The sequence below is a fragment of the Desulfosporosinus cupriresistens genome (assembly GCF_001707885.1).
Classification (GTDB): domain Bacteria; phylum Bacillota; class Desulfitobacteriia; order Desulfitobacteriales; family Desulfitobacteriaceae; genus Desulfosporosinus.
Window position 1 is genome coordinate 1 of record NZ_MASS01000021.1, and the last position, 57,671, is coordinate 57,671.

The 57,671-nt window shown below is 40.9% G+C and carries 50 protein-coding genes, 1 pseudogene and 2 riboswitches; of the genes and pseudogenes, 15 read left to right on the plus strand and 36 right to left on the minus strand.

Annotated features, from left to right (window positions below; translation table 11 throughout):
* From DSBG_RS10210 to DSBG_RS10250, 9 genes are all read right to left on the minus strand, one after another.
* On the minus strand, positions 1-999 hold a 999-nt coding region (locus DSBG_RS10210; RefSeq protein WP_068964168.1), incomplete at its 3' end, for a sugar ABC transporter ATP-binding protein.
* Complete coding sequence (locus DSBG_RS10215; protein ID WP_068964170.1) at positions 992-2,545, minus strand: FGGY-family carbohydrate kinase; 1,554 nt, start codon at positions 2,543-2,545, stop codon at positions 992-994. The genes DSBG_RS10215 and DSBG_RS10210, both read right to left, overlap by 8 nt.
* Positions 2,546-2,565: 20 nt before the next feature.
* Entirely contained in the window at positions 2,566-3,612 is a 1,047-nt protein-coding gene (locus DSBG_RS10220; protein WP_083236811.1) for a galactitol-1-phosphate 5-dehydrogenase, read from the minus strand.
* An 18-nt stretch (positions 3,613-3,630) separates the two neighbouring features.
* Positions 3,631-4,545, minus strand: coding sequence for a sugar-binding transcriptional regulator (locus DSBG_RS10225; protein WP_068964256.1), 915 nt, complete (start codon positions 4,543-4,545; stop codon positions 3,631-3,633).
* A gap of 378 nt (positions 4,546-4,923) precedes the next feature.
* Complete coding sequence (locus tag DSBG_RS10230; protein ID WP_068964172.1) at positions 4,924-5,178, minus strand: hypothetical protein; 255 nt, start codon at positions 5,176-5,178, stop codon at positions 4,924-4,926.
* 81 nt (positions 5,179-5,259) lie between these two features.
* On the minus strand, positions 5,260-5,472 hold the full coding sequence (locus DSBG_RS10235) for a DUF3006 domain-containing protein (protein WP_068964174.1): 213 nt from the start codon (positions 5,470-5,472) through the stop codon (positions 5,260-5,262).
* A 12-nt stretch (positions 5,473-5,484) separates the two neighbouring features.
* Positions 5,485-6,387, minus strand: coding sequence for a ComEC/Rec2 family competence protein (locus DSBG_RS10240; RefSeq protein WP_068964176.1), 903 nt, complete (start codon positions 6,385-6,387; stop codon positions 5,485-5,487).
* Between the two features lie 312 nt (positions 6,388-6,699).
* Complete coding sequence (gene abc-f, locus DSBG_RS10245; protein ID WP_068964177.1) at positions 6,700-8,178, minus strand: ribosomal protection-like ABC-F family protein; 1,479 nt, start codon at positions 8,176-8,178, stop codon at positions 6,700-6,702.
* A 292-nt stretch (positions 8,179-8,470) separates the two neighbouring features.
* Positions 8,471-10,123: an FAD-dependent oxidoreductase gene (locus DSBG_RS10250; protein WP_068964179.1), complete on the minus strand. Its 1,653-nt coding sequence runs from the start codon at positions 10,121-10,123 to the stop codon at positions 8,471-8,473.
* A gap of 147 nt (positions 10,124-10,270) precedes the next feature.
* Between DSBG_RS10250 and DSBG_RS10255 the strand changes: the two genes are divergently transcribed.
* Entirely contained in the window at positions 10,271-10,711 is a 441-nt protein-coding gene (locus tag DSBG_RS10255; protein ID WP_068964181.1) for a DUF134 domain-containing protein, read from the plus strand.
* A gap of 17 nt (positions 10,712-10,728) precedes the next feature.
* Here the strand turns inward: DSBG_RS10255 and DSBG_RS24030 are convergent.
* Positions 10,729-11,025: pseudogene (locus tag DSBG_RS24030) on the minus strand (peptide ABC transporter ATP-binding protein); the annotation flags it as partial.
* 207 nt (positions 11,026-11,232) lie between these two features.
* Between DSBG_RS24030 and DSBG_RS10260 the strand changes: the two are divergent.
* Positions 11,233-12,132, plus strand: coding sequence for a PLP-dependent cysteine synthase family protein (locus tag DSBG_RS10260; protein ID WP_068964183.1), 900 nt, complete (start codon positions 11,233-11,235; stop codon positions 12,130-12,132).
* Positions 12,133-12,385: 253 nt separating this feature from the next.
* Here the strand turns inward: DSBG_RS10260 and DSBG_RS10265 are convergent, their stop codons facing one another.
* The 10 genes from DSBG_RS10265 to pdxR form a co-directional block, all read right to left on the minus strand.
* Positions 12,386-13,000, minus strand: a complete 615-nt coding sequence (locus tag DSBG_RS10265; RefSeq protein WP_068964184.1) for a superoxide dismutase — start codon at positions 12,998-13,000, stop codon at positions 12,386-12,388.
* 160 nt (positions 13,001-13,160) lie between these two features.
* Entirely contained in the window at positions 13,161-13,865 is a 705-nt protein-coding gene (locus DSBG_RS10270; protein WP_068964186.1) for a response regulator transcription factor, read from the minus strand.
* Positions 13,847-14,656 (minus strand): sensor histidine kinase, encoded by an 810-nt coding sequence (locus DSBG_RS10275; protein ID WP_068964187.1) that lies wholly within the window; start codon positions 14,654-14,656, stop codon positions 13,847-13,849. Before DSBG_RS10275 ends, DSBG_RS10270 begins: the two co-directional genes overlap by 19 nt.
* Before the next feature lie 191 nt (positions 14,657-14,847).
* A complete protein-coding gene (locus DSBG_RS10280; RefSeq protein ID WP_068964189.1) occupies positions 14,848-17,544 on the minus strand; it encodes an MASE3 domain-containing protein in 2,697 nt (898 codons plus the stop codon).
* A 272-nt stretch (positions 17,545-17,816) separates the two neighbouring features.
* Positions 17,817-20,543, minus strand: coding sequence for a PAS domain-containing hybrid sensor histidine kinase/response regulator (locus DSBG_RS10285; protein WP_068964191.1), 2,727 nt, complete (start codon positions 20,541-20,543; stop codon positions 17,817-17,819).
* 339 nt (positions 20,544-20,882) lie between these two features.
* Positions 20,883-21,341: a redoxin domain-containing protein gene (locus DSBG_RS10290; RefSeq protein ID WP_083236813.1), complete on the minus strand. Its 459-nt coding sequence runs from the start codon at positions 21,339-21,341 to the stop codon at positions 20,883-20,885.
* Between the two features lie 121 nt (positions 21,342-21,462).
* Positions 21,463-22,344 carry a 2-oxoacid:ferredoxin oxidoreductase subunit beta gene (locus DSBG_RS10295; RefSeq protein WP_068964193.1) on the minus strand — a complete coding sequence of 294 codons (882 nt, stop codon included), beginning with the start codon at positions 22,342-22,344 and terminating at the stop codon, positions 21,463-21,465.
* Complete coding sequence (locus tag DSBG_RS10300; protein WP_068964195.1) at positions 22,341-24,026, minus strand: 2-oxoacid:acceptor oxidoreductase subunit alpha; 1,686 nt, start codon at positions 24,024-24,026, stop codon at positions 22,341-22,343. The genes DSBG_RS10295 and DSBG_RS10300 overlap by 4 nt, the downstream gene beginning before the upstream one ends.
* 630 nt (positions 24,027-24,656) lie before the next feature.
* Positions 24,657-25,268 carry an NAD(P)H:quinone oxidoreductase gene (gene wrbA, locus DSBG_RS10305; RefSeq protein WP_068964196.1) on the minus strand — a complete coding sequence of 204 codons (612 nt, stop codon included), beginning with the start codon at positions 25,266-25,268 and terminating at the stop codon, positions 24,657-24,659.
* A gap of 586 nt (positions 25,269-25,854) precedes the next feature.
* Positions 25,855-27,366 (minus strand): MocR-like pyridoxine biosynthesis transcription factor PdxR, encoded by a 1,512-nt coding sequence (gene pdxR / locus DSBG_RS10310; RefSeq protein WP_068964198.1) that lies wholly within the window; start codon positions 27,364-27,366, stop codon positions 25,855-25,857.
* A gap of 115 nt (positions 27,367-27,481) precedes the next feature.
* Here pdxR and DSBG_RS10315 point away from each other — a divergent pair, with 115 nt between their 5' ends.
* The 3 genes from DSBG_RS10315 (at position 27,482) to DSBG_RS10325 (ending at position 29,080) form a co-directional block, all read left to right on the plus strand.
* Positions 27,482-28,204: an AzlC family ABC transporter permease gene (locus DSBG_RS10315; protein ID WP_083236814.1), complete on the plus strand. Its 723-nt coding sequence runs from the start codon at positions 27,482-27,484 to the stop codon at positions 28,202-28,204.
* On the plus strand, positions 28,197-28,514 hold the full coding sequence (locus DSBG_RS10320) for an AzlD domain-containing protein (protein ID WP_068964200.1): 318 nt from the start codon (positions 28,197-28,199) through the stop codon (positions 28,512-28,514). Before DSBG_RS10315 ends, DSBG_RS10320 begins: the two co-directional genes overlap by 8 nt.
* Positions 28,515-28,768: 254 nt before the next feature.
* Entirely contained in the window at positions 28,769-29,080 is a 312-nt protein-coding gene (locus DSBG_RS10325) for a hypothetical protein (RefSeq protein WP_242877545.1), read from the plus strand.
* A gap of 2 nt (positions 29,081-29,082) precedes the next feature.
* Here the strand turns inward: DSBG_RS10325 and asrC are convergent, their stop codons facing one another.
* From asrC to DSBG_RS10370, 9 genes are all read right to left on the minus strand, one after another.
* The gene (gene asrC, locus DSBG_RS10330; protein WP_068964201.1) at positions 29,083-30,069 is read right to left on the minus strand and encodes a sulfite reductase subunit C; all 987 of its coding nucleotides are present in this window, start codon (positions 30,067-30,069) and stop codon (positions 29,083-29,085) included.
* 16 nt (positions 30,070-30,085) lie between these two features.
* The gene (gene asrB, locus DSBG_RS10335) at positions 30,086-30,907 is read right to left on the minus strand and encodes an anaerobic sulfite reductase subunit AsrB (RefSeq protein WP_068964203.1); all 822 of its coding nucleotides are present in this window, start codon (positions 30,905-30,907) and stop codon (positions 30,086-30,088) included.
* Positions 30,900-31,910 carry an anaerobic sulfite reductase subunit AsrA gene (gene asrA / locus DSBG_RS10340; protein WP_068964205.1) on the minus strand — a complete coding sequence of 337 codons (1,011 nt, stop codon included), beginning with the start codon at positions 31,908-31,910 and terminating at the stop codon, positions 30,900-30,902. Before asrA ends, asrB begins: the two co-directional genes overlap by 8 nt.
* Positions 31,911-32,203: 293 nt before the next feature.
* Positions 32,204-32,734, minus strand: a complete 531-nt coding sequence (locus DSBG_RS10345) for a hypothetical protein (RefSeq protein WP_068964207.1) — start codon at positions 32,732-32,734, stop codon at positions 32,204-32,206.
* 29 nt (positions 32,735-32,763) lie between these two features.
* Positions 32,764-33,501, minus strand: a complete 738-nt coding sequence (locus DSBG_RS10350; protein ID WP_068964208.1) for an energy-coupling factor transporter transmembrane component T family protein — start codon at positions 33,499-33,501, stop codon at positions 32,764-32,766.
* A gap of 93 nt (positions 33,502-33,594) precedes the next feature.
* Positions 33,595-35,121, minus strand: coding sequence for an ABC transporter ATP-binding protein (locus tag DSBG_RS10355; RefSeq protein WP_068964210.1), 1,527 nt, complete (start codon positions 35,119-35,121; stop codon positions 33,595-33,597).
* A gap of 70 nt (positions 35,122-35,191) precedes the next feature.
* Positions 35,192-35,365: riboswitch (cobalamin riboswitch) on the minus strand.
* Between the two features lie 167 nt (positions 35,366-35,532).
* Positions 35,533-37,296: a hydantoinase B/oxoprolinase family protein gene (locus DSBG_RS10360; protein ID WP_068964212.1), complete on the minus strand. Its 1,764-nt coding sequence runs from the start codon at positions 37,294-37,296 to the stop codon at positions 35,533-35,535.
* Positions 37,277-39,394: a hydantoinase/oxoprolinase family protein gene (locus tag DSBG_RS10365; protein WP_068964213.1), complete on the minus strand. Its 2,118-nt coding sequence runs from the start codon at positions 39,392-39,394 to the stop codon at positions 37,277-37,279. Before DSBG_RS10365 ends, DSBG_RS10360 begins: the two co-directional genes overlap by 20 nt.
* A 60-nt stretch (positions 39,395-39,454) precedes the next feature.
* The gene (locus DSBG_RS10370) at positions 39,455-40,828 is read right to left on the minus strand and encodes a UbiD family decarboxylase (protein WP_068964215.1); all 1,374 of its coding nucleotides are present in this window, start codon (positions 40,826-40,828) and stop codon (positions 39,455-39,457) included.
* 105 nt (positions 40,829-40,933) lie between these two features.
* Positions 40,934-41,110, minus strand: a riboswitch (cobalamin riboswitch).
* Positions 41,111-41,359: 249 nt separating this feature from the next.
* On the opposite strand from DSBG_RS10370, the gene DSBG_RS24035 reads away from it, so the two are divergent.
* From DSBG_RS24035 to DSBG_RS10385, 4 genes are all read left to right on the plus strand, one after another.
* The gene (locus DSBG_RS24035) at positions 41,360-41,485 is read left to right on the plus strand and encodes a hypothetical protein (protein ID WP_282434210.1); all 126 of its coding nucleotides are present in this window, start codon (positions 41,360-41,362) and stop codon (positions 41,483-41,485) included.
* A 298-nt stretch (positions 41,486-41,783) separates the two neighbouring features.
* A complete protein-coding gene (locus DSBG_RS10375; RefSeq protein ID WP_491005722.1) occupies positions 41,784-42,248 on the plus strand; it encodes a DUF6323 family protein in 465 nt (154 codons plus the stop codon).
* The gene (locus DSBG_RS10380) at positions 42,241-43,608 is read left to right on the plus strand and encodes a DUF6179 domain-containing protein (RefSeq protein ID WP_068964219.1); all 1,368 of its coding nucleotides are present in this window, start codon (positions 42,241-42,243) and stop codon (positions 43,606-43,608) included. Before DSBG_RS10375 ends, DSBG_RS10380 begins: the two co-directional genes overlap by 8 nt.
* 197 nt (positions 43,609-43,805) lie before the next feature.
* Complete coding sequence (locus tag DSBG_RS10385) at positions 43,806-45,101, plus strand: homocysteine S-methyltransferase family protein (protein WP_068964221.1); 1,296 nt, start codon at positions 43,806-43,808, stop codon at positions 45,099-45,101.
* A 179-nt stretch (positions 45,102-45,280) separates the two neighbouring features.
* Here the strand turns inward: DSBG_RS10385 and DSBG_RS23685 are convergent, their stop codons facing one another.
* From DSBG_RS23685 to DSBG_RS10395, 3 genes are all read right to left on the minus strand, one after another.
* Positions 45,281-46,141: an efflux RND transporter periplasmic adaptor subunit gene (locus DSBG_RS23685; RefSeq protein WP_242877536.1), complete on the minus strand. Its 861-nt coding sequence runs from the start codon at positions 46,139-46,141 to the stop codon at positions 45,281-45,283.
* A gap of 8 nt (positions 46,142-46,149) precedes the next feature.
* Positions 46,150-46,737, minus strand: coding sequence for an HlyD family secretion protein (locus DSBG_RS23690; RefSeq protein WP_242877538.1), 588 nt, complete (start codon positions 46,735-46,737; stop codon positions 46,150-46,152).
* Positions 46,738-47,295: 558 nt separating this feature from the next.
* Positions 47,296-48,162, minus strand: a complete 867-nt coding sequence (locus DSBG_RS10395) for a damage-control phosphatase ARMT1 family protein (RefSeq protein WP_083236815.1) — start codon at positions 48,160-48,162, stop codon at positions 47,296-47,298.
* A 485-nt stretch (positions 48,163-48,647) separates the two neighbouring features.
* On the opposite strand from DSBG_RS10395, the gene DSBG_RS10400 reads away from it, so the two are divergent.
* Both DSBG_RS10400 and DSBG_RS10405 read left to right on the plus strand, forming a co-directional pair.
* Positions 48,648-49,643, plus strand: coding sequence for a sodium:calcium antiporter (locus DSBG_RS10400; RefSeq protein ID WP_068964223.1), 996 nt, complete (start codon positions 48,648-48,650; stop codon positions 49,641-49,643).
* A 127-nt stretch (positions 49,644-49,770) separates the two neighbouring features.
* The gene (locus DSBG_RS10405) at positions 49,771-50,397 is read left to right on the plus strand and encodes a LysE family transporter (RefSeq protein ID WP_242877540.1); all 627 of its coding nucleotides are present in this window, start codon (positions 49,771-49,773) and stop codon (positions 50,395-50,397) included.
* Positions 50,398-50,444: 47 nt separating this feature from the next.
* Here DSBG_RS10405 and DSBG_RS10410 read toward each other — a convergent pair whose 3' ends face one another.
* Both DSBG_RS10410 and DSBG_RS10415 read right to left on the minus strand, forming a co-directional pair.
* A complete protein-coding gene (locus DSBG_RS10410; RefSeq protein WP_083236816.1) occupies positions 50,445-51,383 on the minus strand; it encodes a DUF2935 domain-containing protein in 939 nt (312 codons plus the stop codon).
* 220 nt (positions 51,384-51,603) lie between these two features.
* Entirely contained in the window at positions 51,604-53,190 is a 1,587-nt protein-coding gene (locus tag DSBG_RS10415) for an NAD(P)/FAD-dependent oxidoreductase (RefSeq protein ID WP_068964228.1), read from the minus strand.
* Between the two features lie 289 nt (positions 53,191-53,479).
* On the opposite strand from DSBG_RS10415, the gene DSBG_RS10420 reads away from it, so the two are divergent.
* The 3 genes from DSBG_RS10420 to DSBG_RS10430 are packed head-to-tail and all read left to right on the plus strand — an operon-like array spanning position 53,480 to position 55,337.
* The gene (locus DSBG_RS10420; RefSeq protein WP_068964230.1) at positions 53,480-53,851 is read left to right on the plus strand and encodes a GntR family transcriptional regulator; all 372 of its coding nucleotides are present in this window, start codon (positions 53,480-53,482) and stop codon (positions 53,849-53,851) included.
* Positions 53,848-54,546: an ABC transporter ATP-binding protein gene (locus DSBG_RS10425; protein ID WP_068964232.1), complete on the plus strand. Its 699-nt coding sequence runs from the start codon at positions 53,848-53,850 to the stop codon at positions 54,544-54,546. Before DSBG_RS10420 ends, DSBG_RS10425 begins: the two co-directional genes overlap by 4 nt.
* Positions 54,540-55,337, plus strand: a complete 798-nt coding sequence (locus DSBG_RS10430; protein WP_068964234.1) for a hypothetical protein — start codon at positions 54,540-54,542, stop codon at positions 55,335-55,337. Before DSBG_RS10425 ends, DSBG_RS10430 begins: the two co-directional genes overlap by 7 nt.
* 297 nt (positions 55,338-55,634) lie before the next feature.
* Here the strand turns inward: DSBG_RS10430 and DSBG_RS10435 are convergent, their stop codons facing one another.
* Positions 55,635-56,138: an RrF2 family transcriptional regulator gene (locus DSBG_RS10435; RefSeq protein ID WP_068964235.1), complete on the minus strand. Its 504-nt coding sequence runs from the start codon at positions 56,136-56,138 to the stop codon at positions 55,635-55,637.
* Positions 56,139-56,354: 216 nt separating this feature from the next.
* Between DSBG_RS10435 and DSBG_RS10440 the strand changes: the two genes are divergently transcribed.
* A complete protein-coding gene (locus tag DSBG_RS10440; protein ID WP_068964237.1) occupies positions 56,355-56,729 on the plus strand; it encodes a pyridoxamine 5'-phosphate oxidase family protein in 375 nt (124 codons plus the stop codon).
* A gap of 125 nt (positions 56,730-56,854) precedes the next feature.
* Here DSBG_RS10440 and DSBG_RS10445 read toward each other — a convergent pair whose 3' ends face one another.
* A complete protein-coding gene (locus DSBG_RS10445; RefSeq protein WP_068964239.1) occupies positions 56,855-57,382 on the minus strand; it encodes a cysteine hydrolase family protein in 528 nt (175 codons plus the stop codon).
* Between the last annotated feature and the right edge of the window lie 289 nt (positions 57,383-57,671).

The following is a 57,671-nucleotide window of genomic DNA, read 5'->3' on the forward strand; positions in this document are numbered from 1 at the left end:
AATCCCCTTCTTCATAGCTTCTGCAGGAGATCGGAACTTAACTTTCCCACCATTTATGTACAATTCACCCTTTTGTAAGGGATCCGCTCCATAAATAGCCCGTAAAATTTCAGTCCTCCCAGAGCCGACCAGACCATAAAGACCGAGAATTTCTCCTTTATATAATGAAAGATTGATTGAGGTTAACTTATTAGTATGAATGTCTTTCATGGTTACAAGTTCTTCTATGGTTGATATAGGAACCTTTGGTATCTTCTCTTTTGAAAGAGCATGTCCGATGATCAATTCCACCAATTGATCCTGAGTAATCTCTTTTAACTGTTTCGTAGCAACATATTGGCCGTCTCGTAAGACAGTGACTTTGTCTCCCACTCTGAATAATTCTTCCAAACGATGCGATATATAGATAATACTGATCCCTTTATTCTTCAACTCTTGAATTACCCGTACCAACGTTTCAAACTCTTCGCTCGATAGGGTTGCCGAGGGTTCATCCATAACGATCAGCTTCGCATTAGATGCTAAGGCCTTAGCTAGTTCCACAATCTGTCGATGCCCGATACTTAAGCAACTTATCGGTTCCATGACATCAATCTTAATGCCCAGGCTATCAATTAGAGCACGCGCCTTCTTCGTCAGTTCTGTCCAATCCAATAAGTAACGATATTTCCTCGGGTATTTTCCAATGAAGATATTTTCCGCGACGGAAAGATTGGGTAAAAGTGATAATTCCTGATAAATCACGGCAATCCCTAAACGATTACTGCTAATAGGGTTCGTGATATTGGCTTGTTTTTGGTCAAATATTATTTCGCCCTCGTCCATAGAATAAACGCCTGCTAGAACTTTCATTAAAGTCGACTTGCCCGCTCCATTAGCCCCTATCAGACAATGTACCTCTCCGGCTTCCACACTCAAATTAACCTTCTTGAGTGCTTGTACTCCTGAAAAGCCTTTGGAAATACCGCGCATTTCCAAGATCAACTTGTTTTCACCCATCGCTACCTCCCCTTTGCTGAAATCTATACATTTGGTGCATCTGGGGCGCTAATAATTTATAGGTCTTTTTATATTGTTTAAAATAAAATGAATAAAGTTCATAGTTAGCAGGTTCAGGATAAATCTCTTCGCCATAACAAACCATCGCCTTTGAAGCTTCCAATAAATTCGAATACAGTCCTAATCCACTAGCGGAACAAATGGCACATCCTAAAACTCCAGCCTCACTAAAGCTAGGTAGTCGAATCGGAAGACCTGTTACATCTGCAATGATTTGAAGCCATAGTCGATTCTTTAATGCTCCCCCACTCGCAATAAGCTGTTGAATCTTAAAGTTTGTTGCTGAAAAGCTTTCCAGAATATTTCGGGTCCCGTAGGCTACAGATTCGAGTAGGGAACGATATATATGACCGCGAGTGTGGCTCAAGGTTAATCCCCAGAAGCTCCCTTTGACCAGGGGGTCACGGTAAGGAGTACGATTACCTTGCCAAGTATCCAGAACGACGATGCCTTCTGAGCCGGGTGAGATTACGGCAGCTTCCTCAGCAAGTATTTGATAAGGTTCCTCTCCTGGATGGGTAAACTTGAGATCCGCAGCAAAATGATCTTTAAACCATCTTGTTAAGGAACCACAGGAGACTTGACCTCCCTCTAGGAGCCACAACCCCTCCACTAAAGCGTTAGGATAAGGACCCCATAATCCAGGGCAATAAAATGCATCGGGTAGCTGTACCAAGTGCACAAAGCTGGTACCCATGATAATTCCCATCTGGCCTGGTTCTACAGCTCCCATACCCAAAAGACCAATATGGGCATCAATCCCCCCCTGAAATACCATCACTCCCTCTGGGATACCCAGTTCTGACGCGGTTTCAGTCCGGATTTTCCCAACAGGCTGACCGACTGGAATAACTTCTATAGGTAATTTTTTTTCATAATCATCAAGACCTATTTCGGTCATAAAATCCGGCGACCAACCACCCTCAACATCAGCGTAATTCCACTTGCAAGTAGCTGTGCACCGCGATGACACCCAACGCCCAGTTAACCGATAATTAAGCCAGTCTTGTTCTTCAACAATCAAACTCGAACGATTGTATAGGTCCGAACAATTTTCTTTTAACCAGAGAACCTTGGGAATCATCCACTCCACAGAATCCGACCCACCAGAGTATTGTAGGCGTGAATGTCCTGATTGATTAATTCGTTCAGCCTCTTTAACTGCACGGTTATCCATCCAAAGAATTGCTTGAGTTAGTGGCTGACCAGTATTATCAACCGCTAGAACTGTAGAAGATGTGGAACAAATGGTTAGGCCCTTCAATTTGTTCACATCTTCCACACTCGTCAAACATATTGCCAGTGCGTGTTTAAAGGACTGCCACCAACTTTGAGGGTCTTGCTCGGCCCAGCCAGGCTGGGGGTAAGATGTCAGGTATTCAGCAAAAGCCATCTTCACTAAAACACCGAATTGATCAATAACTGCTACACGAACACCTTGTGTGCCAAAGTCAGCTGCAAGCAACAGAGTTTCACTGGCATTCATTAGGCATACCCCTCCTGTATTTAGGGTAAAAATAGTACCTTATTAAAGAAGAAATTCTTATCCATTAACTTCTTGAAAATCTCAGGTCCCTCATCCAGACTTAAACGATGACTGGTTATCACGTCTGTTTGAAGCTTCCCTTCAAACATTAGCTCTAGGCTATAAGTCCATTCACGTCCCGGAAACGGATTAGAGAAAGAATTCCATGAACCTTTAACAGCTAGCTCATGCCTAAGAATAGTATTGACGGCCTTTTCGCTAAGCTCTAATTTATCGTGAGATATACCTACAAACACGACTCTAGCTAACTTACCTGCAGAACAGACCGCCTGATTTTGAGCAATACGTGATCCTGCAGTTTCTATCACTAAATTAATACCTTTTCCCCCGGTGAGAGCACTGAGCTTTTCAATCGGGTCTTCTGTGAGACCATTAATGACCTCATCAGCGCCAACATTTTTCGCAACCGCTAATTTATCATCTTTAATATCGACCGCAATTACCCGACTAGCACCTAGGATTTTGGCAAATTGTATGGCAAAGAGTCCAATAGGACCTGCCCCGAACACTGCAACTGTTTCTCCTGAACTTAAGCCAACATTCCAAATGGCATGAATGGCATTGGCCGCCGGGTCTGTCATAGCACCAGCTTCAAATGAAACATTGTCCGGCATTAATAACAAATTGCCTACGGGCACATCAACATATTCTGCCATAGCCCCATCACGTCTGGAACCGAAGTAATCGTACGATTCACATAGAGAATAATGCCCAGTAGCACACCACTGACATGATTTGCAAGGAATCAACGGAGCTACTACAACTCTATCACCAACGTTCCATGCCCCAGCCTCGTTAACCGCCACTATTTCGCCACTAAATTCATGCCCTACTGTAAGGTTTGGACGGTAAGCACCGAAGACATTCACTCTGCCTATATCCGAACCACAAATTCCAACTGCTTTGACTTTAACCAATACATTTCCCGCTTTTAGTTCTGGCACTTCAACATCTTCTACTCGAACATCTCCTGGGGCAAACAACTTAATCGCTTTGATAATCAACATCTCCTAACAAATTATTGTTCATTTTTTAATGTCTAATAGTTCAAGACACCTTTGAGCTGCAACTTCATCAATAAACAGAGTATTAATGTACCTGCCTCGTAGAGCTCCAATGATCGCTTCCGCTTTCTCTTCGCCATTGGCAACACCAATCGTATACTCCTTGGCACTTAGATCTTCTAAGGTAATTCCTACGGTTCGTTGGTTTAATTCCTCATCAGTAATTGTTCCATCGAGGCGAAAATAACGGGAACAAATGTCTCCAACTGAACCATTTCTTAATAATTCGTCGTATTCTTTATGCTTGAAATACCCAGCCTTAACAAGGATAGATTCTTCCGACACTCGCCCAATACCAAGAAGAGCGATTCGCGCTTCTCGACCTAAATCAAGAATTTGTTTAACATTAGAATCAGCAACGAGCGCTGTGGCCAAATATACACTATCAACAATCGCTGGAACGGGTAGCATATAGGGCACAGCATGAAAGGCTTGAACGAATCGTTCCATGATAGTTGTCGATTGAGTAGAAAGATAGTTCTTCGTAATCCCGCCATTCAGCTGGACAACTTTGATATTTTCAGCCGGGTATTCTTCCAGATGATTAACCACAAAATGTAAGGTTGTTCCCCAAGATACCCCAATCACATCTCCGTCCTTGATGATCTCACCCAGAAAGTTACTGACAGCACGACCTAAATCATTGCGAATCGCATCAGGGTGATCAACAGTAACAGGTACTACGTAAACTTGTTTCAGATCAAAGTACTCACGTAAAGTATCCGCTAATTCGTCAACCGATTGCAGGGTATAAACGACTTTGATTTCTACAATGCCCTCTTTATGGGCCTTATCAAGAAGGCGGCTTACTTTAGCTTTTGAGATACCTTCAATTTTGGCAATTTCATCTTGTTTATAACCAAACTCATAATACATACGAGCAATTTTAACCAACAATCTGACTATATGCTTCACCTTCTCTGTTATCTTGTGTTATGTAATTTTTCAGAATAATTTTTGTTGAGTCTATATTCTACAAGAATCCATATATTCCTGCCGAAACATGGAATTAATTTCTTGAAACTGAAATTAATTCCATCAAACTGCGGGAAACATCTTTGAAACAGAGAAAAGGCCCCTCGTTCGAGGGGCCTTTTCATTATTCTATATTACTATCCGCTGAATTCACCTTATCTACTGAATGGACCGGTCCGTTTTCTTTCACTCATTTTTATGAAAAACATCCTAAACCCCACTTCTCCGTTGGGATTGCAGAACAATCACAAACATATAAGTTGCTCATCCCTTAATTCCTTAACTCATTCTGAGCTCGTCGTCTAAACGCCGTTCAATCTCTTCATCCGTCAGGTCAAATTCACGAGCGTATTCTCTTGCTCGTTGTCTCTGCGTATAATAATACTGTTTGCGCTGCTCCCTTATAAGTAACGGATCCTGCTTCCCTCGGCCGACATTTCCCAGGCTACGATAAATTACGTAACTGATCAGTGAAGTGAGCAAAAGCATGAAAATACTTTGCATAGGATCTCCAAAACCAAAACCTATGATCATTCTGTTCACCCCGAAAAATAAGTCTTATTCTCCCTTTCATTCTAACAAACGATGAGCCTACATCCCTCTTTTGAATTACTACTAACGCCACAAGTCTCTCATCATCTTTTCGACTTCATCTTTAATCCGTTTTGTTTCCTCAACATCAATTTCGTACATTCCATTTACAAACTTTATAACATCGCCTTCTTTAGCTGTTACAGGAATATCGGTTTTAGAAATATCTTTCTTGGCTTGACCATTGATTTCAACAACCGCAAAATCACCCTCAAAGCGGTCAATAATAATTGCCATTTTAATCCTCCTTTAATTTGATGATATTGTCTTGCCTGTTTTCTCAAATTTGATGGTATCTCCATTGGTTGTAGCAACAACTGTTCCATCTTGGTCTGTCCGATACACTTGCGCCCCAGCACTCGCTAATTTGTTTAATGTCTTTTGAGCAGGATGCCCATAATCGTTATTAACTCCGACAGATATCACTGCATATTTAGGCGCAACAGCTTTTAGAAAAGCATTTGTGGTTGAACTTGTGCTACCGTGGTGTCCAACCTTTAACACTGTTGCCGTTAAATCTTGCCCGCTATTCAACATTTCTGCTTCTGAAACATCTTCCGCATCTCCTGTTAATAGGAAGGAAACCTTACCAAAGGTGATCTTTAAAACAGTACTGTAATTATTAAGATCTTTATATTGATCACTATTGGGCGCTAAAAACACTCCTGTTAGGCCTGAAACATCAAGCTTAGTATTAGCTTTAGTTCTAATTTTCTTTGCACCACTTGTATTGACTGCAGTAATAAAATCCTTAAACGTTCTTGTTGTTGACGTGCCATTTGACATATACACTTGCTTAGGCGGAAAAATGTTTATGATGGTTTTCAGTCCACCAATATGATCTTCATGTGGATGAGTTGCTACTACCGCAGAAAGTTCTTTGACTCCCTGGGATTTAAGATAACTTACTACCCCTGGACCGTCCTCAAGATTGCCCCCATCAATAAGAATTGCTTGACCGCTAGGTGTAATCACTAAGATGCTATCCGCCTGACCAACATTTAGAAAATGGACTTGCAACTGACCACTTTTCCCTGCTTGGCTAGTTGCAAGGCTAGGAGTCGCCTCCTCTTTCGTTATACTACAACCTGAAAGAACTAATAAAAGCATGATGAGCAGCGGTAAGATATACCGCCTCTTACGAAATACCAATTAAATAACTCCCCTCAATTTTTGCAACAAGTGCCTGCACTCCATCCGGACTTCTTCTTTACATCTACTGAGTTTCATCCTCGTTTTTCTCAAAAACGACTAATAATATTGTAGTGTTTATTAATGCCAGTGTCCCCCATCCAACAGTGTATTGATTCACATCAAGGGTTTTGACCTCTCTTATTTTAAATCAAATATCTAAGTTTTGCATTACTAAGAATTGACTTAACAACAATAAAATTAATAGGCCACTGCTCAGATCAATGAGAGTTTAACAAAGATAGCGCTGAAAATGAAGTTAATGACGAGCAATCAGACATTCACAAACTTTGTCGCAATATTCTCGCTGAATGTCCTATCATGCTCCACGAACAAAATAGTTGGTTGGTATTTAAGCAATAGCTCTTCGATTTGTATACGGGAAATCACATCAATATAGTTAAGTGGTTCATCCCAAATATACAGATGCGCTTGTTGGCATAGACTTTTGACAATCAGCACTTTTTTCTTTTGACCACCACTAAAAGTTGACATATCCTTTTCAAATTGAACTCTGGAAAAACCAAGCTTTCTTAAAATAGATTTAAGAAGGCTTTCATTAATCTCGTTGTTTATAGCATAATCAGTTAAATCGCCCTGAAGATGCGATGTATCTTGGGAAACATAGGATATTTTAAGCTGACTTCCTTTCCTAAAAGTGCCTGTAAAGTTTATATTCTCATCACAAATAAGTTTGATAACACTTGATTTTCCTGATCCATTTTTGCCCATAAGCGCAATTCGGTCACCTTGCTCAATAGTAAAGTCTATATCTTTGCAAATCATCCTTTCACCGTAAAAAATTGAAACATTGTCAAGTTCAGCAAGTCGATTTTTATGATAAGCAAGTTGAGAAATCTTCAGGCTGTCGGAGTCTTCAATATTTTTGAGAAGTTTAGACTTTTCATCGATAGCAGACTGCTTCCTGCTTTCGATTGACTTGGAACGTTTCATCATTTTAGCGGCTTTATGACCAACATAACCTTTATCCAGCTTGGAACCAGAATTCCTTGTTCCATTTTTTGTTTTTTCCACTTCGTGCGACCAGCTGCTCGTTCGTTTGGCAGAATCCGACAAGTGAGTAATGTCTTTTCTAAGCTTTTCGTTTTCTGCAAACTCAAAGCTTTCTTGCCTTTGTTTATTTTCCCACCAACTGGAGAATTTGCCTTTTTGGATTTCGATATTGGTCTTATTGATTGAAAGAATATGGTCAACGCAGTTATCCAGAAATGCTCTATCGTGTGATACCAGAATATAACCGCTTTTGGTGTTCAGGTAATCACTGACAAGTTTTCTTGCAGTCATATCCAGGTGATTGGTTGGTTCATCAATCAATAGAAAACTATTTTCCTTCAGGAACAAAGTAGCAAGCAACACTTTCGTTTGTTCGCCATGGGATAATGAATCAAACGGACGATATAAAATATCCTCAGAAACTTCTAGCAGTGAAAGTTCACGCAGCAACTTCCAATGAAGATAGTCGGGAAAAATATCGCTGATGACATCAAGGGTATTATTTTCCTTACTTACTACATTGAAAGGAAAATATTCAAAACGAACATTTGCAGAAATAATACCGCTGTATTCATATTTACCAAGCAACAAATTGAGAAATGTTGTCTTACCTCTACCATTTCTGCCTGTAAACCCCAACTTCCAAACGGTATCTATTTGGAAACTCACGTTTTCAAATACATTATCATAACTACCATCATAGGCAAACGTAAGGTTTGCAACATTTATTAGCGACATAATTTTGTCCTCCTGCGCAAAAAATAATGAGCTGCAAGAAAGTTAATTCTTGCAGCTCATAAATACACAGTAAAGCCAGACCCATATGGGGTTTGGTAAAGATGTATTATTTGAGTGAAAAGAGAGTAACTTTCTTGCATAAGCACAACAAAACGAGCTTTTCTGCCACCATTTCATTATGCATTATATAATTAGCAAGAAAAATTACGCATCTTTCCATCTCCAATCTCTAATTGTTATTTACATTTTAATCTATTTCCCTCAAAAACTCAACTTGGAGAAATTATAGTGGTTAACCGAAGACAGCCGGATAATAAGTGACCCAGCCTCCGCTTAGATTCTTAACTCGGGTAAATCCGTGTTGAGTTAAAATTCGATAGGCTAAGTAGCCGCGTAACCCGATTTCGCAGTAAACCACGATGTCCTTATCCTTAGGAAGTTCCGCTAAGCGGCTGCGCAAGTCATTTATCGGTATATGCAGCGAGCCAGGAATAAATTTAGCTCTGCGTTCTTCTTCGTCCCGTACATCAATGATACATAGATCTTGAGCTTTAAGTTTAGTTAGTTCATGCCACTGGATCATGCGAACATCACCATTAATAATGTTTTCCGCCACGTAGCCGATCATGTTAGCCGGGTCCTTAGCCGATGAAAATGGCGGAGCATAGGCCAGTTCGAGTTCCTGTAAATCATAAACAGTTCCTTGGTGACGGATTACCCCAGCAATGTCATCAATCCGTTTATCAACACCCTGAGCTCCGACAGCTTGGGCACCTAGAATTCGACCGTTACTTCGATCAAAGATAAGTTTTATAGATATTCTTGTTGCACCTGGATAATATCCCGCATGGGAATTAGAGTGATTAATCGCAACTTCGAAAGGAATTCCTAATTTAGTGAGCATCTTTTCATTCGCGCCGGTCGCAGCTGCCACTAAATCAAAAACTTTGGCAATAGCAGTACCTTGGGTACCCTTATACTGGCTATCCCGACCAGCGATAACGTCGGCAACAATGCGACCTTGCTTATTGGCAGGCCCAGCAAGCGGTAAGAGCGCAGCTTGTCCTGTTACTATGTGTTTTACTTCAATGACATCGCCAACAGCATAAATATTAGGGTCTGAAGTCTGTAACCGTTCATTAACTTTGATTCCACCTAAGTCCCCAATCGTTAGTCCGGCTTCCTTAGCTAATTTAATTTCAGGTTTTACGCCAATAGCCATGATTACTAAATCAGCTTCAATTTCCTCACCGCTCTGGAGTGTAATGATGGTCGTATTATCCTTCTTAACAAAGGATTTTACCCCATCTTCTAAAATAAGGTTGACTCCTTTATTGAAAATATGCTCATGCAGAATAGCGGCCATTTCAAAATCCAGAGGGGCCATGACCTGATTGCTCATTTCAATAATTGTTGTACTTACTCCCCTTGCATGAAGATTTTCAGCCATTTCTAAGCCAATAAAACCACCGCCCACGACTGCTGCTGTTTGCGGTTGCTGCTCATCGACATATCGTTTAATACGATCAATATCCGTAACATTTCGCACAACAAGAGCTTCGATATCATCGATTCCGGGAATCGGCGGACGAAGCGGTGCTGCCCCGGGAGAAAGTATCAAATGATCATAGGATTCTCGATAGACTTTGCCATTGCTTTCTTGAACTTCGACAGCTTTTTCTTCGGGAAAAATTCGTGTGACCTCACTAAAGATTCTTACATCAATTAGAAAGCGACTTCTCATTGCTTCAGGCTTGGATACCAAAAGAGCATCCCGCTCATTGATGACTCCGCTGACATAATACGGTAAGCCACAGTTTGCATACGAGATATGCTCTCCACGTTCAAATATAATTATTTCCGCCTCTTCATCTAAACGGCGTAAGCGTGCTGCAGCGCTGGCCCCTCCAGCAACTCCACCAACAATAAGTACCTTTTTGCCCATCACAAATTTCTCCTTCAGCTAATAAATTTGACATCCGAGTTCTCTAAATTTATGAAAATAATAACATGATTATTGGCATTTGACAATAATCATGTTATCCTTTCTTTTGGGAGCTTATTACAGCAGGTCGATTGAAAGGAGAATCTTATGCCTAGGCCAGTCAAATGGAGAAGGGTGGAGAATATTCCCGAGAATAAATATTTTGCACCATGTTCAAAGGGAAAATGTGGATGCTTTGAGGGAATTGAAGAGGTTCAACTTAAAATAGAAGAATTAGAAGCCATGAGGCTTAAGGATATTGAAGAACTTACGCAAGAGGAGTGTTCTGTGAGGATGCAAATCTCCAGACAAACCTTTCAAAATATTATCGATGAGGCCAGGAAAAAGGTCGTAACTGCACTCATGGAAAATAGAGCGATCACTATTGGCGGAGGACACTACACTAAAAATGTCTGCAATTTCAAATGTATTGCCTGCGGAAATGAAACGATCACCACTTATGAGGAACACAGACCTGTGTGCCACCACTGCGGCTCAAATAAAGTCGTGTGTAACAAAAAGCAATGTATTACCCATTGTGAGAGGTGAAAGCTCTAGTATGTCTACTATTTAAATAGATGGCAGGCAACCCAATGGTTTGGAGAAACCTCTTTCAGCCCTGGTGAATTCAGATGGCAAGGCTCAAACCCCTTAAAACAACGAGAACAGAAACGGCAGCCTGCGGGCGGATTAATGATTGGTGCTCGAGCAATGCCCACACGCTGCCGCTGACCACCGGAAAACTCATGCGGATAACGATTGCGCTGGTTCCTAGCTAAGCCCACACAGTTTAAAAGATAGATAACTCGCTCTTCTACTTCACTCACCGGCAGCAGATGATTAATGGTAATAGTATCACTCAAAAATTTTATGTGCAATACATTATCTGGTAGGAATGTGATTTTTTCACAATTTAGTAATGACTAAATGATAAAATAATTTGCGTCATCCGTTATCACTTTACGTTTTCCTTGAATACATTGCAACTATCGTTAACTAACTTTTCTCATTGCTGCCTGCTGCGAATGCATGGTATAGTATTTTAGTAGTAAACTGGAAGGATGAAGCACATGTTCAACAATATTCTGGACACCATTGGACATACTCCTCTAGTCAGAATCAACCGGTTAAACCCCAAACCGCATATTCCACTGTACGCAAAGCTGGAGAGTTTTAACCCGACAGGAAGTATCAAAGACCGCATTGCTTTAAAAATGATTGAGCAGGCAGAAGAAAGCGGCAATCTAACTCGGGATAAAATATTAATTGAGCCTACCTCCGGTAATACGGGGATTGGCCTGGCTATGACAGGCGCAGTAAAAGGGTATGCCGTTGAAATTGTCATGAGCGAGTCGGTTTCCATCGAACGTCGTAAAATGATTGAGGCTTTTGGAGCAAAGATAATCCTGACGGAGGCTTCCCTGGGAACCGACGGAGCCATTAAGAAAGCCAAAGAGCTTTGCCTCAGCCATCCAGGCAAATACTTTATGCCAAACCAGTTTTCCAATGTATACAACAAACTAGCCCATTATTTTACTACAGCGAATGAAATCTGGGAGGATACCCAGGGAAAAGTCACCCATTTTATCTCCGCACTTGGTACATCAGGGACCATCATGGGGGTAGGGATGGGGCTAAAAAAAAGAAATCCTACGATCCAGATAGTTGAAGCCCATCCTGTCCGAGGCCATTACATTCAAGGCCTCAAAAACATGGAGGAGGCAATCGTTCCGGAAATCTACGATCCTACAAAGATCGACCGGACAGTAATGATTGAATCTGAAGCTGCTTTTTCAATGGCCAGAGCCATTGTTTTACAGGAAGGCATCTTTGTCGGTATGAGCAGCGGAGCCGCCATGCTCGCCGCACTAGAATGCATCAAAGATATGAAGGAAGGCTTTGTGGTCGTACTGTTCTCCGACGGGGGTGAAAAATACCTGAGCACAAATTTATTCAATTCACCAGTCTGATACAATTCCAGCTTCTGATACAATTCCAGATTTGGAGTTCCTAATTTACACACTGGTTTACATACTGGAATAACTTAAATGAAAGTTCATTAACTGGGATTTGTAAAAATAGGTTTTGCGAAGAATTAGAACAAAAACAGTATAGAATTTTGTTATTAAAAAATACCTCCCTACGATGTATTTAACTATTGATACAAATCGTAGGGAGATATTTTTTAGCACCTCTTTAAGTTTTAATTAATACTCAACTCTATTACCAACTAACGTTCATCAAACTCATGCTATCTTCAAATCGTTGGAGAACATCCTCCCAGTTTACCAGGTTCCACCATGCCTCGACCCACTTTGCTCGCCCGTTTTGATATTTAAGGTAATAAGCATGTTCCCAGACATCTATAATTAAGAGTGGAATAACTCCCCATTGGGTAAGGTTCTGGTGTTTTTCAGCTTGCAAGATTTCTAACTCTTTGAAGAATGGACTCCAAACTAATAAAGTCCAGCCAGATCCTTCAACAGCCACTGCAGCGGCAGTAAACTGTTTCTTGAAATTATTAATAGAACCAAAGTCTTCAATTATGCGTTCAGCTAAGCTCCCTTTAGGAGTACTACCACCTCCAGGACGCATATTCTCCCAAAAGAGGGTGTGCAGTAAGTGTCCTGATCCATGAAAAGCCAATTCGTGTTCCCAATGCTTAATTAGAGCAAACTCCCCTTTATCTCTAGCTTCTGCGAGTCTTTCTTCAGTCACATTCAAACTATCCACATAAGCTTTATGATGGATATCATGGTGGATTCTTACTGTCGCCTCATCGCAATATGGTTCTAATGCGTTATAGGCATAAGGCAATTCCGGTAATTGAAATGACAAATTAATCGCCTCCTCTTATTAAAAACTTATTTATAAAGAACTATGTTAGTGTGGGGGTAGATGAAGTATGGTTTGTCTCTTTATAAAAGGATAACAAAAAAAATGCCATTATTATGACATTTTTCTTGTATTTAAAATATATTCTTCGACCTAAAAAAGTCTAATCCTTACAAGGCTTCACTCCAAGTTTGTAGCCTACTCCGTGTACGGTTCTGATGTAATAGGGATTAGAAACATCTGGCTCAATCTTTTCTCGAAGACGTTTTACCAGCGAAGTTACGACTGAGGCACTTCCATAATAGTCCGGATCCCATATTTGGCTAAGGAGTTGTTCTCTTGTAAAGACCTGATCTGGACGATTAGACAACAGCCAGAGAAGTTCGTATTCCTTGGGAGTTAGCTCAACCTCCAGGCCTCCAACCTCGGTTATTCTACTAATATGATTAATAGTAAGTCCTGGGAGTTCCACGACATTTCGTCCTTTTTCTGGTTGACCTTGTTCTTTAACTCTACGCAATACTGCTTTTATTCGTAAGACAAGTTCTGTGCTATCAAACGGCTTGGTGATATAGTCATCACACCCTAAGATAAGTCCAGAAATCTTATCCTCATTATCTTCCTTAGCCGTTAAAATGATAATGGGCAGATTACTTTCTTTTCGAATTTTACGGCAGACTTCAAATCCATCCATCCCAGGCATCATAATATCGAGCAACAGTAGATCTGGCTTGTAGTTATCGCATGCTTTTATAACCTCTGTACCTTGTCCAACAACATTTACGTTATAACCTTCCCGAGTCAATAAGATCTGTAGGAATTGCCGGATACTGACATCATCTTCGGCCACTACAATTTTTGTTCCGATGAATAACTACCTCCTTCTCCCGGAACTCCAAATACTGCTGAAAAACAGAATTTGCTTCCTATTCCTTCCTTGCTATCAACTACTATATCTCCACCCATTAATTTAACCAGTCGTTTCGAAATTGTAAGCCCTGTACCTCCCAATTCCCTTATGTTGGTGTCATCATCAGGTTGACTAAATCCCATAAATAGTTTAACAAGCTTATCCTGAGGAATTCCAAGACCTGTATCCGCTACAATGAATTTTAAACAGGCCCTACTTTTATCTAACTCTTTAAGATCAACTTTTACAGTCACTTCACCAAGATTCGTGAATCTTACGCTATTACCGACTAAATTTGAAAGCACCTGCTTTAGCCTTACCGAATCTCCGATGAGATTTTTTGGTATTGTCTGATCCATACTACTAAACCTTACATTGATATTCTTTTGTTTTGCAACAACCTGAAACCTATTAACTACTTCATCTATTGTTTCGCGAATATCAAATGAAACTTGTTCCAAATCAACTTTACCTGCTGCGTTTTTTGAATAATCCAGAATATCATTTAGTACTTTCAAAAGTAATTTAGTGGACGATTTTACGATGGTTAGATAGTCCCGTTGTTCTTCTGTTACTTCTGTCATAAGAGTTAAATCAGTCATACTAATGATTCTAGTCATGTACGTACGGATTTCATGGCTCTTATTTTCCAGAAGTTGAGTATTTGCCTCATTACTGCATTCAACTTCTTCATTCGCTTTGAACAAAGGTTTCTCTGAGCAAGTCTGTTTTGTAATCTCTTTTACCATAGGACGAATCACCCCATCATTTTCCTAACCTTTTACACATAATCGACGATTGCATATAAAAATGCATGGGTACTAGTACAAATATTCCTCTTTTATCCTTCATTTCCTGCAACAGAAAACAAAATCTATAATAAAAACACGCCACACCAAAGATTGTTGAAAGGATGAGGGCGTCAGATTAACTGCAGCCTCTATGATTCTTGCTGAGCAATGAACTCCGCAAGTTTTCTTTGAAGAACTCTTAGGTCAACTGGTTTAGAAATATAATCATTACAACCTGCCTGAAAAAACTCCTGAACGTCGTCTTTGAAAGTGCTGGCAGTTTGCATGATCACATGAAGTTCTTTCAAGGCTGAATTCCCACGAATTCGTTTAAGGGTCGTGATGCCATCCATGACCGGCATTTGAGAGTCTAACAGGATCATACTGAAGCTTTCCGCTCGGAGCATTTCAAGTGCAATCTCTCCGTTTTCGGCGTTCTTGTATTTCAAATATAACTGGTCAAGACAATGTCCGATCAGTTTCCGGTTCTCTACGTTATCGTCTACCACTAGAATCAGTAATTTACCTACTGCATGCTTCCTTTTTTCTAACTGTAGCCGTTCCATATCAAAATACTTTTTGGGAATCAACGCTAGCATTTCCTTTGCAGAGGAGAACTCCTTCCTAACCTTCTCCATGTCAGGAGGCTTCATACCCAGTTCAGTATCCATGTCGGAGACCTTCAGACAAACCTCACTCATACGCAGGGTCCCAGTGCTACCTTTCAGGGAATGAGTCAGGAACTGAATGTTTTCCATCACATGATCTACTAGGGCATTCTCCAACGCTTGTACTCTAACAGCAATATCACTCAGGCAGTCCAGTAGAATCTGAGAGGTTCCCATTTCGACTTCTGCTTTTTCAAGCCATCTTTTCATCATGGCTCTTCCGAAGACCTCCCTGCCTTGGATTACTTGACTGATAAACCCGTATAAGTCAATTTCTTGAGATGTCTTTCCGTATTTCAAAGCGTTAGTGTCCGCCTGAAAACTGATTCGATCCCCGCTAAATTCCTGCAGGAAGATAACTGGAAGGAACGAAGTACGAAAATCCTGTTTCAAATCTTTAGCCAATAGCTTCATCTTGTCACTTCCAATAGACTCATACATCAAGATAAGGTCAGCACCAGCAAAAAGAATTCTATCTTTAGTTTTGGAATCACAAGGAAGTACTTTTACACTCAAACCATCAAAAGAACACACCTTAACTATATTCATGACAACTTCCTCTGTCGCTTCATTCCCGTCAACCACAAGGAACATGACCCAACCCTTGCTATTCGGTTCGGAAGTCAAGGCAGCCGGTTCTATCTGATCCTGTTTTTGCATTTCCACAGTCCCGACTGGTATTGATACAACAAATTCCGAACCGCTTACAGTACTTCTTTCAACCCTAATTGTCCCCCCCATTAATTCCAACAGGTTTTTCGTAATGGAAAGTCCTAGACCAGTCCCGCCATATTTTCTTGCATAAGAAGTTTCCACCTGCTCGAAAGGCGAGAAAATAGTTTCCTGTTTTGCCTCTGGGATACCAATACCGGTATCCTTTACAATGATTTCAAGCTGTCCATTTAGGTAGGATACCTGAATGCTCACTCCACCGGACTCGATGAATTTGAATGCATTCCCGGTGAGATTAACCAGCACTTGCATGAGACGGTGTTCATCACCAACGATGATTTCAGGAACAGCAGGATTAATATACACCTCCCAGGAGAGGTGTCGTTCTTGTGATTTAAGAACGAACATTTTCTTAAGGTTTTCGAACAATTTGTGAATGAAAAAACTGCTTTGTTCAATTACTACCATGCCTGCTTCGATCTTGGAAAACTCTAGAATATTATTGACTAGGCTCAGGAGATGGTCGCCGGCATTTATTATGATCTCGAGCTTTTCCAGCTTTTCAGGTTCCTTTTCCTCCTCAAACAAGAGATTGGCAAACCCTAGAATGGAATTGAGAGGTGTACGGATCTCATGGGACATATTTGCCAAAAAACTACTTTTCATGTTATTGGCTAATTCCGCCGCATTTTTTGCCTCTTTAAGTTCAATTTCATTAAACGTTAATTCACGAATGATCAGGTTATAGGGCTCTACAATCCCGATCTTTACTATAGCCCTGTACATTAGGTAGAAAGAGAGGATTTTAAAGTAATGTCCAACCATATTAAGAATGCCATAGTTATCTGAATAAAGTGTAAAAGACAGTTCTTGTAAGATCGTAAAAATCATCGCGGCAATCAGCAATGTGTAAATTTTTTCATCAAAGTTCCTTCTGTTTTTCCAGAGAAACAAGATTCCTGCCACTAAAGTAAGGCAGATAACGTATTCACTCATGATCTTAAATTCTGTTTGTCCCTGGTTAGCTATAAAACAAACAGGGAATATCTTCCATATATAGATAGAGACCATAAGGATCACCGTTATCACCAAATATATTGTCATTATTCCTAGAATCCCAACCCTATTTATAATCTGATTCACCCTACTCGGCCATGCAAATGCAACTAGAAGGGTTAAACTTTCCATATATCGGGCTGCAATCCACAACTGATTGGCATAAAAGTCATAGTCTTTAAAAATATTCATTCCCTGATATGATAAGGTATGTAAAAGGTCAATTATCGCAATGAAAAGATAACCAATGCTAATAAATACTAGTGCCTTGTTCTTCATGTATTTGTTCGAATTCCACATAATGAGGAATAGTGTAACAGCTATAATGATGCTAAATAATTCCGCTAATGAATGAAAGAGCAAGTAATTGTCCCTTTCTAAAATGTAAAGTCCAGCTATTACAGATACACCGCTAACTAAATATGCTAGAGTTTTTCTTTTACTCTCCATAAAACACTTCCTTAGGCTAAGATTTAGTCCGATGAAATTATTGAACATAGCCTCGCACCAACAATTTGATATAAGGTTCTTAATTTGATAAATGATAATAATAATCCTTCTTTCCCGAAAAATTTAGTTTCTTACCTTAATAAATTAACATTCCTATAAAACCAAAAAACTCAATTTATTAATACAACTTATTAATCTAAAAGGAAAACGAAAATAAGGCCGGAAACAATGTTTCCAGCCTTTACTGATAATCAAATTGGGATAACCTCACCTTAGTTTTTTGCCCATTTCTCGACCATATCATAAAATGCACTTGTTTCAACAGGCTTAGTTAAGTAATCATCCATTCCCGCATTAAGACAGGTTTCCCTTACTCCTTTTAGAGCATTGGCAGTCATAGCTATAATGGGAGTGTGTTTACCTACTTTGATCTCTAATTGTCTTATTGCTGCTGTCGTTTTATAACCATCTAATACTGGCATCTGACAATCCATAATAATAACATTAAATTCCTGTTTTTGATAAGCATCAATAGCGGCTTTCCCATCCTCGGCCAAAACAACCTTCCAGCCTTTGCGTATTGAAAACTTTTCAATCACCATCCGGATGATTTCATCATCCTCGACAACTAGAAGTTTTAACAACTTTTCACTACAATTCCCTGAATTATGGCCTTCATTTTTGGGGCCGTCTTTTTTAACCTCAGGCCTTTCCAATACACAAGTGAAATAAAATGTACAGCCTTCATTCACTTCACTTTCCACCCATATTTCACCATTCATTTTCTCTGTTAACCCCTTGCATATGGCGAGTCCAAGTCCAGTCCCCCCATAATTACGGGTTGTCGAACTGTCTGCTTGACTAAAGCTTTTAAAAAGCTCACTGATTTTATCCTGTGTTATTCCAATCCCAGTGTCTCTAACCGAAAACTCTAATTTGATTTCTTTGAAGCCAATGTCTGCAACCTTGCGGATTACAAGATCGATTCTACCTTCATGTGTGAACTTCAAAGCATTTCCAATCAAGTTGGATAGAATTTGCCTCAATTTAAAAGAGTCCCCTATAAGATAGTCGGGTACATTACTTTCGATATGCATCTCCAATTCGATCGATTTATTAAGAACAGCAGGACTGAACAGCATTTCAAGATTACTAATCAACTCAGTCAATTTAAACGTTACTTTTTCCAGTTTCAGTTTTCCATCTTCAATTTTTGAATAATCAAGGATATCATTAATTACTTTAAGTAGTAACTCTGAAGATGTTATACAGACCTTAATAAAGTGAAATTGCTCTTCATCTAATTGAGACATTTGCAAAAGTTGTAAAATCCCCATAACCCCTGTCATGGGCGTCCTGATCTCATGAGACATATGTGCCAGAAAATTACTCTTGGCTATATTAGCATTTTCGGCGTCTACTTTTGCCTTGACTAGCTCAGCCTCAACCTCACAATGCTCTTGAATCTCTTCCTCCAGTATCGCATTTGTCTCTTCGAGTATAGCATTTGTTTTTACCAGTTGGTTGTTTAAGCTTTTTATTTCATCTTCGGCTTGCTGACGATGGGTAATATCAGCAAAACTCATAAGACTGGCCACTATTTGTCCACTTGTGTCTTTGACCGGAGTTCCAAAAACCTCGAGCAAGACTTTCTTGCCATCTGGATGAACTACGACCAAATCATTTACATTACAGCTTTCTCCAGACATGCCCCGAATAATGGGCATTTCTTTATACGGATATGGTTCATTTGTACCAAGTTTGAAAACCGGAAAAGCATTAGATAAACTCCCGAAGCTGGCATCAGTGGGAAAATCACGACCAGTTAATTGTTTTGCGCGTTTATTTGTAATAATTACCTTTCCGGAAGGAACCTCAATCATTGATACCCCTACATTTAAGTTGTTTAGCAGTGTACTCATGAGCTTGTTTTTATTTGCTAAGTCATTTTCTATACTCGTTCGTTCCGCTATTTCTTCTTCAAGTACGGCATTAGTTTCCTCAAGATTTGCGGTTCTAGAGGCTACAACTTCTGCAAGGTCATTATTCATTTGTTTAAGTTTATCTTCCGCGATTTTTCTATGAGAAATATCATAAATAGTAGAGCGACTCATAATAAATCTTCCATTTTCATCTTTTATAGTCGTGCCGCTCAAAAGAACTGGAAGAAATGTACCATCTTTATGTTTAATTTCAAATTCCAACTCATTAACCGATTGACTCTTCAAAAACCGTTTAAAACTTTCCACGTAATTTGCTTTAGTACTTGGAGTTATAAATTCCGCAAACTCCTTACCAAGAACCTCTTCTCTAGAGTATCCTAACCATTTAAGCTCAGTATCGTTGATACGAAGAATCTTTCCATTTTGATCCAAGGAGTGATAACCACAAGGTGCATTTTCATAGAGGTCTCTAATTTCCACCATTGACTTATTTAAACTATCCTCGATCTTCATTCTTTCTGAAATTTCTTCTTCTAAACCAGCATTCAATTCTTCAAGTTGCTGATTAGCTGCTTGCAGTTGTCTCGTTCTCTCAATGACCTTAAGTTCAAGTTTTTTGTTGAGACTGATAATTTCCTCTTCTGCGTTGATTCTATCTGTAACATTATGAACAATGGAATATAACAATTTTGTGTCATCTATAATAATGGGGCCACTATAGACTTCCACACTTCTAATTTCCTCATTTGAGAGCTTATGTTTAAAAAGGAACATGTGTCTATTTTCATTTTTGGCTTTATGCATTTCTTCTAACACTTGTTCATGGTTAAGTATATTAATTTGACTTATCTTCATATTCAATAAATCGGTACGTCTATATCCATAAAAATCGCAAGCGGCTGAGTTAGCATCGATAATTTCTCCGGTTTCAGGGTTTATCAGAAGCATAATGGAGTGATTGTTTGTAAATAAACTAGCATATATTGAATCGCATGGTGGTCTATGTACGCGTGAATTTCCCTCGTTATTAATTACAAGGCCATCCGCTGTATTCATAAGCCTCAGTCTCCTTTAATTGATCAAGATTAATTAAAAATTTCAATGGTTGTTCATTCATAAACTTAATATAGCAAATACGGTGTCAATTGTCATACAAACACTTTGTGTTTTAATAGTTTAATACGCTTTTATTACTCTGATTGTTATTGCTGCTATTAAAATGATAACAGAAAAAAATGCCATAATAATGACATTTTTCTTGCATTTGAGATCGATTCTATTAAATCATTCTTACTTTATCTTTATATCCTTGGCTCCATCAAAAATAAAGAAATAAGTTAGGCATTACTTCAATAAACTCTAGCCATTTTACCTTAAGGCTTTGCAAAGCCATGTTTATCTTAATTGCCGAATGACCTCTTCGACATCTGGAAGTTGATGGATATCATAAACTTTTATCCACATAACTTTGCCGTTTTCATTGACAATCACATTTGCCCGTTCGGAGAATCCTTCCAATTCACGAAACAAGCCATAGGCTTTGGCGACTGCCCCATGTGGCCAGAAGTCCGAGGGCAACTTAAGATTGGAAATCTTAAGTTCTTTGGCCCAGGCATTTTTAGAAGGGACAGGATCAACACTTAACCCCAACGGAATTGTACCAAGTGCTTCAAATCGTGCGTAATTAGTTTCTAATGATTTCATCTGTTCAGCGCAAACATTGGTCCAGGCTAAAGGGTGCCAGGAAAGTAAAATTTTTTTATCCTTGTAATCGTTTAAGCTTACCATATTACCGCGGTTATCCTTTAAATTAAAAACCGGGGCACTAGCTCCAATAGTAATTGGATAATCCATCGTTTATACCTCCCATTATTATTCATAATTACCCACTGTCGTTCCACTTTAGTTCATAAATGTCTGAGGTTGAAGCTGACAGTTTAAGTCAAATTAGAGTTTACGTTTTTATCGATCTAGATCAGAGTGCATCTATTTCTAGCTCCTTCATAAACCTCACCGCGTCTCGCGGTTCCCATACTCGGTCGACGAGTGGGGGTCGATCTTTCAGCCAAGAGAGATGATCACTGAAGGTTGGTTTTTCAATGCGGTAGAAAATACCAATGGGTATTTCCTCTCCCCATTCATTAACTTTTTCCATCGCTTGACTGAGATCACCAGAGTCATACTCCTCTGGTAGTTCATAAACACGCTCAGAGTACCAACTATGAGTATTAATCTTATTGAAACTGACGCAGGGCTGGAGAATATCAATCAAAGCGTAGCCCGGATGGCTTATTGCTTCTTTCATTAAGTAAATGAGGTGTTCCTGGCGTCCGCTGAAACCCCGAGCTACAAAACTAGCTCCAGCCGCTAAAGCTAACATTAGCGGGTTAAGTGGTTGGTCTAAATTGCCTTTCGTCTGGACCCCGGTCACCAATCCAAGGTCTGTCGTCGGTGAAGCCTGCCCTTTGGTCAAAGCATAGATCCTATTGTCATGTACAAAATGGGCTATGTCCACATTACGCCGGATATTGTGAATAAAATGATTACCGCCCTCTCCATAAGAATCTCCGTCACCGGAATGAACGATCACCGTTAGTTCAGGATTAATAATTTTGGCCGCCACTGCAGGTGGCAAAGCACGCCCATGCAAGCCGTTAAAAACGTTGGTCCGTATATAGTGAGGAAGTTTCGCTGCCTGGCCAATACCGGATACCATCAGGATTTGTTCGGGGCGCTTATCTAATTCTAACAAGGCCGTTTTGATCGCCGTCAGAATGGAAAAATTTCCACAGCCCGGACACCAAGCGATTTCGTCGTCTGAATCAAATAGCTCTTTTCTAGTCTCTTCTTTTGTCACTTCGCTATTACCTCCTTTACCTTGTCCGAGATATACTGCCCGCTCATTGGTCTCCCATCATAACGCAAGATGCTGTGCGAACAGACAATCAAGGCTTCCTGACGGATCAGGGTGGCCAGCTGCCCAGTGACGTTCTGTTCCACATTAATCAGTATTTTGACATTAGGTTCCAAAGTCTTTAAAAGCATAGTTGGTAGCGGATAGATATCTCCGAAGATTAAAGCCCCAATGGAGTACTCTTCTTCCATGAGTTCGATCGCTTCTCGAACTGGTCCAGCATTTGACCCCCAAGCTAAAAGCAAGATCTCTGGATCTGTCTGTCCGAAAAACCATGGTTCCTGCACCACGTTCCTTAGATTCTCCCAGCGCTGCATCCTTGTTTTCGTCATGGCTACACGCACGCCTGCGGCTTCTGTAATATGACCGCCCTCCGTATGCTCATCACTATCTGCTATTACAACCTGAGTTCCGCACCGACCAGGCACTAACCGTGGTGAAATTCCGTCTTCTGTCAATTTGTAGCGTTGATAGGATTGCTGTTGCTTCCATACCTCTTCCCCAGCTAAAGCGCGCTCAATCGTTAAATTGGAAACAACAAAGGGAGGTATGGTCTGATTGTAATCCCCTAGGTATTGATCTCCAAGCAGAATCACCGGGATCTGAAATTTGTCCGCAATATTAAAGGCTCGGAATGTTTGATAAAAAGCGTCTTCAGGATCACGCAAAGCTATGACCATGCGCGGAAAATCCCCCTGGGAAGCCGTTAGGACGAAACTCAGATCACCCTGCTCCGTCCGGGTGGGAAATCCTGTCGCCGGACCCGGACGCTGAATTTCAGCAATCACCAGCGGTGTCTCCGTCATTGCCGCTAGGCCAAGTCCTTCAACCATCAGGCAAAACCCACCACCGGACGTTGCAGTCATAGCTCTAGCCCCAGCATAAGAAGCTCCAATAGCCATATTGATAGCCGCGATTTCGTCTTCGGCCTGTTCCACTACAATCCCTGCCGCTTCCATTTTGCTGGCTAAGTAGCTCATGATGCCAGTTGACGGTGTCATGGGGTATCCAGAAAAAAAACTAACCCCTGCCGTCAGCGCTCCCAGACCAATCGCTTGATTTCCTGTTACCATAATTCTCGGTTGACTTTCAGGGAGTTCAATCTTGAATTGTGGTTCAGTCAGTGTGTAACCCATTTCTAATGCCCGTTGGTTAACCTCTAAAATATCCGACTTGAAGATACTATGCAGCTCTGGCCAGACCGTTTCAAAATCCAAATCAAACAGACGCAGAATCGCGCCCACCGCCACCGTTCCTTCCGTCAATTTCGTCCCAGCTTCGACGGCCTTAGCTTGCAACGGAAGCCATAAGGCTTTTCCCTCACTTATCTCCCGACGGTTACCAACGTCACTGACTACTACACCTCTGGCTGATAACCGAGCAGAATGAAACTCTACAGTTATGGAATCAAGCGCTAAGATAACATCAAGGTTCTCACGATGGGAGTAAATCGGCCGATCCGCAATTCGAATCTGATGAAAGTTGTGTCCGCCACGGACACGAGACATGTAATCTTTATGGGAAAAAATCTCGACACCTTGTTTCTTTAAGATTTGTTCTAGTACTTTTACAGCTGTATCAACCCCTTGACCTGCCGCGCCGCCCACCAAAATATTGTAATCCAAGTCCTTCCCCCCTTAAATTAGTGACATCACATCATTGTACTTTACAATTAGCAAAGGATATTTTGCTCTATGGAGTCTCGCCTTTCAATTCTCCTATAACTAAGTTAACTCTTACTCTTTCTTTCCAATAATCAAATATTCTGAATATTTATCTTACAATCATTCTTGAAAGACGTGATTCAAGTAAACTTTCTATCTTTGTTGTAGAACGAATATGTGTTTCTTTTACTGGGAGTTGGATCAGGGGTTGAGATATATGAACATTATTTCGGTAATAAACATATCCCTATAAGTAGTACCGCCGATAACACAATAAAAATGATAGATGCCTTTGTATCACTCATGGTTCATCCTCCTATTATTGTTTACTTATTGCTTATGTATTACCATTCTACGCGAATTATTAAATTCCTTCCTAATTTAAAATTTATTTATTTTTTTATTTAAAATAATTAAATTTTAGGTTGCTGTTTGATAAGAAATCAATTGAGTATGGCCCTTTGGCCTCTATATTAAAAGCGCCTTGCCTAATGAATTGTCGACAAAAAAGTTCCCGCTGTTTGTTCTCAGCGGGATAGTGATCGTTAGTTCATTCTTATGATTAAGTACTTTTTGGGGGAAATATTAATCTCATTCTTTCCCTTTTTTCAACCATTTAGCAACTTCAACGGTTCTTTTCGCTTGATGAAATACAGCATCCTTTACATCTTCCACCATTTTTCCATCTTTGCCTTGCGTTACAGTAGTACCATAAGGGTTACCCCCTGCTTTAAAAATCGATTCATCTGTATATCCAGGCGAAACAATGATTGCGCCCCAATGCATCATTGAAGTATAGAGACTCTTAACGGTCGCTTCCTGTCCGCCATGAGAATTCTGGGCTGAGGACATGGCACTGACAACCTTATTCATTAGCTTCCCTTTTGACCACAAGCCTCCTTGAAGGTCAATGAACTGTTTCATCTGGGCAGCAAGATTCCCAAAACGTGTCGGAACACTAAAAACAATGGCATCCGCCCAGTCAAGATCTTCTGAGGTGGCCTCCGCAATATCTTTTGTCGCTTCTACATTTGCCTTCCAAACTGGATTGTTGTTAATAGCTGCTTCTGGAGCTAGTTCATGGACCTTGAGTATACGAACTTCCGCACCTGCTTCTTGTGCAGCTTCTGCTGCCCACTTAGCCAACTGATAATTAATTCCTGTCATGCTGTAATAAATGACTGCAAATTTAACCTTTTCCATACTTATTCCCCTTTCGCTATCACGTCTAAAGAAAGTCCGGTGATTCATTGTATTACCTCTGGGTTTTTCGATTCTCTCCTAAAAATACCAACTCATCAACTTCAGAGTTACTCATAACGATCGGTGATATCTAAGATACTCTTATAATTATTACATTCTACGCCTTCCTATTTAAATCCTTTTTATTTTGTAAATATTTTTATTATTTGTTTATATACATTTAATTATTCATTAATCTAACCTATAAATTACTATAAGAATCCCATGTTAGCATGGAATCCGATTCTCTCTGGGTTATTGCTTCATACTGAAAAAACTTAAATCATTAGTTTAATAATTTGGATTTGCTAAAGATTAGGCTCAGCAGAATTTACTGCTGAGCCCATTTTGGTTTATTATCTCGCTTTATCCATTGATATATCCACCATTGTTTCCGAACCGAAACATTTGGCAATTAAACAGTAAAATTCAGAAGAAGATATTTTCCAATAGCTATACCTTGATATAACCTTCTAAAATAAGGCACTGCTTCTCCGACATTTTTACTGTTTCACCTAAATCCGTACAGTCAGCTTCCCTCAATTGTTTAAATAATCGGCCACACCGAGCAAGGCATTGCTTCGTTGTCTTTATTCTTTTTTGTTATTTGAGTTAAGGTTTTAGCCAAACGCTGTACGCTTTCAAGTAAAACTGCTTCATTGTGAGTGGTAAAACAGAGGCGAAACTCTTTATCCAAGGTAGGCGCAGTATGAAAAGCTGCGCCAGGCACAAAGGAAATCCGGTTTTTTGCAGCTTCTTGGAGGACTCGCTGGGACGTGCCCGCATGTTTTAACTTACACCAAAAGTAAAACCCTCCCTCCGGTACAGTAAATTCAAGATCGTTTGCACAAGAACGCTGGAGAGCTTTTGCCATTGTGTCTCGGCGTTTTTTATATTCCCGCCGTACAGCGGTCAGATGCTCGGCCAGCTTCCCTTCATTCAAAAACATCGTCACAAGCCATTGAGCGATGTTGTTGGTATGCAGGTCAATAAACTGTTTTTCCAGAGCAAGCCTGTTGATTAAAATAGGCGGTCCCGCCAGATAGCCTGTACGTAAACCAGGAAATAGAATTTTGGAGAAGGTTCCCAAATAAACAACTCCTCCGTAGGAATCCAAAGCTTTAAGAGCCTGAGGAGGCTGCTCGCCATAACACAAATCACTATAGGGATCGTCTTCCACTATCACAAGCCGATGACGTTTGGCAAGTTTTATCAAATCTTGGCGCTCTTGTGCAGACATCACCCTGCCTGTCGGGTTTTGATATGTAGGTATGATATATAACAATTTTGGTCGGTAGCGAATTAGGAAGTCCTCCAACAGCTCTAATGATAATTTTTCCGAGCAAGGCAAGCTTAGAACCCTTGCTCCTGCAGCCTGAAAAACCTGAATAGCTCCAATAAACGTTGGCGCTTCCATTACTACATAGTCGCCCGGCTCCAATAACACTTTGCTAAGTAAATATAACCCTTGTTGGGACCCCGAGAGTGTGAGAATGTTCTCCGTCAAAGCCGGTATGCCCTTCTCGCTCAACATTGTGGCGATTGCCCTTCTCAATGGATTATAGCCCTCTACGGGAATATGTCCAAAATCGGCAGGGGCGACCCTTCCAATATTATGGTTAAACAACTCGGTAAAGGTCTCCAGAGGATAAAGGGCTGGATCAGGCATACCTGCGGCCAAAGATATAGTACCACGGGCAGGAGTAGATACTATATCTCTCAAGATTGACGCCAAAGGGTTTTGAGGATAGGCCGTAAATAGTTGGGGCCAGGGAACTTCGGATAAAGACTCAACATCATGTGCTTGCGCTACATAAGTCCCGCTGCCCACTTTTGTCCATACCAATCCCTGCTGTTCCAACTTTCGATAGGCATTAATAGCCGTTGTACGACTTACAGCAAAGAGGTTAGCCAATTCCCGCTCAGGAGGAAGCTTCGTGCCCGAAGGTAGGATTTGCTTTTGGATTTTGTCAGCGATAAGTAAGGCGATTTGCAGATAGAGCGGCTGTTTATCCAAGGTATCCAGTTCTGCCCTATTCATGTATTTGGATATATCCATTTGACACTTCTCCTTATTTTGTATCCAATTTACATTATATCTATGCAATTGGATATTTACAATATCCTTCCCAATCGTTAAGATTTAAGAAATATTAAAGGCAGGTGGAATTATTATGCAGTTATCAGATCGACTCGCAGGTAAAAGCGAATTAATGGAAGAAGTATGGGTAGCACTCCGCGAGTGTACTCCCGTAGTGCTCGGGGTAGTGCCCTTTGGTATCACCTGCGGGATAATGGGGCTTACGGCAAGAATGTCAGGATTAGAAACTATTTTAATGTCTGTCTTTGTTTTTGCCGGCGCGTCACAGTTCATTGGCATTACCATGCTAGGCGCAGGCGTAACGGGCTGGGGAATTATTATATTTACTACCTTACTGGTGAACTTACGTCATTTGATCATGGGATCATCCTTGGCACCCTATATGACTAGACTGCCGTTTCCTCTTCAAGCACTCTTGGCCTTCTTTTTGACCGATGAAGCCTATGCCCTAACCATTAGCCGAATTCACAAGGCTAGGTACAGTGTACCCTACCAATTGACCGTGAGCACTGTGCTTTATCTGGTATGGGTTTTGGCTACTGGAGCGGGAGTAGTTTTGGGCAGTTACATATCTGACCCCTTAACTTGGGGGCTTGATTTTGCCATGCCAGCTACGTTTCTAGTATTGCTGGTACCTCTGCTGGCAGATCGCGTCAGTCTAATTGTATTCGGTATGGCTGCAGCGGTTTCGGTATTTGCTGCGCTGTATTTACCTGGTAAGTGGTATATTATTATCGCCTGTCTTACAGCCAGTTTAATAGGGGGCTTATTAGAGGGGGAACGTGACCATGCGTAGTGAGGTTTTTTACATCATTATCGGGATGACTTTAGTTACTTATTTCACCAGATTTGGTACTCTAGCTTTGTTCCGATTTACGGGGGTACCAACCTGGTTAAACAGATGGTTAAAATATGTCCCGGTTTCTATATTGACAGCCTTAATCATACCGTCCTTACTTTTACCCAAGGGATATTTGGATCTTAGTTTAAACAATCACTACCTGATTGCGGGCATAGTAGCAGCTTTTGTGGCCTATAAGAGCCGGAATATTATTGCCACCTTATGTCTCGGAATGTCGATTATGTTTGTCCTGAAGTTAATGTAAGTTAATGTAGATAGCCTTAAATAACCCCTCATTCCTTTGAATGAGGGGTTATAGAAACAATTACCTGCTCAACAGGAGCAACGTTTTTAGTGAGATTCAAAAACAATCATTAATGTCTGATTCTAATTGGAGGCAACCGGTTTGAGTTAATTAATAGAATCCTGTTAAAGCATGTTTAAATGGACAATACTAAAGTTGTAATCTTATTGATTCCTCGAATTCCCGCAAAAAATATTAACAACTCGAAGGGAGAAGTGATAATCTTGATCGAGGGTTTCAACAATTTTGAAGTTGATTCAGATCAACAACAAAAGGGAGCTAATGGCGGTGAGGGTTCCATGTCTTTTAGTGATCTTTTTACATCTGAGTTTATGCAACAATATACACAGTTTGAATCAATTGAAGACCTTCTATCTTCTGGCGGATTTGTAATAAATTCCGAGGAAGATTACGAGGCTATCCCAGATGAAGACATTGATGCTCATGTAGCAAAGACTACCAAATTTAATTCTTGGAAAGAGCTGCTCACGAACGCGATAGAAACCACATTTACTTTGAAGAATTAGGGTTAAGAAAGAATTACATGTTTATCGTACATAGACCCTGAAAAATTTAAAAAACTGGCAAGTTGTGCTTTAGAACCTAAATCCACATTCTTCAGCATCTCCTCTTTAAAAACAGGATAGCCCGTTCGATCTACGATGTACCCCACATGTTCTTTGGGAAGAGAGCGATCAATGTGCTTATCAATATAGACATAAAGGTTAGCACAAAGTTTTAAGACCACCTCGCGTTCTGCCCATTCCAAAAAACTGGCAGCTAAGCGAGGATTCTTTTTCCCAGTTCTCCCCATAATCACCACTCGATAATATTGTCCTCCTCGAGTCCAAGCAGCTGTCGGGCATTTTAGTACACACTCACCACAGCCTATACAACGTGAGGCATCTCGTTTTACTTTATAATTAACCAGGGTAAGAGCTCCTGTCGAAACCTTGTGACAGTTTTTAATACAGGCCTGGCAGCCTATACAACGTTGAGCATCATAAAGAGGTTCAACCTGCCCTAGAATTCCTATATCATGCATATGAACCTTTACACAGTCATTTGGGCAGCCAGTGATAGCAATCTTAACGTGCGGATTATTAGGATAGATTATTTTCTCAATATCTTTCGCTAAAGCCGTCGTATCAAACACAGCATTGGTGCAAACCTTGTTGCCAATACAGGCTACAACATTACGTGTCCCAGCTGAGGGATATCCTTGATCAGCTTGATCGATAGTTACTCCAATCTTAACTTCAAGTTCTTCAATTAGCGGTGTAAGCAAAGCATTAATTGCGGTCATATGTTCGAAGGCGATTCCGGGAATTTCAAACCCTTGCCGAGTAGTAATATGAACTGCGCCATTACCAAAGCGTTCAGCAATCTCCTGGATAAGAGGAAGTAACTTCACGGGCAAATACCCGCCAGGCACCCTAATACGCAAGCACGTAAGATTCCTGTCTTTGGTGATACGCCAGGCATTTTTCATAACCCTTTTCGTATTAATCGTCAAAATAACCCCTCCTACTTTAATCCAAGAGAGTTTGCGCTTTAGTAAAATTAAACACGGGACCTTCCAAACAAACATAGGTCTCGTCGATCTTGCAGTGCCCACATTTGCCGAGCCCACAGGACATCTTACGTTCGAAGGAAACCCAGATATGCTCTTGCTTCAAGCCTCTACACAGAAATTCTTGAGCGGTATATCTCATCATTATAGGTGGCCCAACGATGACAACTCGCACATCCTCAAGTGAGGGGAGTTGAACATCTGGGATTAGGCTAGTGATTAAGCCCGTTTTGCGCGAGCAGGAATTAGGTATTACTTCGAAATTCCCAAACTCGTCCAGTTTATCCACTGTGACTTCAACCCTAAAGACTTGCGACCATTTATCTAAATCGCTTGCAAATAAGACATCTCTGGGAGTTTTAAACCCGGTTAAGATATCACATTGTTTCAGAAGTTCTGGATGAGCATAGAAGTAATTAATGACACTCTTGACCGGAGCTAATCCGGTTCCACCGGTTGCAATAATTAGGTGTTTACTATGAAATGACTCAATCGGAAACCCAATCCCGTAGGGGCCACGCAGATATAGATGGTCTTCCGGGTTCAGTTTGTCAATACCCTCAGTCACTTGGCCAACTGTGCGAATAGTCATTTCAATATAACCCTCACCAAAATCACTGATCGAAATCGGGCACTCCCCAACTCCCGGGAGAGAAACTTCCATAAATTGACCAAAAACCGGGTTTATTTGGCATTCTAAACGATATGTCCAATCCAGTTCAGTTTGTTGGTACTTGTCTAAAATCTTAGCCTTAAATGGTAAATAATTATTGTTAACCACAGTTACCTACCTCCTCTTTGCCCAATCGATCGATACAGTGAGCCAAGGAGATATATTCAGGACAGGCATTATCACAACGTCCACATCCTACACACATATGAACTCCAAATCTTTGTTTAAAGTCGTTAATTTTGTGCATGACCTTAAAGCGCATCCGTTCCCCGTTGGTGCGGCGAAAACTATGCCCACCTGCCATATCTGTAAATCCATCAATATGACAACTAGCCCAAACACGCCGTCTCTCTCCACATTTAGGATTATCTTCATAGAAAATATCCTGCATCGTGTAACAACTGCAGCTTGGACAAACTACCGTACATCGTCCACAAGCAATACAGCGAGCACCATACTCCTCCCAGATAGGATTTATGGCAACTGACTCTAGGTTTAGATTTTGCGGAACCTGAACCATTTGCCTATTGATCTCAACAAACTTGGGAGATACCTCGAATTGCTCACCATAGAGAGCAAACAATCCGTCAATATCTATCTTGACATCACTAAGGTAGAGGCCATTTTCATAACGCACAGAAGCACTATAATTCTTAGTGGTATTCGTCCCCATGCTAACACAAAAACAACTGTCAAAGCTTTCTTGACAATCCATAACAATAAATTTAAGGCGCTTTCTCAACTGCTCATAATAATAGTCCGGTGAGGGACCATTTTCTAACATAATTTTATCCAGACGTTCTACAGCTTGAATATCACAAGCGCGAAGGAAAACAATGATACCCTTTTCATCGACGACGGATTCCTTAAACTCATCTCCGGTAAAATAAAATAGTGTCTGGGTAATCGGATAAAAGGTTTCCTTGGGGGAAAAATACGATTTCTGATTAAATACAACCTCTTCAACTCTCGCTATTTCGTCATAACCAACCAAATCGGCATCCGAAAACTTTCCCTTACCTTTTAATAAGATTGGAGCATAAACTCGATGTTTTTTCCTTAGATTCTCAAGAAGTTGATTAAATGCTGCGGCAGTATACTTATAGCCCAAACTTAACACTTCCTCTGATTTTCTTAACTTCAAGTATAAACCACTGATTCCTTTGTGACTGTGATTCCTATCACAATAGAATGAGAATATAAAGGGGATGTGTGAAAACTCAGTCTCCAAAATTTCAAGTGGTTACAACAATCAATAAGCGTCCTCATTTCACTATAAAAGTGGAGTGAGGACGCTTGTGTTTTGATGATATAGAAGCAAAAGTGGGGATGTGAAAAATATAGTAACAAGTTTTAACACAGCCCCTTTCTCTCAAAAACCGATCACGACCAAAAGAGTGTTTTTTAGAGCAATGCTGATTTTCGCAAGGATCCGTAAACACTCTTCGTCAGAATTCCTGCCACAATTGTTCCTACTAGGGCAGTTATGCATGAACTTATAAGTGCGATCTTCCAATCAAGATGAATGACATAAATTAATCCCGCCATTACACATAAATTGCCAGTAACGGTACAACCGATCTGCGCTAGTATATGGTGGCTTAATTTTTCCATGGAAAATTTCATGGCAATTAGTGAGTAGACAATTGATCCAATGGTATTAGCAAATAAGAAGAAAAAGGCCAGTGGTGAGTAAGCTGTAGCCATAGCTACAATAGCTTCAACTAAACCAGCTATAATACCCGCCGGTTGTTTGTACATTAAAACTATGAGACCTGTAAAGAATGCCCAGCATGTACCATTGAGCAGTAAGAGGGTCGGGTCCAAAACAGCATCAATACGTCCAGTTACCTGCTCCATAATCACAAATACGATTCCAATAATAACTGCGCCAACAAGTGCTTTAGTATCTGTTCTGACTAACTTCTCTTTCATTTTTAACTCTCCTCCTAAATTTATGATAATTATATTAATGGTAATACCTTGCTTGTAAGGCTGATGATCATTACCAATAACATCGCTGTGATTAACGCAATATCGTATTGCTTAATAGCTAAAGCGGAAGAAAAAGTTCGGGTTCTGCTTCGTCCATATCCCCTCAACTCCATAGCCAGAGCTGTTTCAGTTGAGCGACGGACGGCGCGATATAAAAATGGCAGGAAAGTTGGGATGATACTTCTGAGATTGTCCCAGACGCTTTCCATTTTTAGTCCCCGGGTACGTTGGCTATCCATTATGGATATGTATTCAGCTTTCATGATTGGGAAGAAACGAACACTCAGTCCTGCCAGCATGGCATAGCGGTAGGGAATTTTGAATTTCATGAGCATTAGGGTAAATTCTTGGGGCGAGGCTGAGGTGAAGAATTGCATGCTTGCAAAAAAAATAAGAGAAGCTTTCAGGATACCAGTGATCGCTAGAGGTATGGCTTCACTGTAGATTTTAAGAATTCCCCATTGATAGATCAAAACTCCTTCGCGACAAAAGATCAGTTGAACGATTAGTATCTGAAGCCCCAAAAGCACTAGAATCATAATCATGATCTTATATTGCTTCAATGAACGAGTTAAAATAAGAGACGCCATAATACATATTAGTAAAACACTGCCCAGTTGAACGGCAGTTTGACAACTCAGCGAAAAATAAATCATCAGAGCATACCAGACAAGTTTTGTCCGGGGATCAAGCTTAGAAAGTCCCATCTTATATCTTAAACCTCCCTGTATTAACTTGATTTTCTTGGTTTTCCTCTTTTTTCATAGGCTTGCTAACTCACCAAAAGAACTTATCACGTGTTACTTACAGGAATGCTCCCTGAATGAAATTATATTATGGAAATCTAGGCCAATAGCATTAAGAGTCGCGAGGTGCTTATCGAGATCTTTGATCGAAATATCAAGCTGAATCCTGTGGTTATGCAAGGCAACCAACCTGTTTGAATAGTTTCTAGCCATGGTCAGATCATGAGTAATAACCAGGATTGTCTTGCCATTTTTCGCTAAAGCGAATAGTTTATCCATGATCATATATCCTTGGTTTTCGTCGAGACCCGATGTCGGTTCATCCGCAATGATGAAGTTCGGATCATTGACCAAGATAGAAGCTAGTGCCAAAAGTTGGCGTTGGCCACGACTTAAGCGCTGTGGATGCATTTTTTTATAATCTTGCAGCCCCACAAATCTTAGGCATTCATCAATTTTCTGTTCAATTACTTCATTTTGTTCACCCCTTAGCTTTAGTGAAAATCCAACCTCTTCTTCCAACGTGCTGGCAAAGATTTGATAGTCAGGGTTTTGAAACAGGAAGCCAGTGTGCACACGGATCTCTGGGAGATTTTCCTTAGTTAGGGGCTGATTAAACACTTTAATTTCACCCTTAGAAGGCTTCATCAGCCCGACAAGCAGTTTGGCCAAGGTCGATTTCCCAGAGCCATTTAAACCAACGACCGTTAAAAAATCGCCCTTATGAATTTCTAAATTAATGTCTGCACAACCCTGTAGATTGTTCTTGTACTGGTAGGTAACATTGATCATTTCTGCAACGATTTCCTTGGGCACAACGTTCCTCGCGTGAAAAGGAATGTTGTTTTTTAACCTTTCCCTTCGTTGCTTGATCTGATCCTTGTAATATTCCTCAGGAGCATACTGTTTGACAATCTCACCGTCCTGTATATAGAAGACTCTGTTGGCATAATTAAGGACTTCTTCGATTCGGTCCATGACCAAAACAATCGTCAAATTCTTAGTTTTATTTAACATAGCTAGCCGTCTATACAGCTCATCTCGACCCTGTGGATCCAGTTCAGCAGTCGGTTGATCAAGAATCAAAATTGGGGCGTTAAGGGCCAATACACTGGCTAAAACAACTCTTTGGGCCTCTCCGCCTGAAAGCGAAGCAGTCTGTCTGTTTTCATAGCCTGCCAGACCCACAAATTCCAAAGTATTTTTAACTGTCTGATCAATTTGCTGAAGGGGGATTTCCAAGTTTCCGAGACCGAAGGCCACCTCTTCGTAGACATCTAGACTGATAATTTGATTCTGAGGTTCCTGCATCATATATCCCACATAGTCGGACATTTTATTGAGGTGCATGTCCTGGAGATCGTTCCCCAGGATGGTGACCTGGCCTGTTAATTCGGCTTTATGGTAGTGAGGGATTGCCCCTGTGATGGAGTGCAATAAAACTGATTTACCAGAGGCTACACCCCCGGTAATGACGATGAAATCTCCTTGATTTATCTCAAAACAAATGTTTTTGAGCACAGGTTTTTCTTCATGTGGGAATACAAGTCTTTCAATGTTAATTTTTGCAATCGTTTCCATAGCAACTCCTAAAACATTAAAAATAAAAAAGTTCTAGCTTATTAAAAAGCTAGAACTTTACCATTGTCCTAATTGCAATATTTAGTAGGCAGGTCTCCTGACTTATAGACTAAAATGTACGCCTTCCCAGTTACCCCAGTGGCCTATGTACATTCTTAACATCTAATTACAGTGGTGGGTCCGTCCAGGATTGCTACCTGGTTCCCTATTATCCCTTGCGGGCACCTATAAATAATCTATTCACTTGAGATTATGATAGAATAATTAATTTATTTTGTCAATAGGAAACGATTACATTAAGCTGAAAAACATCGGGGTTAGCGCAATCGGGCTATTGTTGCACATTTTTCAAAGCTAATTACTTCTTAAATCGAACGAAAAGGGTTTCCCATTTTCGTCCCAAATCAGAATCTAGCCCAAATCCAGCGGATTGTTCCATCCGGTCTGATAATAACGTAATTCTTTGGTTACTGCCCAATCAACCCCCTCTTCTGTAAAAACAACCCCATATTCCTGCCTAGCCTTGGCCGGTGAAATGAGGCCATTCAAAACATCTTGCCAAACCCTCTCCGGGTCACGCTGTCTGGGGTCTCCCCAACCACCACCACCTGAGGAAACCACGGTGAGTACCGTCCCCTCCGGCAAAGTACGGGCACTTTCTTTGCTTGCCAGAGTCAACGTTTGTCCGTCTGGCATAGATAATTCGGCACAGTTCAGACTGCCAGGTTGACCGGACGAAGTACCAAAGGGGGGAATTTTCATGCCATCACCAAACATGACAATATTCGTCGGCTCACCGTAAAACTTAAGGCTATAACGAACACCCGGTCCGCCACGCCACATTCCAGACCCAGCAGTGTCCATTTCCAGCTCATGGCACAAGGTCAAATGCGGGTATTGAATTTCATTCGCTTCAATATTAGGGGCACGAACACCTCCATAATTGGACAATGGAGCCATATAGGGATAACCATCTCGCCCGGATATCCCCCCGCCTGAACCTAATGCGCAAAAAGCAAAACCCACGTAAAAACCCTGATTACGGGGATCAATGCCATAAAAGGATGGCCCACAGTAACGCCCAAAACCAGCAGGCAAACATCCCCCCGCGATTGGATCTAGGGCTTGAAAGATCGCGCTGATGATTTCACTGGCTGGGGTAAGTGTACTTAAGGTGACCGGAGCCGGGTCCCGAGGGTTAAGCAAACTCCCCTCAGGCAAACAAACTTTGATCGCTCGAAACGCCCCGCTATTGCGGGGAATATCGGAGCCTAACGCCCAAAGGGCCCCAATCCAAGCAGCGGTCGTACTAGTGACTAAGGCAGAATTGACAAAACCTTGGACTTGAGGATCGGTACCTTGAAAATCAAGTGTCATTTCCTCTCCGTTAATGGTCACTGTCACTCTAATCCTGATCGGCTTCTCTTGAAAGCCATCATCATCAACCCATTCTTCAGCAGTATAAGCTCCATCCGGCAAACGTTTAATCGCTGAACGAGTAAGGCTTTCGGCATGATCGAGGAGATAAGTAACCGTTCCCTTGATCCTAGCAACTGAGTAATGCCCTACTAACTCTCTTAGACGAGCAAGACCGATGTTGTTCGCCCCCATCTGGGCCCACAAATCATTTTGCAGCATTTGCGGATTTCTGACATTTTGCAGGATCAGATCCATGACCTCGATTATTACCTGCCCCTTGCTCACAAGTTTGATGGGTGGGATGCGTAAACCCTCCTGAAAAATCTCCGTAGCTTTGGCATTATAACTCCCCGCCACAGAACCTCCGATATCACCATGATGGGCCCGGCTAACACAATAGAAGAGCACCTCCCCCTCCACGACTGAAGGGGTAATAATTCCGATATCCGGTAGATGATTTCCCCCTTGATAAGGATCATTAAGGATAAAAACATCACCCTCTTCGATTTGCCCTGAGTATTTTCTGATAACTTCTTGGACGCTAAATGTACCAGCCGCCGCTAAAATAGGAATACCATTGATCTGCGAGACTAAATCCCCAGCCCCATTACAGATTCCACAAGCAAAATCACAGGCCTCAGCAAAAATTGGGGACCTGGATGACCGTTCTAAAGCATAGCCCATTTCTTTGGTGATTGTATCAAGACGGTTGGCGATTACTGCACGCTCGATAATCTCATCCATTTTGGCATTCATTTTCACGCCCATCCTTTCCTATTATAATAGATAGATTTCCTACCGGATCTATTTTTGCCTGGCAGTGTTCTTCCACTAAAATTGTCGTATACTCCTTCTGAATTAAAGCGGGCCCTTCGATACACCCTCCGACCTCTAAACCTTGCCAAGGGTAAACTTTCATCGCTTGAAAACTCCCACGCCAGTAGATTGAGCGTTGCTTAATTCGAGGTGTGGCATTCTTAGCCACATCATCGTTCATACTAGGATCTTTGAACATCGCGCCTTGTGCCTTCCACTCTGAGAAGGGTTCTTCCTTCTCTATGGCTAACAAGCGAAAGTTAACAAGTTCTAAAGGCTTCTCCGTCTGACTATACCCATAAAGTTTCTGATGAGTATGATGAAAGTCCTTCGTTAACTGTTGCCAAACGGCAAGGTCTTTAAGGTTACCAGACAGAGTAATATTAAGTTCATGATGTTGATCAGGGTACTTTAAATCAGCAGACCAAACATATCTGCGCTGCTCGCTCTTAACTCCGAGGCGGGTCAACTCTTGGTCGACCTGATGTTGCATCTCAACAAAAACATCATACCATTGTGGATTAGGTACTTTTCCCAGCTCTTCAACGATACTGCGCAGGACCTCAAACTGAAAACGAGCATGATGCAATCCTTGGGCACAAAAAACCGGAGCTAGTTCCGGAACTTCAACCCGCTGGATACCTGCCCCTGCTGCTAAAGCTGTGGCAAACAAAGGCAGGGCCCCCCCAACAGCTGCCAACGCGAAAGAACGAGGGTCATACCCTTTTTTTACAGTCATTAAGTAGACGGCATCAATCATCAAGGAAAGAGCCACCTGATAAATAGCATAGGCCGCTTCGTGGACAGATAATCCTAAAGGACGAGCTATTTTCGTTTCAATAGCCTGGTAAGCCAGTTGCGCATCCAACGGCATACGGCCGCCCAAAAAATCCGAACTATCTAATAAACCCATGATTAACGCTGCATCCGTTATCGTTGGTTCTTGCCCACCCAAGCCATAGCAAATCGGCCCCGGCTTGGCACCCGCGGATTGCGGTCCAACCCGCAACATTCCTCCCTTGTCCAACCAAGCAATACTTCCTCCGCCAGCCCCGACAGTATGGATATCTAACATCGGCAGTTGAACTGGGTATCCAGCAATCTCTGCCTGGGGAGTCATTTCCATTTCCCCTTGTCTGATTAAAGAAACATCGAAGCTGGTTCCCCCCATATCGGCCACAACCAATTCGGACAGTCCCTGCTCACGGGCCAGTGCCCATCCCCCTTTAACTCCTCCTGCCGGACCCGAAAAAAGGCTGTGCACAGCACGCCGGCTTGCTTGCTCTAAATCAGTCAAACCGCCATTATTTTGGGCAATTGAAATGGGCACCCTGAGTCCTTGATCACGCAGATGAATCCTCAAGTCCTGCAAATAATGACTTAACACAGGACTCAAACGCGCATTTAAGACTGTTGTTGTGGTCCGCTCGTATTCCCCTAGTTGGAAAGAAAGTTCCGAGGAAAGGGTGATAAAGAGTTCGGGCAAATGGATCTGCAAACGCTCTTTAAACTCTATTTCGTGTTCCGGGTTGCGACAAGCAAAGAGCAAGCAAACAGCAACGGCTTCTACCTCTTCTCGTTGTAAGAAAGCAGCAATTTCTTTCACTTGCGCACTATCCACAGCCTTAAGCGACACACCCCTATAATCCATGCGTTCTCGCAGTCCAAGGCGCAGAAATCGAGGGACTAAAACAGGGGGTAAGACCTGATGGAAATTCCATTGTTCAGCCAAACGGGAACGACGTAATTCTAAGGCATCACGAAAGCCCTCCGTCGTAATTAAGGCAGTTTTCACACCTTGACCCTGCAAAAGAGCATTGATCCCTACGGTAGTCCCATGTATAAATTTCTCCGTTTGCCCAAGAAAGTCTGGAAGCGAGAGACCGAATCTATGGGCTAGTTCTGTTAAACCACGTAGCATCGGTTGCAGAGGATCATCCAAACTTGATGGGACTTTGGCAGTATAAGTGCGCCCTTGCTGCTCTCGAACCACAAAGTCTGCGAATGTTCCCCCGACATCAACGGCTATTTCGAACATGTTTATCCTCCTTTGAAAAATAAGAAGTCCCCAGGACGGGGACCAAATGTCGAACTGCGATTATAAGCCAAAGGACCCCATGAATCGCCGAATCTGCTGTTGTACTTCGGTCGACATTTCTACCACGGGTGCAAACCCTTGGAGGGGTTTCGTTGCATCGATACCCATTTTTGCCGTTCGACTTAGTTCATCACTGGACGGATCTAGCGTACAACCCATTCCCATATGTTGAGGCACGATGGTCACTCCCCTATCTGCCTGCAGCCGGGTCGCCATGGCCCAAAGAACTTGGCGCTCATCAAAGACATCCACATCTTCGTCGACTACAACTACCATCTTCAGGTTATGGTCCACTGAAAAAGCTGTAAAAATCGCCTGCTGGGCCTGGCCTTCAGCAATTTTCTTCATGGAAATGTAACAATGAAATAGCCCGCAAGCTGAAATGGGAGCATGGACGTTCTTAACGTTAGGTAGGGTTCGGTTCAGGGCATTCAACACATCCCCTTCTCGTTGCACGGCGACAATCGTAATGTGCTCTGAACTCATGCCGGGTGTAATATCCTGAAACAATGGTTTTGTACGATACTGAATCGCTTTAACTTTGAAAACATTTTCCGTACTACGATAACAGGCATAATTGGTAAATTCGGCAAAAGGGCCTTCGGATTCCCGAGCTCCTGCGACAATTTCCCCTTCAATCACTACCTCCGCATAAGCTGGAACCATCAAATCCACTGTTTTACAGTGAGCGACTTCCATAGGAGCGCCGAACAATCCCCCCATAGCTGCAAACTTTCCTTGATTGTAGGGTATCAAAGCCATGGAGCCCATGGAAATATTAGGATGGATACCGAGAACGATGCTCGCTTCTAGTGACTTACCTAGTTCTTCTGAGCGGCGAAAGTACTCCCATAAACGTTGGCGGGAATGGAGGCTGATGCCTAGTTTGTCTTTCCCTTTCAATTGCATCCGGTGATAACCTGCAGTTTCTACTCCTGTCTCTGGATCTCGAGCAATGACCAAACCTGCGGTAATGTAAGGCCCTGCATCAATCGGAAAGTGAGTTAAGATCGGCAATTTATACAGATCAACCTCAGAGCCTACAAAGACATTCTCTTGAAACGGAGCATCAGTTACCTCCACAGGTTCGATCCGCTGATTAATACGCTTGGAAAACTCAGCGGCCAGATCGTTGGGAGCTACGTTCATCGCTAAGGCCAAACGCTCACGAGGGGCCAGGACATTGGTTACCACAGAAATATCATGGCCCTTAACCTTTTCAAAAATCGTCAATGGATAGCGACGCGCCTTCTCCAATTCCATAATTAACGTACTTATTTCATACTTAGGATCAATTTCCTCCTGAACACGGACAACCTCTAAGGGATTTTGCTGTTTAACTCGTTCAATAAATGTTCTCAAATCCTGTTCCACGATGTTTACCTCCTCCAACTTCGAATACAGAAAAAAGGCGATAAAAAAGCCCACAGTCACAAAGACTGTGAACTTTACCGTCGCCCACACAGTCTGCCCAAGGCAAACTCATCAACATTACAGGCAGGTCTTCTGGCTCAAAGGTCATCATCTCTGTACGCCTTCCCAGCGAAAGCCAGTGGCCAGTGTACAAGACTCTCTCTTCACAGTGGTGGGTCCGCTCAGGATAAGTACCTGATTCCCTATTCTCCCATTAAGGGCACCTGTAACATAAAAATTATCGTTTTATTATTGGAATAATTAATCTTTCGACACAAATTTGATAATTCCTGCTTTTTGCGGATTTATTATTCTAAACATGCATTAGGGCAAAAAATTTACGCTTTAGTTTCTAATTTTAAAACAGAACCAAGATATGATGTTAATTTAACAGGAACTGATAATTTAGGTAATAAAGTTGAATTTTATTTATCTCATGGAGATAAATAGGGAGGGTTATTTAAAATAGAAACTATAAATGGAAATCTTGATGTGAATGCAAAAACATTAATACTCACGCCTTACGCCGCTAAATATCCTGATAAAAGTGGTGAGATGAATGGTGAGTATAAACAAGTAGGAGATAAATTCACAATTGATTTATCATTATTAAAATGATGATGTAAACAAAAGAATTAGGGTTGATTGTTCATAGAAACAGGTGCTTTCTTATAAATTTAAGAAAGCACCTGTTGTAAATCACTTGAAAATTTCCGATTTTTCCGCCTTAGCATCCCACAAACCATTGACTTTCAAAAATATCAATGGTAAACTAAAATTTGTATATTTTACGTTAATGACTATAACATCTCACTTTTATCATACCATACAAACAACCTTCTTGTCAATAGCTTAGACCAAAAATATTGGAGGTATTAAAAAAATGCAGAGCATGTTTACCCTAATCCCTTCATCCGTGACAAACCAACTAGCTATTGCGGAAATTGTCGATTGCAATAAAAAAACTTCTCGTTATGGATTAATTCTTTCTCAAGCAGATGCACTAGAACTCGTGATAACCCGTTCAGAAGCCCTAAGCAACTACGGACGCATTGAATTCAGCGGTGGTATTATTAGTAAACTTATATTAAGTTTCTCTAACTCCCCCTTCCTGACTAAACACAACTATGTCGCAACATTAAACGATTTAATAGAGACTTTCTACTACTTTAAAAATGAGACGCTTGACGAAATTAGTGACGATGAATTGATTTCGTTAATGAAGAAGTATTTTGATCAGCGTTGTCAAGGTTCCGTTGAACTACTGCAAAATCGCGAATTAGAAGTCTTAGCACGCAATGTACGATACGGAATTAGTGATTATGAAGATATCTACAAAGATACCGAAGAGTCTTTTGATGAGGAGGGTTTTGATGAATAAGCTAGAGAAACAACAACCGATCATTAAAAGACAAAATCTTAACGAATCGGATTATTTTCAATCAATTTTACAGGAATCCTATCGGCTTAACTTATTAAGCGTTACTGAATATGAAACCATTCAAGTGCAAAGCCTTCAACTCTTAGCTAAACAAGTACAGCGGTATACTGGTGGCGAAAGCAGTTCTGTTAAAGTAGAAACCGCCCAAAGCATTATGCAATCGATTCTTTATGTTATTGGTAGCTACCTCAAAACTTTTCCAGAGGCTGAGCTAGGCTTGGCAGCCCTTAAACAAAAACCATTATTAGAACTCTACCAACATGGCAAAAAGTTAATCACAGCACAACTAGCTAGTGCTAAACAATTGCTAATCGATATTCAAACGGATGGCTTTATCACAGATAACCAAGCTTACAATGATACGATACAGAACGCCATACCGCCTTTTTTCACTGATTATGATGTAAATTTTGCAGCCCACGATACCCCAGCATCAATCGATTACCCTTTATGTAATGATAAGATGGATTTGGTTGGTATTGAATATATCTCAAATTATCTTGAAACACTCTGTTTAGAAAATAAATTCTTGGATCTTTTCCCGATGCCGGCAATTAGTCGCTTATTACAGGGTTTCAATGACCACCATAAAGACCTGCTCATTAATATTTTTGGACTTGTGCTTACGAACGCACTCGGGTGTGTATTGTTAGGCAAAACTATCACTCTTCTTAATATAGAACCGAAAGAAAGAGAATATCTGCAACAAAAATTACTAAATCTTTCACACACCGAATTAAACAATCGTTTGCATAAGACATTAAGGCAATTATGTATAGATCTTGACCTATCGGATCGGTCATTAAAAAACCACATGATAGGAATTATCCCTGATTTATCTGTAAGACTAAAAAATGCTCTCGAGAATAACAGATTGGAATCAATCTTTATTAGCTTCAAAGATAATCCACTGCAATCAGTCCTTTTTGAAGAAGGCAACAAAATGGATGACGAACTATTTCGAAGCATCGCTAATGAAATTAAAGAATGTAGATATGTCTCAGATAAAATTGCAATCATTCAGAAAGAAATTCACAGTATAAGTGATTTTATTGATATTCTCGGAAGTTATTGTATCTTTGATAATGAATTTACCGATATCTTCCAATCGCTTGGAGATATGGAACTTGCACTCCTTCTGAAGATGGTACCCTCTGGCAATATCATAGACTCGGATATCCATTTCACTGAAAGCGAGAAGGAATGGCACAATAGGCTGAATACTTTCTTTTCCGAACTTAGATTACCCAGACAGAAAAGGATTAGAAAGCTCGTTGGAAATATTGTTGTTCATCCTTGACAGGACCTCATGAACAGCAAGGTTTGTGGGTGCTAGGTTATACTACACATTATTTTGCCCCGCTGATGGCGGAGCTAAAATAAACTCGTATTCGCCTGAATACTGTTGAAAACGAAAAGTTTGCGAAAAGGGGTAACTTTAGCTTAGAATTGAGGTTATTGACCACTATATTTCGATCGTACTAAGGAGGCAAAATCATGAAGAGTTTTCTAAATTCCATTCAAGAAAGGGTTCTATTATATGATGGTTCTAAAGGGGTAATGCTCCAAAGGAGAGGTCTAACCGGAGCAGAAGCATCAGAATCCTGGAATTTATCCAATCCAGAGGAGGTTAAAAACCTATATAACCAATACCAAGTTGCTGGTTCAGATGTGATTCAAACAAATACGTTTCCGGGTAATCGAGTTACTCTAGGTAAGCATGGTTTAGGCGATAAAACGTATCAACTAAACTTTGCAGGTGTAAAACTAGCCAAAGAAATTACCGGCGATAGTACTTACGTTGCTGCTTCAGTGGGTCCGACTGGTGAGTTATTAGAGCCTTCGGGCAATTTGAGTTTTGATAAAGCCTATAGTATTTATACAGAACCCTTAAAGGCCATCGAAGATGCAGGTGCCGATCTTGTTAATTTTGAAACATTTTCAGATTTGAATGAATTAAGGGCAGCTATATTGGCTGCTAAAGAAACTACAAAGCTTCCTATTATTGCTTCGGTAACCTTTAATGCCAACAGTCGAACGCTATTTGGTAATTCAGCCGAAGTATGTGCTATAGTCTGTCAATCACTCGGTGCTGTTATCATCGGCGCTAATTGTTCAGGTGGTCCCGATAGTTTAATTGAACCCATTAAAAAAATGTATTCTGTAGCATCCATTCCTCTTTGTGTAAAAGCAAATGCCGGGATGCCTGTACTGGATGATGATGGTAATGTAATCTATCACCAAAAACCCGAACAGTTTAGTTCTTACACCAAAGAATTTATAGAAAATGGAGTAAGACTTATTGGTGGATGTTGTGGAACTACCCCAGAATTTATTGTGGAGATTAAAAAGGCTCTTGCTGAGTTAGAAACCCCAGAGTTAAAGTTTAAATTCAATCCAACCATTGCTTCAGCTTATAATCATCTTATTCTTTCCCCAGACAAAAACTATTCGGTTAAAAGACTTTCTCCAGAAGCCGTTACTTTATTAATAAAGGGTAATTTTTCTACCTTGGTGAAAGAATCTAAGTCCGAAGATTTTGATTACCTTTTATTAGATTTCGGCAATATCGATATATCGTTTGATGTATGGAGCTTCGCCAGTGAATTCGGATTGTTAATCAAAAAACCTGTCATGATCAAGTCCGAGTCTCCAGAAATTCTCTATAAATTCCTAAGATATTATCCTGGAAAGGCCGGAGTGGTTTTATCTGATAACTCTCAACTATCTCTTTCTCAATTACAACACTACGGCGCTTTAATAGTAAACGATGCATTGGTACCGTATTTATAAGATGACTGACAGCTTCGCTAACTCTCCATCATACATCACTTGTCCGTGATCAATTAGAATCATCTGCTCACAGAGCTTCTCGATATCGGACATGTCATGAGTTGTGAGGATTGGCTATGATTTTGATCATGCCAAAGAATCCCTCAAGGAACTTAAGTAATTAGCCTATGCATTTAACTTCAATTTGGTGGAGGGCCGCCATCACCAGGTGATCCACCCCCACCAACCAAATTAAATCCTGAACTAGAACTAGATTTGGTTGTTGTGGTAGTTGAATTCGTTCCCGTGATAACTTCTTGACCTTCTTCTAAACCGCTCTTGATTTCTACATTCGTTCCATCATCAAGACCAGTCTCCACTGGAATAAACCGAACATTCGTGACTGCATTTCCGGCATTATCAGTAGTTGATTTTTCGGGAACTGTAACACCGGTTTGAGTACCACTTGTTTTAAGCGCTTCGCTGGGAACTGTTAAAACATTACTTACTTGAGCGACAATGATATTCACATTGGCATTCATACCCGCACGAAGCAAGTCGCTGTCTTGATCGACCGTGGCCTTGACTTCATACGTCGTCACGTTCTCGGTAGTTGTGCCTTGTAAGGCTACGGAATTCACTGTCCCACTAATAGGCTGATTTGGATACGAATCAAGGGTAATATCTACTTTCTGTCCTACTTTGCATTGCGAGATATCCTCCTGATCAATCGAGGCAGCAACTTCAAGTTTATCTTCTGTAGGAGTGATCGTAATGATTGAATTAGAGTCAGAGTCTTGGCCCAGTTCAAGTGGGCAACTGACAACAACGGCATCCACTGGGGCAACAATTGCAGCATCATTCAAATCCGCCTGGGCACTGGCTAGTTGCGCTTGCGCAATTTGAATGTCCGCCTGAGCCGATTGTATGTCTGCTGCCTTAGGACCCTGGACCTGTTGATCCACTTCATATTGAGCGGATGTAACATCGGCCTGTGCAGCAACTAAGGCTTTAGACGCTCCCCCATTTTTAAGATTCTTTGCAGAGGTTAAAGAGTCCATTGCCTGATTCAGAACGGATTGAGCGGATTGGATAGAGGACGTATTTCCACTCTGTGTGCCTTGGCTAAATTATCACTAGCCTGTTTCACATTCTGATCGGCCAAAGTGACTTGGTTATCTAAATAGCTGGGATCGGCATTTTGCATAGCCGATGTTAAACTTTGCTGCACCTTGGCCAGGGTAGCCTGAGCCTGCGCATGGGTTTGGTCATTGAAGGAATCTTCAAGATTTTGAACTTTCGACTCCGCAGAGGTTACATTGGCCTGTGCTTGCAAAACGGACGTCTTTAGCTTCGTTTCGTCTATCTTGGCAAGAACTTGACCCGCTTTAACTGTATCTCCTTCCTTAACATTGAGTTCCACGATCTTTCCAGCTGTCGAAGAGCTCCCACTTGTTGGGAATGTCAACGTAATCGCGTGTGGATAGTTAATCGTTCCAGTAGCCGTGATGACCTTTTTAACGTCTGCCATTTTTGCTTCAGATGAGTTAACCGAAGCCACGGCAGGTTTCGTTGTAAAATGTTTATAGCCCCAATAACCTGCTCCCAAGAGGATGAGAAAGCCCACTACCCCTCTAGTCACCCATTTTTTATTCATGCTCTTTCTTCCCTTCTTCCATTGCCAGGTGATTTATTCACAAAGTAACCCAATGGCCTAAGTCCACTTATTTATGTAGATGTGACTATCTCAGATATTAAAAATACAACATCAAAATGAATTTCAGCTGAAACATGACTGAATGTTGGCTGAAAGTTTCTCGCTGCACTGTTGCGCGATATCCTGCACAATTGTTCATTTTTCTATAGAGAAGACTTGGCTGCCGCCCACGAAGACACTGACTTCGCACGTATTAACCCTTCTTGCAGACACTGTCTTCGCACGTGTTAACTTGCGGAGAAGCCTTGGGGAAGGTGACTTCCCTAGTTGCACTTATGCTTCAGACGAAGACACTGACTTCGCACGTATTAGCCTTCTTGCAGTATGCCACGAAAAGTTATACTTTCTGAATTAGTACAAAAAACAGGGAGGTTACCGTACGGTAACCTCCCTGAAACTCTGGTCTATTCATAATAAGATGTAATTTATGCAGCTATTTAATTCAAACTAATCCACTGAATTATACTACTCAATATCACCGGTAAAATAGTCAGTTCCTTAACTGCAGCAAAATACCATTTCGCCAAGATGAACTCCCAAATTTTTCGCTACAATCTCACACTTAGCTCGCAGCAAGAAATACAACCTTCTATCCTCTTTACCAAACGCTTCTAAAGATTCATAATTAGCCTGCCCTTTACTGATCACAATGTCAGCGTTTTTATAGGCCTGCATAAATTCTTCGGAACAGTCTTTGAGAATTGTCCCTAAAAAACCGCTGCCGTTAGAAATTACCCGGATTTGCTCTGGCATACCTGTCATACCCACATGAGCCGCATCTTCCATCGTGGCATCATTCAAAATCGGTTGATCTTTAACTGCATAGGTTATCTTGATCCCAGATTCGGACAGTTGCTCAGCTAATAGCCTATCAAACGCAATTTCGCCGCTGTTATCTCCGAGAATTAATATCTCTCGGGCTTCTTTTAGCCTTTGGACGAAAGAAGCGTAATCATCCCGGGCAAAATCCTTCACCATGGCCTCCTGAATACTCCCCTCAACATCAAAATCTTTCAAGATGCCCATATCGATAATATTCCCGGCCACAGCGATTTTCAAAGCCATAAAGAGCGGATTATCACTTTGGTCAATTCTTTCTTTTAACTGGGGAAGGAGCTTGAGAGCCAATTCATTGGATTCCTTCTTAGCACTATGAAATGGATCCTCGATACCCAACAGCTCATTGACCTTTCTGAGAATAATGGTTGAGTTCTCTGCGGGAGTCCCTTGTGGGTCTAATCCTGGAAAAAGGGGCAAAGTCTGATGAATAATCTCTCTCATTTTCTCCTCTGGGAGTTCTGTTTGTGCTAAAGTATTGAGCATTTGCTTAATATAGCAAGGAATACAGTCCAGGGTAACGTTCACAAGTAGAGCCTCCTCGTTTATTTTATTTTTTAGCAGCTAGCAAGTCTAAACTCTAAGGTAATTGATAATATTATTTATTTCCAATTCGGCGCCTTACACAGAATAAATTTCACTTTTTTATTCAAATGCCCACCCGCCATGTTAAGTTGTACCTGTTGATTATACCATGCGATTCTGCCATTTAAAATTTTAATCTTAAGAGGCAAAGAAGCAAGCTCTATTCCTTGTAGTTTTCCCTTGCAGGATGCTTAGTTCAAAGTTATTCTTATAGAGCTTCCCCAGAATCCGTGTTCCTGGGGAAGAATAAATTCTTGACTATATATGTATTATTTGCTATGCTAAGACAAGCAAGAGGGAGTAGTTTTCAAAATAGTGTCAACACACTGGCCCAAAGCCTGGCATTATTTCGCTTAAAAGCGTAACGAGACTTTTGACGTATTGAGGTACGTCGAAAGTCTCGTTTTTAATTTGAAAGGAGGAGAACAATGGCACTAACTTTAGTATCACTGATTATTTCTGCAATATTAATCTATTTTAGCTGCGAATTATTCGTAAATGGAATCGAATGGGTGGGGTTAAGATACAATATCTCCAAAAATGCTGTCGGAACGATTTTGGCCGCATTTGGCACTGCTCTCCCTGAAAGTGTCGTTACCTTTATTGCAGTAGTTTTTGGAACTAATGCAAATCAAAAGGACATTGGAGTGGGGGCGGCACTCGGAGGGCCACTGGTTTTGAGCACTCTTGCATATGCTATTGTTGGACTAGGTATTATAATTTTTCGAAAAAAACGAGTTCATGGGATAAATATTGATTTAAGCAATAGTAAACTTGGTAGGGATCAGCTTTGGTTTTTAGGTATTTTTGTCTTTAAAGTTGCCTTAGGTTTTGTGGTATTCCGTGGTAAACCACTGATGGCCTTTTTATTCTTAGCTGCATACGGATTATATTTTTTCACCGAAATGAAAGAAACTGCTGATAACCATAATGAAATACTCGAGCCTCTTAAATTTTGCCCTAAGACTAAAAATCCAGAAACCCGATGGGTTTTGGTACAAACCTTTTTATCACTTGCTCTAATTGCGGTTGGTTCCCAGATTTTTGTTAAGAACTTAGATCATTTAAGTCTTGCAATTGGAATTGCACCACACATTATAGCATTATTCTTAAGTCCAATAGCCACTGAACTTCCGGAAATACTTAATGCGGTAATATGGGTGAGACAAGGAAAAGAAAGGTTAGCATTAGCAAACATAAGTGGATCAATGATGATCCAGGCCACAGTTCCTAGTGCACTTGGAATACTATTTACTCCTTGGATCTTTGACTCCTATCTTGCTCTAGCAGGGTTATTTACAATGGTATCCATCGCTTTTCTTTGGTTAACATTAAAAAAACAGCAGCTTTCCGCAAATAAACTTGTATTAGCTGCTGGGTTTTATGTATGTTTTGTAGTTACAGTCGCATTAATACACAGTTAATAGATATAACTTATGAAGTAAGTCAAACAACTCCCGTCTCTAGAAGGTTATTTCTTAGCAATGTCGAAAATAATGAATATCACAGATGGTAGGACGGTGGAGATAGATGGGATTATGGGTAATTTTTATGACAAGCTTAGTTATGGGATTTTCGGGAGCGATCATGCCAGGGCCTTTGCTTACAGTTACAATTAACGAGAGTCTTCGTCGCGGTGCTAGAGTTGGACCACAAATTGCCTCAGGCCATGCGCTTTTAGAGCTTGCCCTGGTGATTGCAATTTTCTTTGGTCTGGGAACCTATATCACTTTACCTTCTGTGAAAGGGACAATTGGAATTGTGGGAGGTTTATTCCTCTTTTGGATGGCATATGGAATCTTGAAGGAGTCTTTTCATGCTGTTGCCCTTGATCTTTCGGGCAAGATAACGGAAAAGGGTCTCAGTCCCTGGGTGGCAGGAATTACAGTTACTGCATCAAACCCTTATTGGTTTTTGTGGTGGGCAACTGCAGGTGCTGGTGCTTTGATGGTTGCTGCTGGTCAGGGTATCCTCGGAGCCATTAGCTTTTACATAGGGCATGTTTTATCGGACTATATCTGGTTTATGTTCGTCGCTTTTACAGTTGCTAGAGGAAAAAGGCTCTTTACTCCGATAGTTTACCGCGTTGTTTTAGGCGTGTGTGGCTTGTTTCTTGTGGGGCTTGCAAGTTACTTTGTTTATTCAGGCACCAGTTTCTTGTTGTTGTCCAAATCTTAAGTTTAGGCAATTACAGAATGGATTCTTATTTGACGGGATTATTTGTGCTATAACCGCAAATCCTGTTTTGACCTGTTTAATATTCTCAAGTAATGATTAGCTTCTCTTAATACATGATCTGCTAACAGTGGAATGATTATTGATTTTATTTTACATGTTAATAAGCCTTCTGTACCGGCTGCTTTAAAATCCCTGAAGGCACGGGTTGTTGTGATAGTTTCCCCTGTTAACTGCCCGAGCGTTATTGTGCCTTGCCCCCCTCCCTGTGCTATATGCTCAAGCCTATCAAACTGTCCCACAAAATTATTTGCTTTAGCAATTAGATCGGATTCAGTTGGGTCTAATAAATGACTAATAAACTGTGCGTGCTCAGCCATTTGCCTATTCCAAAACTTTTCTTCTTCGATAGCTTCCTGAACAAAATCAACTACCAAGCGCCGTTGCAAACGTTCTAATTGATGTATGTAGAAAAGTGCTTCTCTTCGGATATGTATTATTAATAAAGGAAAATTGAAAGTGAACAATTTACATTGCAGCATTCCTTCAAGAATGTTGGTTTTAAATAGAACCAAAGCATTCGTTAAACTAATAGCTTTCTGATTTAAGGCAGTGACTTGGGCCTCCAGTTGTGATAGATTTACACCTGCATTGGGAGTTAGTCTGAGTTCTTCTGTCGTTATAACTGATTCAATGGAAATACCGGAAAGTTCCTCGGTAATTTGTTCTGCCCGTAGAGTTTTATCTGTTATCGATTCCCCCGAAATTAATGTTTCCTCGCTAACTACCCCATTAGCGAGGATTACAGCTTTGTGTAAGACCTCGCCGAATTGCGACTTAAACATATCTGCTTGCTGCGCAAATGTGGCATCTTTAGCAACAAAACCAGCTTCCAGAAATATTGAATGTTCTTTCATAATTCGCCCAAAAAAGAGGTGTAGTTCCAGTGATTCGCGGACAAAATCTCCTGGTAGCAAAACTCCGTTCAAGCCTATCCCTCCCCGTTCTTCCTTTCCAATATTTTAGTTTATTCCCCCTATCTTTTAAAAAGACCCCCAACTAAATGACCAGGCGACCAATATGATTTCCGAACTTCTTTATAAGCCTAATGATTCAAAAAGACTCGCCTAATATTTGGCGAGTCTTTTATTATTTTTCAGAGTTTGTTGGGCAACACGCAAAAAATATTGCAAGATCAACTGAACCAGATCATCCCAGAATCTGTTCTGCGCAAAGCACTCCGTCCACCGCAGCCGATATGATACCTCCCGCGTATCCTGCTCCTTCCCCACAGGGGTAAAGACCTTTGATGCCAATAGCCTCTAAGCTGTCCCCTCTTGTGATGCGCACTGGGGAAGAACTGCGGGTTTCAGCCCCCGTCAACAGCGCATCCGGATAGGCAAAGCCGGGCATCCACTGGTCCATCTCTAAGATCGCTTTCCGTAGCGAATGAGTGATATATTCCGGTAAAAAGGAATCCAACTCGGCAAACTCAGTTCCGGGCAGATAGGTAGGCAGGACATCTCCGAAAGCTGTTGTTTTGCGCTTTTGGAGAAAATCCTCCAACCTTTGTACTGGTGCTTTATATCCTCCGCCGCCCGCTGCAAAGGCTGCTGCCTCTATCCTGCGCTGAAAAGCACAACCGGCAAGTGGATCATCGTTGTCCAGATCATTCTTCCCGATGGTCACCAAGAGCGCAGTATTGGCATTTCTACCGTCTCGCGCGAATTCGCTCATTCCATTCGTTGTCAATCTGTTTTCCTCTGACGTTGCCGCAACAACTGTCCCACCTGGACACATGCAGAAAGTGTATACCCCTCTTCCATTTTGCAGATGCACTACCATTTTGTAATCGGCTGCGCCAAGCTCAGGGTGCCCGGCGAAACTACCGTACTGGATTTTATCGATCATCTCTTGGGCGTGTTCAATGCGCACTCCCACGGCAAAGGGCTTTTGTTCTATATAAACGCCGCTATTCAGCAAACTTTCAAACGTATCCCGTGCGCTATGTCCGATGGCCAGGACAACATTGTCCGTAGAAACTTCGGCATTCCTCCCCTTTTCTTCAAAGCGTACACCTGTCACCTGTCCATCCTTGATCAATATTTCTGTTACAGTTGCATTAAAGCGCACCTCACCGCCGAGACTTATTACTTGCTCCCTAATGCCCTTAACCGTTTCATTCAAACGATCAGTACCAATATGCGGCTTGCTTAAATACAGAATTTCTGGCGGCGCACCGGCCTGCACAAACTCGTTGAGCACCTTCATTTTGCGACAATTCTTCTGCCCAATTTTCAACTTGCCGTCTGAAAAGGCACCTGCGCCTCCCTCACCGAACTGCACATTCGTTTGGGTATCAAGAATTCCGGTCCGCCAAAAGTTTAATACCTTTCTTTTGCGGCTATCGACATCGAGTCCCCGCTCCAGTAGAATCGGTCTGGCCCCTGCTTGTGCCAGAATCAAGGCCGCAAACATTCCTGCGGGGCCGCAGCCTACAATCACTGGACGCTCTTTCAGTTTTTTAACCGTTGGCACTGTATAGATTAACTCCGTTTCTTGGGAGATGCTTTTGTTCCTATTCATGGCAATGACTTCGTTTTCGTCTCCTAAAATACAGACAACCACCGTCATATCGAAATGGATGTCCTCTTTGTTGCGAGCATTTACTGTGCGTTTTGTAATACTGATGCGCTCTATACGGCTATGCTCTATATGCAACCTTTTGGCGACCATGTCCTCTAGCATTTTTAAATCATACGTAAGCGCTACTACTAAATCAGTGATTTTAATCATTGTTTTCTCCTAACAGATAAATTGATAACTAGAAGCAAAACAATGCTATTTTGCATTTGCCTTACCACAGCCTAACCCCTGCCTAATTTAATAGGCATGGGTTAGTATACTACAATAATTAGTCGAAGGGTTATCTTAAGGTGAAATAAACAAATTCAAATAGAAGGAGAAATTTAGTTAAAAATTGATTTGTTAAAAAATAAGTCCTCTAGGTCCGCCTATTGACAATTTGTTGAAATGCTGTATGATTGTATTAAGCTCTTAATACAATCATACATGAGGTGATAGAATGCTATGGGAATTAAAATCTGACAGACCCATTTACACCCAGCTCGTCGAGCATATCAAACAGAGGGTATTTTCCGGAACCTATCCTCTAGGGTCGAGACTCCCGTCCGTGCGGGACATGGCTCAAGAAGCTGAGGTTAATCCCAATACCATGCAGAGAGCTCTAGCGAAATTGGAGGAAGAAGGCCTAATAATAACGCACCGCACGAGCGGTCGGTCGATTACGGAGGATGCAAGTATGGTGGAATTAGCAAAAACCAAATTGGCTAAGGATCAAATCTTGGAGTTTCTAGAAAAAATGCAGCTGATGGGCTTTGAACAAAAGGAGATCTTAACTATTATTACCAACCTGGTCAAGGAGATGAAGAAATGAGCACTATCTTAGAATGTAACAGCCTTACCAAAAAGTTCGGCAGCAAAATAGCTTTATCTGCAGTTGATTTAAAAATTGAGCGCGGGCAAATCGTGGGACTCCTCGGACCTAACGGCAGCGGAAAAAGCACCCTCATCAAGCTGGCCAACGAGCTCTTGACCCCTACGAGTGGAAATATTCTCATTGGAGGCCAGACCCCAGGTATTGAAACCAAGAAAATCGTATCCTATCTCCCGGAAAGGACATATTTGAATGATTGGATGCGTGTACACCAAATCATCGAACTCTTTACCGATTTCTATGATGATTTTAAACCTGAGAAAGCTTATGAAATGCTAAAACGGCTTAACATCAACGCTAATGACAGACTAAAAACCATGTCCAAAGGAACGAAGGAAAAGGTACAGCTGATTCTTGTTATGAGCCGCGAAGCAGAGCTTTATCTCTTGGATGAACCTATAGGCGGAGTGGATCCAGCAGCAAGAGATTATATTCTAAAAACGATTCTGGGTAATTATAACGAAAACGCCACGGTAATTATCTCATCCCACCTTATTTCTGATATTGAGAAAATATTAGATTATGTGATTTTCATTAATCAGGGCCAAGTGGTATTGACCTCTTCTGTCGATGATATCCGGGATGAAAAGGGTACATCAGTGGATGCTTTATTCAGGGAGGTGTTCAAATGTTAAGCAAGCTTTTAAACTATGAAATTAAAGCTACCGGAAGGATATTCCTACCCTTTTTTCTTTCAATCCTGATCTTCGCGGGAATCACCAAATTCATTTCTGCTATTGATCCCCAGAAATGGAATACTCCCGCAACTATTAGCATGGTCATTTATATCGTTCTTATGGCAGGAATGTTCGTAATGACCTTAACGATGATGATCCAACGTTTTAGTAAAAATCTGCTTTCCGATGAAGGCTATTTGATGCATACGCTACCAGTAAAGCCCTGGAAACACATTGTCAGTAAACTCCTGGTGTCTATGCTGTGGATGATTGGCAGTGTAGCTGTTGCCCTGATTTCCATTCTGGTCATCACTTATAAAAAAGGGATGTTTGGCGAAATCGTCAAAGGATTGGCAACTGTTCATGATCGAGTTATCGACCAGTTAGGTCCTTCAGCTTACCTTTTGACCCTTGAGGTTATCCTAGGAGTTCTTATAAGCCTGGCTTCGGGGATATTGCTGGTCTATGCTTCTATTGCCATCGGACATTTGTTCAATCGACATAAAATGCTGGCAACGTTCGGTGCATTTATTGCCCTTAATACGCTTACCCAGATTTTTTTCAAGTTGGTAAGTTTAATTCCTGGAATAGCACATTTCTATAATTTTTCGATCCATAATATGGCTGCGAGTGATTCAGTTCGCTATCAATTAGTAATCTGTTATGGAATATTTTTTGCCGGACTTTTATGTGCCGCTTACCTCGCAGTAACCAATTTCATTTTAAGCAAACGATTGAATTTAGAATAGAACAGCAAAATAAGCTATGGCAATTTTCCCGATATTTATATCATCTAAAGCTGCTAACCATCAAAGGCAAAAGGCTGAAGCATTTTTTGCTCCAGCCTTTTGCCTTATGACTTTTTCGCCTTCCCCCTCTTTGTCACTTTCTTTTTTCAGCTTTCGTTTCCATCTCAATTCCAAACAGATTCAATATCCATATCCTCAATAATCCTACGACTTTTAACGGTTGATTTTTTCAGAAATGTTTCGGCTTTCTGAATCGTTTGGGAGAAATCTATGTGGCAATTTTATGCTTCTTAAATTTTAGCGCGATTTAGTATTATTGAACCATTCAATCGTTGCTTTTCCATGCTCTTCAGGAATCTTGTTACTAACTTGTTCATGAAGCCATCCTAAAGTCTTATTGTTCAAATACTGTCTCATTTGGTCTTCTGCTTCTACCATGACAACTTTTATCAAGCAAGGACATTTTGTATATGTATCAGGTAAATTATTTTTATCTAACAATATCTCATTCTGTCTAATCTCTACACATTGAAATAATGGAGTCGTCCCTTCTACTGCTTCAACTATATTCCAAAAGGTTATACTTTCTGGATTACGTGCTAACTCATATCCTCCATTAACACCTGGAATTGACTTCACAATCCCGGCTTTCCTTAACTTTGTATATACTTTTGATAAATAAGTTTCTGAAACTCCCTGAAATAACGCTAAATCTTTAATTCCAACAGCCTTTCCTGATGGAATATCTACCATATACAATAAACAATGTAATGCATACTCTACTCCTATGGAAAATTGCAATACAATCCACCTCCTAAATAATAAAATCCCCACATAATACTTAATTATTTTTTGTCGCTAGATCATGATTCAATAGTAGATAATAATTATCTTTAATATATATTGACTTTTTTACAAAGTCAATATATATTAAAGATAGACAATGCATATCGACGATATATCTTGTATATTATTAAGATTTGTATTGTTAACTAATTTTTAGGGGGAAATATACAAATGCTTACTGAAAAGTTTTTTGATGTACTAAAAAAGGAAGGTGTAGTTTCAATAGTGTCATGGGGGATAGATGAACCACATGTGGTTAATACTTGGAACTCATATTTAGAGGTAACACCTGATGAAAGAATTTTAATTCCTGCATATGCAATGCGTAGAACAGAAAAAAATGTAAATGTAAATAATAAAGTAAAGATCGCTTTGGGTAGTAAAGAAGTTTTGGGTTATAAAGATTACCAAGGAACAGGTTTCGTGATTGAAGGTACTGCAAAATACCTTGAGTCAGGTTCGGAATTCGATATGATGAAAGAAAAGTTCTCCTTTTTAACTAGAGTGTTAGAGATAACAGTTACATCAGCAAAGCAAATGCTTTAAATGTTGTTGTTTTCTGATGGTGTATTTTCTTAAATAGTTTTTAACACGCATGTGGGTTTCACCTAGATTGAAACGTTTTGCATCCGAACACGATTTGGAAATTAGTGAATAATTTAATTATCATTTTATCTATTGATCACTTTTATTTGCATTCCTTGCATAACATCTAAAGCTTTTTGGTTCAAGCTTTCGTCAAAGCTCGCTGTGCAGGAGGCGTCCACGATAATTTCTGCTTCCGGCAATGCAGCTTTCGCTATAATGGCATTGGATATCACACAAATATTGGACACAACACCGATCAATTCAACACTAGCATAATTCTTACTGGTAAGGTAATCAGCTAGTTCCAAAGATCCGAAAGTAATTTTTTTAAACCTCTTGGACGTTTCATCACAGAGATCGGCAATTTCACCGTATAAATCCCACCCCTCCGTATTCCTAAGGCAATGTGGAACCGGTAGATTTCTTCCTTCCTGCGTCTGAAGATAATTGTCATCATGAGTATCAAAAGTAAATACAACTTCATCGCTGTTTTGCTTGTACTGCTTAATTTTTTGGTAAATTCCTTTTTCCAGCGTAACCGCTTTATCAAAGCCCAGGCTACCATTCACAAAGTCTTTTTGATAATCTACAACGACTAATATTTTCTTCATATTAAACCGCTCCTTATTCTCATAAAAAATGCGCTATTAATGTGCCCTCTGCACACTATAGCTCGTAACCGATGGTAGTTCAACAGTGTTCCCCATTTCCTAATTCCCAACCCATTACCTGAAATCCTTCCTAAGTTCGAGAGAATAATCAAGATAAAACAATATGTCATATTGCCCAACTATTTGGAGAGTTGGTACCGATCCTTAGCTCAAATAATTCTGTCAGCTAAATAACACAGGTCCTTTCTTATCTTGATTAGAAAGGACCTGTTGATTACTTAAGGATTAC

Bases quoted from the DNA above. Each gene is read 5' to 3' on its own strand.
- DSBG_RS10215 (WP_068964170.1), bottom strand. From the start codon at position 2,545: ATGAATGCCAGTGAAACTCTGTTGCTTGCAGCTGACTTTGGCACACAA.
- DSBG_RS10220 (WP_083236811.1), bottom strand. From the start codon at position 3,612: ATGTTGATTATCAAAGCGATTAAGTTGTTTGCCCCAGGAGATGTTCGA.
- DSBG_RS10225 (WP_068964256.1), bottom strand. From the start codon at position 4,545: ATGTATTATGAGTTTGGTTATAAACAAGATGAAATTGCCAAAATTGAA.
- DSBG_RS10230 (WP_068964172.1), bottom strand. From the start codon at position 5,178: ATGATCATAGGTTTTGGTTTTGGAGATCCTATGCAAAGTATTTTCATG.
- DSBG_RS10235 (WP_068964174.1), bottom strand. From the start codon at position 5,472: ATGGCAATTATTATTGACCGCTTTGAGGGTGATTTTGCGGTTGTTGAA.
- abc-f (WP_068964177.1), bottom strand. From the start codon at position 8,178: ATGTCGCTAATAAATGTTGCAAACCTTACGTTTGCCTATGATGGTAGT.
- DSBG_RS10250 (WP_068964179.1), bottom strand. From the start codon at position 10,123: ATGGGCAAAAAGGTACTTATTGTTGGTGGAGTTGCTGGAGGGGCCAGC.
- DSBG_RS10255 (WP_068964181.1), top strand. From the start codon at position 10,271: ATGCCTAGGCCAGTCAAATGGAGAAGGGTGGAGAATATTCCCGAGAAT.
- DSBG_RS10260 (WP_068964183.1), top strand. From the start codon at position 11,233: ATGTTCAACAATATTCTGGACACCATTGGACATACTCCTCTAGTCAGA.
- DSBG_RS10275 (WP_068964187.1), bottom strand. From the start codon at position 14,656: ATGGTAAAAGAGATTACAAAACAGACTTGCTCAGAGAAACCTTTGTTC.
- DSBG_RS10280 (WP_068964189.1), bottom strand. From the start codon at position 17,544: ATGGAGAGTAAAAGAAAAACTCTAGCATATTTAGTTAGCGGTGTATCT.
- DSBG_RS10285 (WP_068964191.1), bottom strand. From the start codon at position 20,543: ATGAATACAGCGGATGGCCTTGTAATTAATAACGAGGGAAATTCACGC.
- DSBG_RS10290 (WP_083236813.1), bottom strand. From the start codon at position 21,341: ATGGATTATCCAATTACTATTGGAGCTAGTGCCCCGGTTTTTAATTTA.
- wrbA (WP_068964196.1), bottom strand. From the start codon at position 25,268: ATGGAAAAGGTTAAATTTGCAGTCATTTATTACAGCATGACAGGAATT.
- pdxR (WP_068964198.1), bottom strand. From the start codon at position 27,366: ATGGATATATCCAAATACATGAATAGGGCAGAACTGGATACCTTGGAT.
- DSBG_RS10315 (WP_083236814.1), top strand. From the start codon at position 27,482: ATGCAGTTATCAGATCGACTCGCAGGTAAAAGCGAATTAATGGAAGAA.
- DSBG_RS10320 (WP_068964200.1), top strand. From the start codon at position 28,197: ATGCGTAGTGAGGTTTTTTACATCATTATCGGGATGACTTTAGTTACT.
- DSBG_RS10345 (WP_068964207.1), bottom strand. From the start codon at position 32,734: ATGAAAGAGAAGTTAGTCAGAACAGATACTAAAGCACTTGTTGGCGCA.
- DSBG_RS10350 (WP_068964208.1), bottom strand. From the start codon at position 33,501: ATGGGACTTTCTAAGCTTGATCCCCGGACAAAACTTGTCTGGTATGCT.
- DSBG_RS10355 (WP_068964210.1), bottom strand. From the start codon at position 35,121: ATGGAAACGATTGCAAAAATTAACATTGAAAGACTTGTATTCCCACAT.
- DSBG_RS10360 (WP_068964212.1), bottom strand. From the start codon at position 37,296: ATGAATGCCAAAATGGATGAGATTATCGAGCGTGCAGTAATCGCCAAC.
- DSBG_RS10365 (WP_068964213.1), bottom strand. From the start codon at position 39,394: ATGTTCGAAATAGCCGTTGATGTCGGGGGAACATTCGCAGACTTTGTG.
- DSBG_RS10380 (WP_068964219.1), top strand. From the start codon at position 42,241: ATGAATAAGCTAGAGAAACAACAACCGATCATTAAAAGACAAAATCTT.
- DSBG_RS10385 (WP_068964221.1), top strand. From the start codon at position 43,806: ATGAAGAGTTTTCTAAATTCCATTCAAGAAAGGGTTCTATTATATGAT.
- DSBG_RS23685 (WP_242877536.1), bottom strand. From the start codon at position 46,141: ATGGACTCTTTAACCTCTGCAAAGAATCTTAAAAATGGGGGAGCGTCT.
- DSBG_RS23690 (WP_242877538.1), bottom strand. From the start codon at position 46,737: ATGAATAAAAAATGGGTGACTAGAGGGGTAGTGGGCTTTCTCATCCTC.
- DSBG_RS10400 (WP_068964223.1), top strand. From the start codon at position 48,648: ATGGCACTAACTTTAGTATCACTGATTATTTCTGCAATATTAATCTAT.
- DSBG_RS10405 (WP_242877540.1), top strand. From the start codon at position 49,771: ATGACAAGCTTAGTTATGGGATTTTCGGGAGCGATCATGCCAGGGCCT.
- DSBG_RS10415 (WP_068964228.1), bottom strand. From the start codon at position 53,190: ATGATTAAAATCACTGATTTAGTAGTAGCGCTTACGTATGATTTAAAA.
- DSBG_RS10420 (WP_068964230.1), top strand. From the start codon at position 53,480: ATGCTATGGGAATTAAAATCTGACAGACCCATTTACACCCAGCTCGTC.
- DSBG_RS10425 (WP_068964232.1), top strand. From the start codon at position 53,848: ATGAGCACTATCTTAGAATGTAACAGCCTTACCAAAAAGTTCGGCAGC.
- DSBG_RS10430 (WP_068964234.1), top strand. From the start codon at position 54,540: ATGTTAAGCAAGCTTTTAAACTATGAAATTAAAGCTACCGGAAGGATA.
- DSBG_RS10440 (WP_068964237.1), top strand. From the start codon at position 56,355: ATGCTTACTGAAAAGTTTTTTGATGTACTAAAAAAGGAAGGTGTAGTT.
- DSBG_RS10445 (WP_068964239.1), bottom strand. From the start codon at position 57,382: ATGAAGAAAATATTAGTCGTTGTAGATTATCAAAAAGACTTTGTGAAT.